Consider the following 51864-nt stretch of genomic DNA (forward strand, 5'->3'; position numbering starts at 1 on the left):
CCCGCGCGCCCAGGACAGGCGCTCCTCGACCAGCGCCCGGGTGACCTCGGGGTCGACGCCGTCCATGGCCTGGATCTTGACGAGGAACTCGTCGCGGAGGGCGGCCGGCCTGCGGGGCGGTTCGGATGCGAACGCGCTCAGCTCGCGGCGGCCGGTCTCGGTGAGGGTGAACAGCCGCTTGTTCGGCCTGCGTTCCTGCTGCACCACGCGCGCCTCGATCAGCCCGTCCTGCGCGAGTCGCTCCAGTTCGCGGTAGAGCTGCTGGGGGGTCGCGGGCCAGAAGTTCGCCAGCGAGACGTCGAACACCTTGGAGAGTTCGTAGCCCGAGGCCTCGCCCTCCAGCAGGGCGGCCAGGACGGCGTACTTGAGCGACATGTGGACACGCTAACAGCCGGTGATTACTCTACTCCACACCTACTCAACAAATTGACTATGGAGGCATGATGCGAGCGTTCCGGGAAGCGGTCGAGGCGGGTGACCTCGGCGCCGTGGAGGCGTTGCTGGCCGAGGACGTGGTCTTCACCAGCCCGGTGGTGTTCAAGCCGTACGCGGGCAAGGCCATCACCGCGGCGATCCTGGGCGCGGTCGTCAAGGTCTTCGAGGACTTCCGCTATGTGAGCGAGCTGAGCAGCGAGGACGGCCGCGACCACGCGCTGGTGTTCGCGACCAGGGTCGGCGAACGCGCCCTGGACGGCTGCGACTTCATCCATCTCGACGAGCACGGCCGGATCGACCGGCTGATGGTGATGGTCCGTCCGCTGTCGGGCGCGCAGGCCCTCGCGGAGGCCATGGGGGCGCGGTTCGAGGAGATCGCGAAGGAGGCGGAGGCGCGGACCGCCGCCGCCTCCTGACGTCACGCGACGGTCAGGGTGAGGGCACCGGTGAAGGCGCTGCCCGCGGTGAGGGCCGTCTCGGTCCCGTCGACGGTCAGTGTCACCTTCTTCCCGCTCGGCGCCCGCACGGCCGCGTCGGCGGCGAGGGTGAGGGAGGTCAGGTACGAGGTGCCGGTGACGGTCCACACCGAGCCGCCGTCCAGCTTCACCACGGCGCCGTTGTTGACGGCGGCCTGCGGGGTGTTGGTGACGATGCCGAGCTCGTAGAAGGTGGACGCGTCGATCGAGGACACCCGGTGCTCGGTCCGGGTCGCCGAGATCACGCCCTCGACGGTGGCGTCCTCGAAGGTGAGGACCATGTTCTTGCCGCTGCGCATGCCGTTGTAGAAGTCGCCTTTCAGGGCGATGGAGGTGAAGGTGGCGGCTCCGTCCGTGGCGTGGGCGGCGGTGACATCGAAGGCGGAGTCCTTCGCGGGGTCTCCGGTGGGTTCGGTGTAGACGCCGATGTTCATCATCCTGCCGTCGACGTCGACCGGGCCCGGGTCGTCGAGTTCGATCATCTGGAGGATGACCCCGTCACGCGGGTCGAGGCGGGCGCCCCGCGAGCCGTCCACCGAGATCGTCGTCTGCTGCCCCTTGTTGAGGAAGGTGGCCCGCTCGGAGTTGACGACCGTGCCGCCGTCGACGGTGAGGGTGCCGGCCCCGAAGAACATGTAGCCGAAATGGCCCGAGTTGACGACGGTGTTGCGGACCGGCAGCGCCTTGCGCTCGGCGGCGGACAGCCCGAGGGACAGCTCCGTGTCGAGTGCCGCCACCGCCTCCCGGGTGCTGTCCCCGTAGTGGACGACGGCGGCCGGACCCGCGATGACGGTCGCGTAGCTGCCGACGTCGAAACGGCAGCCGAGCACGCGCACGGTGGCGTCGCCGATCGCGTAGGTGCCGTACCCGTACTCCCCCGTGTTGCCGACGTGGCTGTTGACCGCGGTCAGCTTGAGTCCGCTGCCGCCCTCGACGGACAGGGCGCCCCAGGTCTCGGAGAACACGGTGGAGTTGAGGTAGGTGGCCGTGCTGTTCGCACCGATGAGGTTGGTCGCGCGGACGTTGCCGTCGAGGCCGAGCATCCACGGCACCGACTGCATGTACGGCGTCTCGACGGTGGCCTGGTAGTCGGACGGCAGGACGCCGTTGCGGCAGTCGACGGAGGAGTTCTTCACGACGACGTCGGCGCCGCCGTCGGAGATGATCCCGGTGCGGACCACGCCCTGGGTGCTCACACGTGCCCCGTCCACCACCAGCCTGGTGGCCGGTCCGTCGCCGACGATCGCGGCGCCGTAGCCGGCGAAGTCGCAACGGCCGTTGCCGGTCAGGGAGATGACGGGACTCTCCAGGGTGTAGGTGCCGTCCTGGACGAAGACGCCGTCGAAGCACTCGCCGGTCGACGTGATCGACACCTTGCGGGCGAGGGTGTCCGTGAGCCTGCCGCCGAGGACGGCCGCGAGGACGGACTTCTCGCGCACCACCCCGGTGCCGTCGACGTACACCGCCTGCCGGAAGGGGAAGGTGAGCGTCTCGTAGGTGACGTCGTTGGCCTCGGCCACCGTGAGCACGACGTCGCCCCGGTAGGTGCCGGCCTGGACGAGGGTCGCGGTGCCGCCCGTCCCGGTCAGCAGTTGACCGGTCTCGACCCCGTCGACGGTCAGGGTGAGACTGTGGCCGTCCGGGGCGGCGATCGTGCCGCCCTCGGCCATCGACAGCTCGCTCACGCGGGTGGTCGCGGAGAGCTCGTACGTCTCCCCGGCCGCGACCGTGATCCGGTTGCCGGAGGTCCGGGTCCCGGCGGTGGCGGAGGCGGCCGGGACCAGCAGGGCTCCGGCGGTGGCGGTACCGGCGATCAGGACGGAGCGTCGGGTGATCAGCGTCATTGCGGGCCTTCCGAGGGATCGGGTGCGCCGTTGCGCAGCGTGACGAACCGGCCGGCTCTTGGACGGCGGCGACGGTTCGGGGCAAGCACCTGAGGTGTGCACGAGGGAGTGAAGCAGCCCCGCGGAACAGGGAACAGGCGCCGCACACACGCATGCCGGAACCCGATGCCTGAGATCGGGCGGCCGGTTCCATGGCGGTCACACAGAGTGGTCATAGGGGACGCGCGCTCCACGGGCCGCACGCACGACGGCGAGGCGGGCGGCATCTGCGCCGTCCGCCTCGCCGTTCCCGGCCACTTGTCCGCTAGGCCGGGGCGATCATCCCCGCCGACAGGTCGATGTCCGCCCCGCACAGACCCGGCATCGCGAGCATCGCCAGCAGGGCCTGTGCCACCTCGTGCTCCTCGACGAGCCGGCCGAGGGCGGCGCGGGAGGCGAAGTCGCGTTCGGCCTCCTCGACCGTGCAGCCGGTGAGCTCGGCCGTGAGGCGGAAGTTGCGGTCCATGCGCGGTCCCCGCACCGGCCCGGGGGAAAGGGAGTTGACCGCGATCCCGCGCGGGCCGACCTCTCCGGCCAGGGTCCGGGTGAGACCGAGCAGCGCCATCTTGGAGGCGGTGTAGGGGGTGCGGTGGAGCAGAGGCCGTTTGCCGCTCACGGAGGCGACGTTGACGATGTCGCCCCGGCCGGCGGCGAGCATCGGGGGGAGGAAGGCCCGGCACATGAGGTAGACGCCCCGGACGTTGACCGCGAACACGTCGTCCCACTCGTCCGGTGCGATGTCGACGAGGGGGCGCACCGGCCCGGCCACACCGGCGTTGTTGACGAGCAACGACACGTCCTCGTCGGCGAGTTCGGCGGCCAGCTCCCGCACGGCACCGGGGTCCGAGACATCGCACACGGCCGCCCGGGCACCGTTCCCGACCCGTTCCGCGGACGCTTCGAGAGCCTGCTCGCCGCGCCCGACGAGGACCACCCGGGCGCCCTCGCCGGCCAGTGCCAGGGCGAACGCCCGCCCCAGCGGCCCTCCCCCGCCGGTGACCAGCGCGGTACGCCCGCGCAGGCTCACGCGGTGTTCCAGGGCAGCTCGTCACCGGCCGCCTTCGCGGCCCGTACGTCACCGGAGCGCGCGTGGCCCTCGAACAGCTCGACACGGGAGGCGCGTCCGCAGAGGCGTCCGAGCAGAGCCTGCGAGTCGGGGTCGGTGACCTCCTGGTAGGTGACCGTCTTGAGGTACTTCCCCACCCACAGGCCCCCGGTGTAGCGGGCGGCACCACGGGTCGGCAGCACATGGTTGGTGCCGATGACCTTGTCGCCGAAGGACACACAGGTGCCCTCGCCGAGGAAGAGGGCGCCGTACTGGGTCATCCGGTCGAGGGCGAGCCGCGGTTCGGCGGTCAGCACCTCCACGTGCTCGAAGGCGAACTCGTCGGCCAGTGCGTAGAGTTCGTCGAGACTGTCCACCACGTGCACCTGGCCGTGGTCGCGCCAGGCGGGCTCGGCGTAGTCGCGGGTGGGCATGCCGGGCAGGATCCGTTCGACCTCGGCGATCGTCCGCTCCGCGACCTCGCGGGACGTGGTGACGAGCACCGCAGGGGAGTCGGGGCCGTGTTCGGCCTGGGAGAGCAGGTCGACGGCGCAGACGAACGGGTCGGCGTGCTCGTCGGCCAGGACGAGGATCTCGGTCGGCCCGGCGAACAGGTCGATGCCGATCTCCCCGAAGAGCTGCCGCTTGGCCTCGGCGACATAGGCGTTGCCGGGTCCGGCGATCAGGTTCACCGGGTCCATGCCGTCCGTGCCGACGGCCATCGCGGCGACCGCCTGGACACCGCCCAGCAGCCATATCTCGTCCGCGCCCGCCAGGTGCATGGCGGCGACGGTCGCGGCCGGGATCTCCCCGCGGATCGGCGGGGTGCAGGCGACGACCCGGGGCACACCGGCGACCTTGGCGGTGACGACGGTCATGTGGGCGGAGGCGGTGAGCGGGTAGCGGCCGCCGGGGATGTAGGCGCCGGCCGCCTGCACGGGAACGTGCTTCTGGCCGAGCCGCACGCCCGGCAGGGTCTCCATCTCGAACTCGCCCAGCGAGTCGAGCTGGCGGCGGGCGAAGGCGCGGACCTGCTCCTGGACGAAGCGGATGTCGGCGATGACCTGCTCGGGCACCGACGCGACGATCCTCTCGACCTCCTCCTCGCTCAGCCGGAAGGAGGCCGGGCTCCAGTCGTCGAACTTCTCGGAGTACGCGCGCACGGCCGCGTCGCCGCGTTCACGGATGTCGGCGATGACGCCGGCGACGGTCTCACGCACCTGGTCGAGGGAGGCCGTGACCTCCGCCTTGGGTACGGCGTTCTTCAGGGTCGTTGCCACGGTGGCAGCCTTTCTCGGGGGTCAGACGGGCGGCGCTTCGAAGAGCACGTCGGGGTCGTTGAACTGCTCCTTGGCGACCGACTCGCTCATCGGGTCGGCGGTGCCCCACTGGTCCTGGGTGAGGGGGTCGTCGACGTCGTGGCGGCCCGGGTGCCACAGGTCCTCCTCGAGGACGGCGAGCTCGGTGGTGTACTCGACGGTGTTGCCGTGCGGGTCGTGGAAGTAGGCGAACGTGTTGTCGCCGGCGAGATGGCGGCCCGGCCCCCAGGTGAGCCGGGTCCCGGCCCGCAGCGCCCGGCCCGTGCCGCGCATGTACTCCTCGACCCCGCGCATCTCGAACGAGGCGTGGTGCAGGGAGACATGGGGTCCGCGCGCGATGGCGAAGGAGTGGTGCAGGGGGCTGCACCGCAGGAAGTACATGAGGTCGCCCATGTGCGTCGAGTACAGGGTGTCGGTGAGCCGGAAGCCGAGGTGCCGGACGTAGAAGTCCCGCAGCCCTTCCGGGTCCTGGGAGTTGACGACGCAGTGGGACAGCCGCACGGGGACGGCCTCGCGTTCCTCGATTTTGCGGTGGGCCCGGGTGTCGACGTCCGCGGAGACCTCCACGACCCGCCCGTCGGGGTCGAAGAAACGCAGCCCGTAGCCTCCGCCGGGGGTGTCCAACTCCCGCGGTTCGTGCACGAGTCGCACTCCGGCCCGGCCGAGCCGTACGGCCAGCTCGTCCACGGCGGCCGGGGACACCGCCCCGAAGGCCACCAGGTCCATCCGCTTGCGCTCGTCCTCACGGATCCGCACGACGTACTGCTCCGGGCTGCCCTCGGCGGCGAAGAAGGCGAGCCCGCTGTCGTTCGCGACCTCGGTCAGGCCCCAGGTGCCGCCGTAGAAGGCCCGCTGCCGCTCGAAGTCCGGTACGGCCAGGTCGACATGGCGCAGATGGGTGATGGGCTGGAAGCTCATGAGTGGCTCCTGACGGTGTTGCGCTGACGGCCCAGGCCCGAGATCTCGGCCTCGACGACGTCGCCGGGCTTCAGGAAGACGCCCCAGTGCGCGCCGTTGCCGGCCGGGGAGCCGGTGAGGAGCAGGTCGCCGGGGCGCAGGGTGGTGGTCGTGGAGACGTACGCGACGAGCCGCGGGATGTCGAAGATCATGTCCTTGGTGGACTCGTCCTGGCGGACGACTCCGTTGTGCCGCAGGGTGATCCGCAGGTCGGCCGGGTCGCCGACGAAGGCGGCCGGGACGAGGAAGGGGCCGGTCGGCAGGAAGGTGTCGGCGTTCTTCGCGGTGAACCAGTCGGTGCCGATGGCCTTGAGGTCGGGGCGGTAGAGGCGGTCGCGCGTGGTGAGGTCGTTGCAGATCGTGTACGCGGCCACGTGGTCGAGGGCTTCCTCGACGGGGATGTCGCGGCCCGGTCTGCCGATGACCAGGGCGAGTTCGAGCTCCCAGTCGTGCTGTTCGCCGAGTTCGGGCAGCACGATGTCGTCGTAGGGGCCGCACATCGCACGCGGCGAGCCGAGGAAGACGTACGGCACACCGCTGCGGATCCGTTCGTCCATCATCTGCTCGGCGTCGGCGCGCGCCTCCTCGGGGGTCGCTCCGTGCACGCTCTCCTTCTCGGCGGCGACCAGATCGACCACGTGCTTGCGGTAGTTGGCGCCGCTCTGGAGGATCTGGCCGGGCTCGATCGGGATCAGGACGCGCAGGTCCGCGAGGTCGTGCCAGGTGCCGCCGGCGGCGGCCGGGGACTCGGCGAGGTCGTGGAGCCGGGGCAGCCAGGTGTCCCAGTCCTCGACCAGGGTGCGCACGGACGCCACCTGGTCGGACAGGTCGCGCACACGGGCGCCGGTGACCAGTCCTGGGAAGGCGCCCGCGCGGTCGGCGAACGTGCCGAGTGCGAACGGTCCGGAGTGCGGGGGTATCGGGTCGGGCACGGGCGGCTCTCCTCAGGGGGATGCGGGCGGCTCGTCCTCGACGCTAGGCATCCGCGCCGGGCGGCGGAAATGGCCGTTGGCGATGCCTGCCATCACCGGCCCCCGGACCGCTGATCTGCGCCTCCATCGCCGTACGGGATGGATGACGTCCCCCTTGCCGATGCCTCGATCCGTTGACCCGGCAGGGGCCGCCGACCAGTCTCGGAGCCACCCCGAACCGAGGAGAGCACCGTGGTGGTCGAGCATGCCCAACTGACGGTCGAGGCCGGCCGGGAGGCGGAGTTCCAGGAGGTCTTCGCCGCGGCGCGCAAGGTGCTCGCCGAGGCGGACGGGTTCCGCTGGGCCGAGCTGCTGCGCTGCGCGGAACGGCCGTCGGTGTTCCTGCTGCTGGTCGGCTGGGAGTCGGTCGAGGCGCACACGGTCGGCTTCCGGGAGTCGGAGCGGTTCGCCCGCTGGCGGGCCCTGGTCGGGCCGTTCCTCGCCGCGCCGCCGGCCGTCGAGCACTACCACGAGCTGGGCCCGCGCTTCGCGGGCTGACCGCTCCCCTGTCCCCTACGTTCGCAAGGATCACCCATGCCCGTTGAAAAGGTGCTCGTCGTCGGTGGCGGCATCACCGGAAGCGTGTTGTGCCTGGCGCTCGCCCAGCGCGGTGTCGAGGTGCAGCTCGTCGAGATCTCGCCCCAGTGGTTCGGAGTGGGCCACGGCATCACCGTCCAGGGCAACGCGCTCAAGGCGCTGCGTTCGGTGGGGGTGCTGGACCGGGTGCTGGAACGGGCGGTGCCGTTCGACATCATGCGGCTGCGCCGGGCCGACGGCGCCCTGCTCACCGAGCTGGAGACCCCGCACACCGGCGGCCCCGACCTGCCCGCCACGGTGGGCGCGCTCCGCTCCGACCTGCAGAACGCGCTGTGCGACGCGGTGTACGCGCACGGCGTCACCGTCCGCCTCGGACTGAGCGTCGACCGTCTGGACCGCTCCCCCGACCACGTGGACGTGGTCTTCACCGACGGCTCCACCGGCCGCTACGACCTGGTCGTGGGCGCCGACGGGATCAACTCGGCGATGCGCGCGCTGATCGGCATCACCGAGCGGCCCCGCCCGGTCGGCATGTCGATCTTCCGGGTGGTCGCCGAGCGCCCCGCCGAGATGGACTGCGCCGAGGTGTACTACGGCGGCCCCCGCTTCAAGGCCGGCTACAGCCCGATCTCCGCCGACCGGTGCTACGCCTACCTCCTGGACGAGAACCTCGACGCCTCGCTGATCGGCCCGCGCTGCGCGCTGTCCCTGATGCGCGAGCGTGGCGCCGGCTACGGCGGCACCTGGGGCCGGATCGTGGCCTCCCTGCCCGACGACACGGCGGTCGACTACCGCTGGATCGAGGCGGTCCTGGTCGACGAGCCCTGGTACCGCGGCCGGACCGTGGTCATCGGCGACGCGGCCCACGCCTGCCCGCCGCTGATCGCGCAGGGCGCCGCCATGTGCATGGAGGACGCGGTGCTGCTGGCGGAGCTGGTCAGCGGCGACGGACCACTGGAGGACTCGCTCGACCGCTTCATGTCCCGCCGGCTGCCCCGCGTGCGCATGGTGCTGGAGAACTCCCTGCGCCTGGCGGAGTGGGAGATCCACCCCGGCACACCCGGAGCCGACCCGGCCCGGATCCTGTCGGAGACGCTCGGCTCGCTGACGGCGGCCGCGTGAACGCCCCGGTCGTCGACTTCCACGGCCACCTCGCCGTCCCGGCCGCCGACGCGCTGGTCGCGGGCACTCCGGGTCTCGCCGCCGAGCTGGCGGCCGAGCAGCGCGCCCACTCCCCCGCGTCCCTCGCCGCCAACCGGGCCCAACTCCAGCGGCTCGCGGGCAGGTTGACGAGCGTGACCGAGCGGCTCGCCGACCTGGACGCGATGGGCGTCGACATCCAGGTGGTCGGCCCGATGCCGATGCACCACTACTGGGCGGACGCGGAGCTCGCCGTGCGCCTCGCCCGTACCGTCAACGAGGAGGTGGCCGCCCACTGCGCCACGGCGCCCGAGCGGCTGTACGGCCTCGGCACCGTCCCCCTCCAGCACCCGGACCTCGCCGTCGCCGTGCTGGACGAGGCGGTCACCGGGCTCGGACTGTACGGCGTGAGTGTCTCGACGAGCGTCGACGGGCGGGAGCTGTCCGATCCGGCGCACGACGAGGTCTGGCGCCGGGCCGAGGAGGCGGGCGCGGTCGTCTTCGTCCACCCCTGGGGCTGCTCGCTCGGCGAGCGGCTCGCGACCGCGTACCTGGGCAACACCGTCGGCCAGCCGGTCGAGACGACGATCGCCCTGTCCCGACTGATCTTCACCGGCGTCCTGGACCGCTTCCCGCGCCTGAAGCTGGTGGCCGCGCACGGCGGCGGCTATCTGCCGACGTACGTCGGACGCTCCGACCACGCCTGGCGGGTGCGCGAGGACGCGCGGGGCTGCGCCGAGCCGCCGAGCGCCTACCTGCGGCGCATGTGGTTCGACGCCCTCGTGTACACCCCGCGGGCCCTGCGCCGGCTGGTCGAGGAGGTGGGCGCCGACCGGGTCGTGCTGGGCACCGACCATCCCTTCGACATGGGTGTCGACGATCCGGTGGCGCGTCTGGACGCCGCCGGCCTGGCCCCGGCCGACCGTGCCGCCGTCGCCGGGGGCAACGCACTCGACCTGCTGCTGAAAGGACGTGCCCGATGATTCCGGGTCCGATCGAGGAAGAGCTGGCCAAGGCCCGCACCGCGTACCGCAACTGGGGTCGCTGGGGCGAGGACGACGTGCTCGGCACCCTCAACTTCATCGACGACGCCATCCGCGCCCACGCGGCCGGCCTGGTCCGGCGGGGCCGTGCCTTCTCGCTCGCCCAGGAGTTCAACGAGTCGGGTCCGCAGCGCGGTTTCCGCGGCCGGATCAACCCGGTGCACTACATGAAGGACACCGGTTCCGACGCGGCCGCCGGCACCCAGGGCTTCCCGCACGGCTTCGGCGGGGCGGACGACCACGTGGTGATGCCGTTGCAGGCCTCCACCCAGTGGGACGGGCTCGGCCACATCTACGACAACAAGCGTGCCTGGAACGGCCGTTCGTGCACCATCGTCAACGGCGACGGCGACTCGGTGACCGGCATCGAGCACATGCGGGACGCGTTCACCGGCCGCGGGGTCCTCCTCGACGTCGGTCGGACCGCCGGTGACGAGCACGGTGAACTCCCGGACGGCTTCCCCATCCTGGAGGAACACCTGCGCGCCACCGTCGAGGCGCAGGGCGCCACCTCGACCGTGCGCCGCGGCGACCTCGTCCTGGTGCGCACCGGACAGCTCGGCCGGGTACGGCGGCTCGGCGAGTGGGGCGGTTACGCCGCCGGGGACGCGCCCGGCCTGTCCTTCACCACGCTCGGCTGGCTGCACCGCACCGAGATCGCGGCGATCGCCACCGACACCTGGGGCCTGGAGGTGCGCCCGTACGAGTTCGCCGAGCCCGCGATGTCCCCGCTGCACCAGATCGCGATCCCCAACATGGGCCTGCCGCTCGGTGAGATGTGGGACCTGGAGGCCCTCGCCGAGGACTGCGCGGCGGACGGCGTCTACGAGTTCCTGCTGGTGGCGGCTCCCCTGCCGGTGACCGGGGCGGTCGGCGCGCCCGTCAACCCGATCGCGGTGAAGTAGTGAGGGATCACATGGACACGCTTCTTCTCCGGGGCGACGAGGGTTTCGAGGAGGCCTGCTTCGGCCGGATCTTCAACGCCCGCCGCCCCACCGACCGGCTGCCGGCCGCCGTTCTCCTGGCACGTACCGAACAGGACGTCGTCGACGGCGTACGGCTCGCCCTGGAGCGCGACTGGCAGGTCGCCGTCCGTTCCGGCGGCCACAGTTGGGCCGCCTGGTCGGTGCGCGAGGACGCGCTGCTGATCGACCTCGGGGACTTGCGCGAGATGGCGTACGACCCGGGGACGGGGATCGTGACGGCGACGCCGAGTGTCAAGGGCGGCGACGAACTCAACCCGTACCTCGCCGAGTTCGGGCGGTTCTTCAACGGCGGGCACTGTCCTTCCGTCGGTATCGGCGGGTTTCTCCTCCAGGGCGGGCAGGGCTGGAACGCGCGCGGCTGGGGCTGGGCGGCGGAGAACCTCGTGGCGATCGACGTCGTCACCGCCGAGGGCGAGCTGGTGCGCGCGGACGAGACACACAACAGCGACCTGTTCTGGGCGGCTCGTGGCGCGGGTCCCGGTTTCTTCGGTGTCGTCACCCGCTTCCACCTGCGCACCCGCCCGCTGCCGAGGCATCTCGGGCACACCGTGCACGCCTACCCCCTGGAGCTGTTCGACGAGGTCATGACCTGGCTGCACGGCATGCACCACACCGTCTCGGACCTGGTGGAGATCGTCGCGCTCACCCAGACCCCGCCCGACGGGGACGAGCCGGTGCTGCTCGTGACGGGCGTCTCGCTGACCGACACCGCCGAGGAAGCCGCCGAGGCGCTGGCCCCGCTGCACGCCAACCCGTACGCGGACCGGGCCCTCTTCCGCGTCGAGGCACGGCCCACCACGTTCGCCGAGCAGCTCTCGGGCCAGCGCACCGCCAACCCGAAGGGCCACCGCTACCTCGTCGACAACGCCTGGCTGACCGGACCGGCCGAGGAGGTCGTCCCGGCGATCCGCAAGGCGTTCACCGACCACCCCACCCGCCGGACCTTCACCATCTGGTTCTCCATGGCCCCGTTGCGCCGGCTCCCCGACATGGCCTTCTCGTTGCAGTCCGAGATCTACTGCGCCACCTATGTGGTGCACGACGAACCCGGGCGCGACGGTGAGCTGCGTGCCTGGCTCGACGAGGCGATGGCCGCGATGCGGCCGGTGACCGCGGGCCAGTACCTCGGCGACTCCGACTTCACCGTCCGCCAGCTCAGGTTCATGGGCGACGCCCAGTGGGAGCGGCTCCAGGAGATCCGTCAAGTCCGGGACCCGAAGGGCCTGTTCGCGGGCTATCTGAGCGCGGGGACCGTCACCAACACCAACCACTGGGAGCAGTGAGCCATGCGTTTCGCGACGTACGAGCACGAGGGCGTGGAGCGCGCCGGGGTCGTCCGGGACGGGCTGATCCACCCCCTCGCCCAGTCGGTCCTGGCCCTGGTCGAGCAGGGGGCGCTGCACACCGCCGGCGCCGAAGCCCTGCGCGCGGCCGGCGCGTTGCCGGTCGGGCAGGTGCGGCTCCTGCCCCCGCTGAAGCCGCCCTCCATCCGGGACTTCGTCGGCTTCGAGGCGCACATCGAGGGCGTCTCCAAGTCCCTCGACGGTCTGGAGCACGTGCCCGAGGAGTGGTACCGGGCGCCCAACTTCTACTTCACCAACCCGCACGCGTGCTACGGCGCCCACGACGACGTGCCGGTGCCGGCGGGCTGCTCGGTGCTGGACTTCGAGCTGGAGGTCGGCGCGGTGATCGGGCGGAGCGGCCGGGACCTGACTCCCGAGCAGGCCCGCGAGCACATCGTCGGCTACCTGGTCCTCAACGACTGGTCCGCGCGCGACCTGCAGAAGCCGGAGAAGAACCTGGGGCTCGGCTTCTCCAAGGGCAAGGACTTCGCCAACACCCTCGGGCCCTTCCTGGTCACCGCCGACGAGGTGGAGGACCGGCGGGACGCGGACGGCTTCCTCGACCTGGAGATGACGGTCGCGCTCAACGGAGAGCTGATCGGGCGGGACACCCTCGCCAACATGTCGTGGACCTTCGAGGAGATGGTCGCCTACGCCTCCCGGGACGCCTGGGTGCGGCCCGGGGACGTCCTCGGCTCGGGCACCTGCGGCTGGGGCGCCCTGGCGGAGTTCTGGGGCCGGCTCGGTGAGCGCACTCCCCCGCCGCTCACGCCCGGTGACCGGGTGACCCTCGCCGTGGCGGGGCTCGGCAGCGTCTCCAACCGGGTGGTGCCGGGCCGCACGGACGTGTACCTGCCGCGGGCCCGTCCGCGGGGGCGCACGCCACGGCCGTAGCGCTCGCTCCTGACCTGCGCACATCCAGGGGTCCGATGGTTCCTGTCGGATCCCTGTGACTTGGACCCGGGGCCCTTCCTCGGCGGGAGACCCGTCGTTACGCTCCGATGTCACCGACCTTCAATGACGCGGCCGGAAGGAACACCCATGGGTCTCGGAGCGATCGACCTGAATCTTCTGGTGGCGCTGGAAGCCCTCCTGGAGGAGAAGAACGTCACCCACGCGGGGGTGCGGCTGTCCACCAGCCAGTCCGCGATGAGCGGCTCCCTGGCCCGGCTGCGCCGGCACTTCAACGACGAGCTGCTCGTCCGGGTGGGCCGCGAGTACGAACTGACCCCGCTGGCGGAACGGCTGCTCCCGGTCGTCCAGGCCTCGCTGCACAAGGCGGAGGAAGCGCTGTCCCTGACCCGGCACTTTGATCCGGGCCGCAGCAGGCAGCGGTTCTCGGTGGTGATGTCCGACTACGTGATGACGGTGTTCGTGGAGCCGCTGCTGCGGGTCATCGCGGAGGAGGCGCCCGGGGTCCGGATCGACTTCCATCCCATCGTGGACGGGCAGTTGGAGAACGAGACCCATCTGCGCTGCCACGACCTGATGGTCGTGCCGCTGGGCTACCAGCTTCCGGGGGTCAGCGAGGCGGTGATGCACGACCGGTTCGTGTGTCTCGTCGATCCGGACAACCCGCGGCTGGCGAAGGGGCGGCTCGAACTGCGCGACCTGGCGGAGATGCCGCACGCCGCCTGCTCGATCGGCAAGAGCAACACGCCCGTGGGCCGCCAACTGGAGACCCTCGGCATCACACCGAGGGTGCAGGTCAGCACGCCCGGGTTCAGCGTGCTGCCGTTCCTGGTCAGCGGCACGGACCTGGTGGCCCTGGTGCCCGAGCGGCTCGCGCGGCGCTACGAGGGCTTCGCGCGCTGCGCGGTCGTACCGACGCCGTTCCCGGACGTGCCGCTGGTGGAGGCCATGTACTGGCACCACAACCGGCACGCCGATCCCGCCCACCGGTGGCTTCGGGAGACCGTGCGGAAGGTCGGTGCCTCGCTGGGCCAGGAGATCGCCGCCACGGATGACAGCCATGGGGAACACGCGTTTCCGGAGCTGACCGCGGCTTCCTAGCGTGGACGGGAGACATCCCGACCCAGCAGGAGGAACCGTGAGCCGTACGCGTCTGGCGGGCCGTACCGTCGTCGTCACCGGGGCCGCACAGGGCCAGGGAGCCGCGGAGGTGACGGCGGCCGCCCGGGAGGGCGCGCGGGTCGTCGCGACCGACGTCCTCGACGAGCCGGGCGAGAAGCTCGCGTCCGCGCTGCGCGCCGACGGCCTGGACGTGCGCTACCGGCACCTGGACGTGTCCTCGCCGCGGGACTGGGCCGCGCTCGCCGAGGGGCTGGAGGCCGTGCACGGCCTGGTCAACAACGCCGGCATCCCGATGCGGGCACGGCTCGGCGAGGTCGCCCTCGACGACTGGAACCGGGCGTTCGCCGTCAACACGACGGGAACGCTGCTCGGCATCCAGACCCTCGCCCCGCTGATGCCGGCCGGCTCCTCCATCGTGAACGTCGGCTCGGTCGCGGGCCTGACCGCGCACCACGCGGTGGCCTACACGACGAGCAAGTGGGCGCTGCGGGGCCTGTCGAAGGTGGCGGCGCTGGAGCTGGCCCCGCGGGGCATCCGGACGAACCTCGTCCACCCCGGCTACATCGAGACCCCGCTGATGGCGTCCGCCAACCCGGTCTTCGTCGGGGCCCACCTCTCCATGACACCCCTGGGGCGCCCGGGGACCGTGGACGAGGTGGCCCCGCTCGTCGTCTACCTGCTCTCCGACGAGGCGTCCTACGTGAACGGCGCGGAGATCACCGTCGACGGCGGGTACGCCGCCCACGGCCCCGTGAAGGCGATCACGAACGCACTCGACGACGCACCGCCCCAGTAGGGCACGGCGGAGACGGCCGGCGGGCGGGTACGGGGGTGAGCGGTCATCGGGGCCTCCCGTGCCGTGGGGTCGCTCTCACCCCGCCGACGAACGGCGCCCGTCCCGATCGACACTCCGTGAGACGCCGTTCGAGGAAGTTCCGCTCGGCGTCGTTCTCCACCAGCTCCAGCGCCCGCTCGTACGCCTCCGCCGCCTCCGCCGTACGGCCGCTGCGGCGCAGCAGGTCGGCGCGGGTGGCCGGGAGCAGGTGGTAGCCGTCCAGCTCGCCCTCCCGCTCCAGTTCCGCGACCAGCGCGAGCCCGGCGTCGGGGCCCCGGGCCATGCCGACCGCCACCGCGCGGTTGAGGCGCACCACGGCGGAGGGCACGAACCGCGCCAACTCCCCGTACAGCGCGGCGATGTCGGCCCAGTCGGTGTCCTCGGCGCTGGCCGCGGTGGTGTGGCAGGCGGCGATGGCGGCCTGGATCTGGTACGGCCCGGGCCGGCCGCGGCGCAGCGCGGTCTCCAGCAGGGCGGCGCCCTCGTCGGCCTCGGCACGGTCCCACGCGGTGCGGTCCTGGTCCTCCAGGGTCACCAGCTCACCGTCGACGTCGACCCGGGTCGCGCGGCGGGCGTCGTGCAGGAGCAGCAGCGCGAGCAGGCCGAGCGCCTCGGGCTCGTCGGGCATGAGTCGGGCCAGCACGCGGGCCAGCCGGATCGCCTCCGCGCACAGGTTGCGCCGTACGAGATCGGTGCCCGAGGTGGCCGCGTAGCCCTCGTTGAACAGCAGGTAGATCACACCGAGCACGCCCGTGGTGCGTTCGGGCAGCAGGTGGGCGGGCGGTACCCGGTAGGGGATGCCGGCGTTGCGGATCTTCTTCTTGGCGCGCACCAGGCGCTGCGCCATGGTCGCCTCGGGGACGAGGAAGGCACGGGCGATCTCCGGGGTGGTCAGTCCGGCGAGGGTGCGCAGGGTCAGGGCCACGCGGGCCTCGATGTGCAGCGCCGGGTGGCAGCAGGTGAAGATCAGGCGCAGCCGGTCGTCCTCGACACCGCTGTCGTCGTCGTACGGTTCCCCGGGTGCCGTGAGCATGGCCGCCTCCCGTAGTTTCCGCTCCCCGACCGCGTGTCGGCGCAGTACGTCCATGGCTCGGTGGCGGGCGGCCGTGGTGAGCCAGGCGCCGGGGCGGCGCGGGACACCGTCGCGCCGCCACCGGTCGAGGGCCTGGGCGAAGGCGTCCTGCGCGCACTCCTCGGCGAGGTCCCAGTCGCCGGTCACCCGGATCAGGGTGGCGACGACCTGGCCCCACTCCTCGCGGAACGCGGCGGCGACGGCCTCCTCGGGGGTCACTCCCACACCGGCCGTACTTCCACCGAACCGCCGCCGAGCGCCGCCGGGTGCCGGGAGGCCAGGGAGATCGCCTCGTCCAGGTCGGCGACCTCGATGATGTCGATGCCGGCGAGGTACTCCTTGGACTCGATGAACGGGCCGTCGGTGAGCAGGACCTCGTCGCCCTGGACGCGCACGGTGGTGGCGTCGGAGGAGGGACGCAGCCGGGCGCCGCCCTTGACGAGATCCCGGCCGCGGACCTCCTCGATGTAAGCGGTGAAGCGGGGGTCGTCGGCGATCTCAGCGGGGCTGAGTTCCTCGCCGTCGACGGGGGTGCAGATCAGCAGGGCGTACTTCATGACGTGGCCTCCGTGACGTGCTGGTGGACGACGAGCCAGCGCGGGCCGGCGTTGCGGTATCCGGTGGTGACGCGCAGCAGCCTGGCGCCGGTCCGGACGAGGGCGTGGCCGAAGGCGATGCTCTCGTCGACGTGGACCTGGAACTCCAGGACCTCGCGGGAGACCGGTCCGGCCTCCGCGAAGAGCTTGCGGAGCGCCTCGACGCCCTGGTGCGGCCGGCCGTTCTCCACCGCCTCCGCGTCCTGCGCGTAGCAGGCGAGCGCCCGCTCGACGTCCCCGGTGCGCGCGGCCTCGGTCAGTTCTGCGTCGAGGCGGCGGATCTGTCCCTCGGCGTCCTCGTCCTCCCAGAACGGCCGCACCTCCATGGCCCCGATCGCCGCCACGGGGTGCTTCGCCGCCGCCTCGACCGCCTGCTCCAGGCTGTCGCACTCCAGGATGTCGAAGCCGGCGACGTACTCCTTGGTCTCCGCGAACGGCCCGTCGGTGCGCAGCACCTCGTCGCCGCGCACCCGCACGGTGACCGCGTCGGCGGGCCGGGCGAGGCGGTGCCCGTGCAGGCGCACGCCACGGTCGCCGAGTTCCTGGACCCAGGGTTCGACGGGGGCGATGCCCGAGGCGTCGGCGGTGTCGTCGCCGCAGACGAGCAGCATGTACTTCATGGTTCCTCCCGGTGCTCATGAGCTTCCTACACCCCGCCGACGAACGGGACGGGCCCGAATCGACACCCGCGCGCAAAAAAAAGAGGGGCCGAGTTCTCCGGCCCCTCTTCTCGGCTTCCCTTCTCGGCTTCGCGTCGGCTACACGGTCGCGGGCTGCACCGCCGCCTCCGTCGCCGAGCGCGTGGCGCTGCCGCGCACGAGCAGCAGGGTGACCAGCGCCCCGAGCAGGGAGGCGCAGCCGCAGATCACCACGCCGACCGCCATGCCGTGGGCGAGGGCGTCCTGGGCGGCGGCCCTGGCGCCGGCGCTTCCGGCGTTGACGACGGCGAGGGGCCCGGCGGCGGCCTCCATGCCCGCGTCGGCGCCGGAGAGCTTGCCCGCCAGGGCGGAGGAGGCGAGGCTCATCGCGACCGTGCTGATCACGGCCGGTCCGAGGCCCTGGCCGAACTCGCGGACCAGGCTGGTCGCGCCGGAGGCCATGCCGGTCATGTTGAGCGGTACGGCGTTGACGGCGGCGGAGGTCAGCGAGGAGACCACGCAGATGAAGCCGACGCCCAGCAGCAGGACCGGCCCGATGAAGGCGGCCAGGGAGGTCGTGGTGATGGGCAGGGCGGCGATCCAGAACTGACCGGCGGCCATCGGCAGCAGACCGCCGACCAGCAGCAGGCGCGGCTGCACCCGGGTGAGCATCCTGCTGAGTACCGGGGCGAGGAGCAGCGGGACGAGCTGGAGGATCACGAAGGGCATGCCCGCCTTGAGGGCGCTCAGGTGCATGACCGCGCCCAGCCGGATCGAGACGCAGTACGCGGTGCCGATGAAGCCGAACATGCCGGCCAGCGCGACGACGGCCGCCGCGGCGAAGGACGGGATCCTCAGCAGGTCGAGGTTGAACATCGGCGAGGCGGAGCGCTTCTCGGCGACGACGAAGGCGACCAGGGCGACCGCGGCGAGAGCGAGCGCGCCGACGATCGCGGGGCTGCTCCAGCCGCGTTCGCCGCCCTCGATGATGCCCCACAGCAGTGCGGTGAGGCCGACCGCGACGGTGAGCTGGCCGGGCCAGTCCAGCGAGCGCCCCTCGGGCGCCTTGGAGTCGGTCACCAGGACCATGCCGGCGACGCCGACGACGAGACCGAGGAGCACCGGCGGCACGAACGCCCAGCGGAAGTCGGCGACGGTGGCGAGGACACCGGAGGACAGCGGGCCCACCGCAGAGGCGAGGGAGATGCTCAGCGCCCAGGTGGAGACGGCCTTCGCGCGGTCCTTCTCCTCCGGGGTGGCGGCCGCGATGACGGCGAGGGAGCTGGGGAAGAGCGCGGCGGCGCCGATCCCGGCCAGGGCCTGGCCGAGCCACAGCATCTCGATGTTCTGGGAGAGCGCGTTGATCAGTTCACCGAGGGCGAGGACGAATCCGCCGAGCACCAGAAGCCGTTTGCGTCCGAAGAGGTCGCCGACCACCCCGAAATTCAGCTCGAGAATCGCGGTGGGCAGAATGAACGCGGAAGTCACCCAGGCGACCTGGGAACCGGAGGCCCCGAATGCGGCCTGGATTTCCCCGTTGATGGGCGAGGGCACGGTAATGCATAGCTGCGCGGCGGCAACGGCCAGACAGCAGGCTATGAGTGTTCCCCTGTCGAGTCTTTTCAGCACGCTTGTCATTCCGTACTCCGTCGCTCTATGAGTTCGATGAGATTTCCCTCGGGGTCGGTGACCCAGGCCATGCGCACACCGGGCTCGGGGGACGGTCCGGGGGCGAGGGCCTCGCCCGCTCCCCGGGCCACCAGGGCCGCGTGGACGGGGTCGAGTTCGGGGGTGGTGACCGCGAAGTGGCCGTATCCCTCGGTGAGGGCCGCGGTCAGCGGGTCGGGGGCCCTGAGCCCGGGTGCGGAGCCGGGGCGGGCCAGCAGTTCGAGGCGCCAGCCGTCCGGATGCTCCAGGACGACACCTCTGAGGCCGGGGCCCTCGACATGGAACTCGAAGGCGGTCCGCAGCCCGAACGCGCCCTGGTACCAGAGGGTTTGGGCGGCCAGGTCGCGGACGTTGACGCCCACGTGGTCGAGTCGCACGCGCACGTCAGCCCGCCATCGCGCTGTCGCCGCCGTCGACCATGAGGTTGGCGCCGTTGACGAAGGCCGCCTCGTCGGAGCAGAGGAACGCGGCGGCCCGGGCGATGTCCTCCGGTTCGCCGACCCGGCCGACCGGGATGCGGGCCTCCAACTGGGCCCTCGGCCCGTCGGGGTCGTCGAGGAAGGGCGCGGTCGCGGCGGTGCGGGTCATGCCGGGGGCGATGGTGTTGACGCGGATGCGGTGCGGGGCCCCGGCCGCGCACAGGTGCTTGCTCATCGCCAGCACCCCGCCCTTGGCGGCGCCGTGCGGCACCATCGGCAGGAAGGGGGCGCCGCGTACGGCGGCCACGGAGGCGACGTTCAGGACGGCGCCGCCGCCGCGCGCGACCAGGTGCGGCCAGGCGGCCTGGGTGCAGAAGTAGGGGATGTCCAGTTCGTTCCTGATGGTGAAGTACCAGTCCTCGGCGGGCATGGTCTCGAAGGGGCCGTTCCGCAGCGCGGAGGCGTTGTTGTAGAGGATGTCGATCCCGCCGAACGCGGCGATGCCGGCTTCGACCCACTCCCGCGCGCCGGCTTCGGTGGACAGGTCGACGGGCGCGAGGGACCGCATGACTCCCCCGGCTTTCTCGACGATTTCCACGGTTTCCGCCGCGCTCTTCTCGTCGATGTCGCAGCCGAATACGGCCGCTCCCTCGGCCGCGAACACCTGTGCCGCGGCGCGGCCAATTCCGGCTCCTGTTCCACTGATGAAGGCTGTTTTCCCGGCGAGTCGGCCCATGTTGGCGAAGTCCCTTGTCCCATGCCGCCCTGATGCGGTGCTGGCAGCGTAGGGAGGGCTTTTCACCGGAACAAGAAAAGCGTCACCGAATCGCCATCGGGCGTTCGTATGGCTGGTATGCGGCGCGTCGCGGCCGGGTTCGCGGTTGGATGGCCCCATGACGTCCGACGAGCACGCGCGGCTGATGCGGGTCAACCAGGCCAACTGGGACGCCCGCACCCCCGTCCACCTCGCCAGCCGGTTCTACGGCCTCGACCAGGACCTCGACCCCGAGCGCTGGTTCGCCCCCTTCGAGTGGGAGGACCTCGGCGAGCTCGCGGGCCGTGACGTGCTCCACCTCCAGTGCCACCTCGGCACCGAGACGGTCGCCCTAGCCCGCCGTGGGGCCCGGGCGGTGGGCCTGGACTTCTCGGCGGCCTCCGTCGTGGCCGCGCAGGGGATCGCCGCGCGGGCGGGCGTGGCCGTCGAGTACGTGCGGGCGAACGTCTACGACGCCGTCGAGGCGTTGGAGGGACGGCGGTTCGACGTCGTGTACACCGGGAAGGGCGCGCTGTGCTACCTGCCCGACCTGGCCCGGTGGGCGCAGGTCGTCTCCCGACTGCTGCGCCCGGGTGGGCTGTTGTACGTGGTGGAGTTCCATCCGCTGCTCAACTCGCTGGGCCCGAAGCCCGCTCCGGACGAGGGACCGGAACTGCTGCTGCGCCACGACTACCTGGGCGGCGCCGGCCCCGTGCGCCGGGACGCGACCCGCACGTACACCGACGGGCCGGCCGTCGAGGGCGCCACGGAGTGCGTCGAGTGGATGCACGGAATAGGCGAGGTCGTCACCGCGTTGACGGACGTGGGACTGGGTGTCCGGCGGCTCCGTGAGAGCGACGAGCTGCCCTGGCCGCGCTGGCCGCGGATGACCCGCACGGCGTCCGGCTGGTGGCGGCTTCCCGAACCGCGGATCCCGCTGCTGTACGGACTCCTCGCCACGCGCTGAGTCGCCGTGGTACCGTCCCGTTAGCACTTGTGTACGCCCGTTTCGTGGCGCCGGTGCCAGTTCTCTCTCATCCCGTCGGTCGATGGACCGGCTTCTCCGCAGCACCGCACAGGTCTTGTGGGTGCTGTCCTGCGCCGCCCGAAGGCGTTGTCCGCCTTCCCTCTCGCGGCTTCCCCCCTCCCTTCCGCATGTCCCATGTCTTCCGTCCTCGAAAGGACAGACCACCATGACGATCACTCTCGAAACCCCACCGGTCCAGCAGCAGCCCCCGGTCCGCGCCGTCACCGGCGTCCTCGACATCGACGCCGGCGGGAAGGGCCACCTGCGCGCCGCGAACCTGCTGCCCTCGCCCTCGGACCTCCAGGTCTCCCCCGCCCTGATCCGCAGGTACGGCCTGCGCAAGGGGGACGCCGTCGACGGGGTGCGCGGCACCCAGCGCGCCCTCACCGAGGTCGCCCGCGTCAACGGCCACGCCCCTGACCGGGGCCGCCGCGGCTTCCACGAGCTCACGCCGCTGCACCCGCGCGAGCGGATCCGCCTCGAACACCCGGCGTCCGGCCTGACCGGGCGGGTCGCCGACCTGATCGCCCCCGTCGGCAAGGGCCAGCGCGGGCTGATCGTGGCCCCGCCCAAGACCGGCAAGACCGTGCTGCTCCAGCAGATCGCCGCCGCCGTCGCCGGCAACCACCCCGAGTGCCGCCTGATGGTGGTGCTGCTCGACGAACGCCCCGAGGAAGTCACCGACATGCGGCGCTCGGTGCGCGGCGAGGTGTACGCCTCGACGTTCGACCGCACGCCCAAGCAGCACATCGCGCTCGCCGAGCTGGTGATCGAGCGGGCCAAGCGGCTCGTCGAGGCCGGCGAGGACGTCGTGATCCTGCTCGACTCCCTGACCCGGCTGTGCCGGGCCCACAACAACGCGGCCCCCGGCAACGGCCGCACCCTGAGCGGCGGTGTCGACGCGACCGCGCTGATCGGGCCGAAGAAGTTCTTCGGCGCCGCCCGCCTCGCCGAGGAGGGCGGTTCGCTCACCATCCTCGCCACCGCCCTGGTGGAGACCGGCTCGCGCGCCGACGACTTCTACTTCGAGGAGCTGAAGAGCACCGGCAACATGGAGCTGCGCCTGGACCGCGAACTCGCCTCCCGCCGCGTCTTCCCGGCCGTGGCCGTCAACCCCTCCGGCACCCGGCGCGAGGAACTCCTGCTGAGCCCTGCGGAGTTGACCGCTGTGCGCGGACTGCGGCGGGCGCTGCAGAGCGGGGACGGGCAGGGCAGCCTGGAGACGCTCCTGCAGCGGATGCGCGAGACGCCGGACAACGCGACCTTCCTGCGCCGGATCCAGCCGACCCTGCCCGCCGGCTGACGGACCATCCCCCGTCCGGGTGCTCCGACGCCCCGCACGGCCCGGGCAGTGCGGTCCACGGCCGGTCCGTTCCTAGCTTTGCGGTATGACTATCGGATTTCCCTCCCGCGTTGCCGTCTCGGCCTGCGCCCTGTGCGTGACGGGACTGCTGGTGTCCGCGCCCGCGCCGGCGGCCGCGCACACGGGCTCCGACCCCGGCGCGCCACCGGCCGCCGCCGCGTCGCCCGCCCTGCTGTACCGCGCCGGCGTCCAGGTCAGACCCCACCGGGGCGTCCCCCCGGTCCCGGCCCTCTCCGCGCTGTCGTGGGTGGTGGCCGACGCCGACAGCGGGGAGGTCCTCGCGGCGCACGACGCCCACCGCCGTCTGCCGCCCGCCAGCACGCTCAAGACCCTGTTCGCCCTGACCGTCCTGCCGGTGCTGCCCGGCGGGCTCCGGCACACGGTCGCCGAGAGCGAACTCGCGGACATCGGCCCCGGCAGCAGTCTCGTCGGCGTCGCCGAGGGCCGGACCTACCAGGTGGCCGACCTGTGGCGCGGGGTCTTCCTCAACTCCGGCAACGACGCCGTGCATGTCCTGGCCGGGCTCAGCGGCGGCTGGCGCACGACGGCCACCCGGATGCAGGCCAAGGCGCGCGCCTTGGGCGCCCTGGACACCCATGTGCGCTCCCCCGACGGGTACGACACCCCGGGCCAGGTCTCCTCGGCGTACGACCTCGCGGTGTTCGGCCGGGCGGGGCTGCGCAACGCCGACTTCGCACGGTACTGCGGCACGGCCGAGGCGACCTTCCCCGGCCGGGGCGGCTGGCGGTACGGCATCCGCAACACCAACCGGCTGCTGACCGGCGCCGACGGGGTGGAGCCCTACTACGGGCTGATCGGGATCAAGAACGGCTACACGAGCCACGCGGGCAACACCCTCGTCGCCGCCGCCCACCGGGGCGACCGGACGCTCGTCGTGACGGTGATGAACCCTCAGTCGGGCGGCGGCTTCGCGGTCTACGAGGAGGCGCGCGCGCTGCTCGACTGGGGGTTCGGCGCGGTCGGGCGGGTGGCGCCGGTGGGCTCGCTGGACGCGCTCCGGGCGAAGCCTCGGCCGGGGCCCGAGGCCGTGCCGGTCGCGGCAGCGGCGGCGGCGGTGTCACCGGAGGACGAAGGGCCGGGCTGGCTGGCGACCTGGGCCGTCCTGGGCGCCGCCGGACTCGGCGCGGGCTCGATGGCGTTGGCGCTGCGGGCCCGGTTCGGGCGGGCGTCGCGCGACTGACCGACCGGCAGCCACAGCAGCAGCCCGAGCGTGATCCACGTGTACGTGTTGCCGCCGAGGAAGCCGTCGACGCCGGACGCGTCGTCGAACCACAGCCAGACCACGCTGGTGCACAGCACGGCGTACAGGGCGCCCGCGATCCGCGGGTGCCCTGCGCGCACGAGGACGGCGAAGGACGGCAGCAGCCACACCAGGTGGTGCACCCAGGTGATCGGGCTGACCAGGCAGGCGGTCAGGCCGGTCAGCGCGAACGCGGCGGCCCAGTCCCCCACCGCCACGGCCCGCCGCGCCCGTAGGGCCCACACGCCCAGGGTCAGCAGCACGGCCACCGCCCACACCGCGCGGTCCGTCTCCCCGAGCCGAGCCAGCACACCCTGCAACGACTGGTTGGAGACATAGTCCAGCCTGCCCACCCTGGCCGTGTCCCACATCGCGTCGGTCCAGTAGAAGCGGGAGGCGTCCGGCGCCACGACGGCAGCGAACCCCGTCGCCGCGAGGGCCACCACCGTGGCGACCGCCGCGGCGCGCCCACGCCGGGCGACCAGGAGCAGGCCGACGAAGAGGGCCGGCGTGAGCTTCACCGCCGCGGCCAGCCCGATCCCGGCACCGGCCCAGCGCTCCCGGCCCGTGGCGAGCAGCCACGCGTCGGCCAGGACGAGGGCCAGCAGCAGGAGGTTGACCTGGCCGAAGCTGAAGGTGTCGCGCAGCGGCTCGAACAGCGCGAGCCCGCACGCCCCCAGGACGCAGCCGTACCAGCCGTACCGCCGCCAGGTCCGGCCGGTGAGCAGGCGCACGACGACGGCCAGCGCCGCCAGGTTCAGCACCAGGCCCACCGCGATCGCGGCGCGCAGGCCGAGCAGGGCCATCGGCAGCATGGCGACGGCCGCGAACGGCGGGTAGGTGAAGCCGTACGCCGTCCCCGGCACCCGGTAGTCGTAGAGCCGGCCGCCGTGGTGGACCCAGGAGTCGACGGCTCCGTGGTAGACGCGCAGGTCGAACCAGTCGCGCAGGAGCGGAACGGTCGCCGTGAAGACGGTGACCGCGGTGACGGCGGCGAGGGCCGCCAGCAGCCGGCCGCGGTCCGTGTCCGGCGCCCTCATGCCGTACGGCCCGTCACCGCGGCCCGGACCGTCTGGTGCGCCTGGACGAGCACGACCAGGGCGAGCACGCCCCCGGAGACGGCGAGGACGAGTTGCCCGGCGTCGGCCGGGCCGCCGCTCGGGAGGGTGGCGAGCGCGAGCACGCCCGTCACGGCGGCCACCCGGTGCCGTACGGAAGCGCTGGGCGCGGCGGCCGCTATGAGGAACAGTCCCCACAGGGCGTACCAGGGCCGGATCGCCGGGCCCAGGGCGGCGACGACGGCCAGGCTCAGGCCGAGGGCGTACACCGGGCGCGGGCGCAGGCGCAGCCATATGTGGCCGATGACGGCGACGGCGGTCACCACGCCGAGCGCGTGCCAGACCGGGACGGCCAGCGGGGCCAGGTCGCTGCCGAGGCGCTCCAGCAGGGCCTCGGTGGCGCTGCCGAGGAGGCTGGTGAGGGCCCAGTTCCCGGACGACACAGGGGTGTTGAGGGCGCCGATCCAGCCGTAGCCGGTGCCCGTGACGGCTGTCGCGGCGACGGTGGTCGCGGCGGCCGTGGCGACGGCCGTCAGGGCGGCTCGCGCCGGCCGGTCGCCGGCCCGCACGCGCAGCACGACGATCGCGGCGATGCCCAGGACGGCGGGCACCTTGACGAGGGCGGCGAGCGTCACGAGCACGACGCCCAGGACCGGCCACCGGCCGAGGGCGGCGACCAGGCCGAGGCCGAGCAGACCGAGCATGACCGCGTCGTTGTGGGCGCCCGCGACCAGGTGGAGCAGCACGAGCGGGTTGAGGGCCCCGAGCCACAGCGCCGCGGCCGGGTCGGCGCCGCTGTGGCGGGCCAGCCGGGGCAGCACGGCCGCCATCAGGGCCACGCCGAGCAGGGCGACGAGCCGCATCCCGAGGAGTCCGGCGGGGAGTTCACCGCGCGACGCCTTGGCCAGCGCGGAGGCCACGCCGAGGAACACCGGGCCGTACGGGGCGGCCGTGTCGCGCCACATGGGGGCGACCTCGGCGGCGAGCGGACCGCCGAGCAGGGCGGGTCCGTGGGTGTAGACGTCCATGTGGGCGTCGGCCATGGCGCCCTGGGCGAGGTAGCTGTAGACGTCCCGGCTGAACAGGGGCGGGGCGAGCAGCAGCGGGAGCGACCACACGACGAGGACGGTCATGAGCTCGCGCGGACCGGGCCGGTGCTCCGGGCCGCGGACCAGGCGGCCGAGGAGGAGCCAGGCCGCGATCAGCAGGACGACACCGAAGTAGGCGCCGACCAGGCCCAGTGCCGCCTGGGGCGAGGCGGGGGTGAGGAGTTGGCGGACCGGGAGGGCGCCCGCGGTCTCACCACCCGCGGCGAGGAAGGCGGTGCCGACCAGACCGAGGACCTGGCAGCGGCGGAGATCGACGGGAACGTTGACCGGCACCTGGGCAGCGTGGCAGTCGTGGATGGCCGGAAGGCGACGCGGTGGCGACCGCGTCGTGACCGGTGCGTGGTCGCACGCGCGCCCGGTCTCAGAACACGGAGAGGCCCGTGAGCGTGGTGAACCTGTCCAGCGCCGCCACCCCCGCCACCGAGTTGCCGCGCTCGTCCAGGCCCGGACTCCACACGCACAGCGTGCAGCGGCCCGGTACGACCGCGATGATCCCGCCGCCCACCCCGCTCTTGCCGGGCAGCCCCACCCGGTAGGCGAAGTCGCCGGCCGCGTCGTAGGTGCCGCAGGTCAGCATGATCGCGTTGACCTGCTTGGCCTGGCTGCGGGTGAGCAGGCGGGTGTCGTCGGCGCGGACGCCGTGGCGGGCCAGGAAACCGGTGGCGAGGGCCAGGTCGGCGCAGGACGCCCGGACCGAGCACTGGCGGAAGTACTGGTCGAGCAGGACCGGGATGTCGTTGTCGATGTTGCCGTACGCGGCCATGAAGTGGGCCAGGGCGGCGTTGCGGTCGCCGTGGGCGGCCTCGGAGGCGGCCACCTCCTCGTCGAGGTCCAGGCCCGGGTTGCCGCTCTCGGCGCGCAGGAACGACAGCAGTTCGCCCGCCGCGTCCCCGGTACGGGTCTGGAGGCGGTCGGTGACGACGAGGGCGCCCGCGTTGATGAACGGGTTGCGCGGGATGCCGTTCTCGTACTCGAGCTGCACCAGCGAGTTGAAGGGGTTGCCGGAGGGCTCGCGGCCCACGTGCTCCCAGAGTTCGTCGCCCTCGCGGGCCAGGACGAGGGCGAGGGTGAAGACCTTGGTGATGGACTGCGCGGAGAACGGCTCGCGCCAGTCACCGACGCCGTACACCGTGCCGTCCAGCTCCGCGACGGCCATGCCGAAGCTGCGCGGGTCGCGGGCGGCGAGCGCCGGGATGTAGTCGGCGGTGCGGCCGCGGCCCGGGGTGCGTCCGATCTCCTCGGCGATGCGCTCCAGGACCGGCTGGAAGGTGAGCGACGACATCGTTGCCATGATCACCATTGTGCCTCCGGGCCGGTCCTGCCGCGTGTCGTGCCGGGTGGGGCCGTCAGGCCAGGGGTGAGCCGCTGGGTGAGCCGCTGCCCGCGAGGACTTCGGGACGGAGGAGTTCGCTGAGGGTCCCGGCGGGCAACAGGCCCTTCTCCAGGACGAGTTCGGCCACCCCACGACCGCTGGCGAGGGCTTCCTTGGCGATGTCGGTGGCGGCCGTGTAGCCGATGTGCGGGTTGAGGGCGGTGACCAGACCGATGGAGTTCTCGACGCTTCGGCGCAGCGCCTCGGTGTTGGCGGTGATGCCGTCCACGCAGCGCTCGGCCAGGGTCAGACAGGCAGCGCGCAGGTGGGTGACGGACTCCGACAGGGAGTGCAGGATGACCGGTTCGAAGGCGTTGAGCTGGAGCTGTCCGGCCTCGGCGGCCATGGTGATGGTGACGTCGTTGCCGATCACCTCGAAGGCGACCTGGTTGACGACCTCGGGGATCACCGGGTTGACCTTCCCGGGCATGATCGACGAACCGGCCTGCACGGGCGGCAGGTTGATCTCCCCGAGCCCGGCCCGCGGGCCCGACGACAGCAGCCGCAGGTCGTTGCAGCTCTTGCTGAGCTTGACGGCGATCCGCTTCAGCACGCCGGACATCTGGACGAACGCCCCGCAGTCCTGGGTGGCTTCGACCAGGTTGGCGGCGGTGACCAGCGGCAGCCCGGTGATGGCGGAGAGATGACGGCGCGCGGACTCCGCGTACCCGGCGGGGGCGTTGAGTCCGGTCCCGATGGCGGTGGCCCCGAGATTGATCTCCTGGATCAACTGGACGGCCTCGTCGAGACGGTGGCGATCCTCGTCGACCATGACGGCGTACGCGGAGAACTCCTGGCCCAGCGTCATCGGCACCGCGTCCTGCAACTGCGTGCGGCCCATCTTGAGCACGTCACGGAACTCGACCGCCTTGCGGGCGAAGGAGTCCTGGAGTACGGCCATCGCCTTGAGCAGTCCCCGCACGGCGAAGACGGTCGCGATCTTCACCGCGGTCGGGTAGACGTCGTTGGTCGACTGCCCCAGGTTGACGTCCTCGTTGGGGTGCAGGAACGAGTACTGCCCCTTCTCGTGCCCCAGCAGCTCCAACGCCCGGTTGGCGATGACCTCGTTGGCGTTCATGTTGGTGGAGGTGCCGGCCCCGCCCTGGATCACGTCGACCACGAACTGGTCGTGCAGCTTCCCGTCCCGGATCTCCCGGCACGCCTCGACGATCGCGGCCGCCTTCCTCGCCTCCAGCAGCCCGAGCTCCTCGTTGGCGAGCGCGGCGGCCTCCTTGACGGCGGCGAGCGCGTCGACGAGGTGGGGGTAGGCGGAGATCGGGGTGCCGGTGATCGGGAAGTTCTCCGTGGCCCGCAGGGTGTGCACACCCCAGTAGGCGTCGACGGGGACGTCCCGGTCACCCAGCAGATCGTGTTCACGGCGACTGACGGCGGCGGTCATGAGGGCATGGGTCCTTCCTCCGAGGAGGGTGCAGGTGCGTTGTTTTCAGGGGCGCGGGGAACCGCGCGACCAGCCGCATACGAACCGCGGCCGCCGAGTCAGAGGCAGAGGCGGACTCTCAGGCGCAGGCCGCCTCGACGACGGGCTCCAGCGAACGAGCCGGCCGCACCTGCCCGACCTCGCGGCCGCCGCCCAGAAGCGCCTCGCCCTGGAACCGGGTCAGCAGGTCCGGCGAGACCCCGGCACGGGCAAGCGCCGCCGCGGCGACGGGCACCCGTGCCCGGTCCGCCCCGTCCGAGATCTTCACGGCCACGGCCCGCCCGTCGGGCAGCGCGGCGACCTGCACGCCCTCGAAGCCGTCCTTGGCGAGCAGCCCCGGCACGGCCTTCATCAGCTCGGCCACGTCCCGCCCCGCTCCGGACGCCATCTCCGCATGCGCTCGCATCGCGTCGGCGACCCGGGCCTCCGGGGTACCGGGGACCGCCGAGGTGATCCGAGCGGCGGCCCGGGCGAGGCCGTGCAGGGAGACCGAGAACAGGGGCGCACCGCAGCCGTCGACGGTCACGCGCGCGATCCGCTGCCCGGTGAGGTCCTCGACGATCTCGGCGATCGCCTGCTGGAGCGGATGCGCGGGGTCGAGGTAGCCCTCCAGCGGCCAGTCGTTGAGCACGCAGGTGTAGAGCATCGCCGCGTGCTTGCCGGAGCAGTTCTGGGCGAGCCGGGAGGGTCCGCGCCCGTCCCGTATCCAGGTGTCCCGGACGGCCGGGCCGTACGGCATGTCGGGGACGTTGCGCAGGGCGTCCTCGCAGACGCCCGCCAGCTCCAGGATCCGCCGGGCCCCGGCGAGGTGGCGTTCCTCACCGGAGTGGCTGGCCGCGGCGAGCGAGAGGAGTTCGCCGTCGAGGGGGAGCCCGGCCCGGACCATGGCGACGGCCTGGACCGGCTTGAGCGCGGACCGCGGGTAGAACGCGGCCTCGATGTCGCCGAGTTGGAGGCGGACGTCCCCGTCGGCGTCGAGGACGACGACGGAACCGTAGTGGGTGCCCTCGATCAGCCCACCGCGGATGAGGTGGGCGACGGGGGTGTGGAGGGGTTCACGTACCAGGGGTGCGGCCGCGACGGAACTGCTGTACATCACTTCCTGCTTCTCCGGCGGCGTCACGCGGATCACGCGTGCGTGCCGGTCGGTCGGGACTCGGAAGGCGCGCGGGGTGTCACGCGCCGGTCGGTTCGTTCTCGGTGGAGGTGCGGGACACCCTGGGCCGGACGGGGTACCGGCCGGCGCCGCCGTCGGCTTCCGTGGAACTGTCCGCGCGCGGGGAACGCACGATGTCGGTGAGGGTGGTCTCGACGCGGTCGAGGTGGTGGGACATGGCCTCCACCGCGTCGTGCTCGGAACCGTCGATCAGCGCCTCGACGATCGCGCGGTGCTCGCGGTTGGACTGCTCCCGGCGGCCGCCCAGTTCGTTGAGGAAGGCCGACTGACGCGCCAGTGCGTCCCGGATCTCCTCGATGACCCGGCGGAAGACCGGGTTCTGGGCGGCCTCGGCCACGGCGAGGTGGAGGAGGGTGTCCATCGCGACCCACGCCGTGGTGTCGGTCTCGCGTTCCATCCGGTCCAGGAGGTGGGCCAGGTGGTCGAGGTTCTCCGGGGTACGGCGCCGGGCCGCGTACCCGGCGACCGGGATCTCGACGTGGCGGCGCACCTCCAGGAGGTCGCTGGCCGCGTAGTCGCCGAAGGTGGGGTCCTCCACCGCGTTGGCCACGACGAAGGTGCCCTTGCCGGTCTTGGAGACGGTCAGCCCCATGGTCTGCAGGGCCCTGAGGGCCTCGCGCAGCACGGGCCGGCTGATCTCCAGCGTGCGGCAGAGCTCCGCCTCGGAGGGGAGCTTGTCGCCGACGGCGTACTCCCCGCTCTCGATGGCACCACGCAGATACGCCAGCACCGCCTCCATGGCACTGACCCTCCGCGGCGGCTGACTGGCTGTCCGGCTGTCTGACAGGTTCACAGGAGAGATATTCCGTGTGGCGGGAGGGCGCTGTCAAGGCGAGGTCCTGGGGATACGGGGCCGGGGGGCCGCTTCGCGTCCTGGCGGCGGTGCGCCCGACGCGGGAGCCCGCCTCCGCTCCGGGTGAGGGTGCGCGGAGCTCGTGGAGGCGTGCGAGGTGCGGGAGCGGCCTCGCACCCTGCGGCAGTGGGCGGGGTGCAGGATCCGACTCGCGGCCGTCGCAGTCCACAGAGCGCGGCAAGCAGCTCGCATCCCCATGGCGGCGGTGCGAGGCGTGGCAGCCGCCCCACGCGAAGGGGGCGAGGTGCGCCCCCGTGGCAGTCCCTAAGGCGCGGGAGCCGCTCACACCCCCGTGACTGTGGGCGAGACGTAGGCGCCCGCCCCCGGTTTCGCGTGGCAGTGGGCCACGTGCAGCAGCCACCTCGCCGCCGTAGCAGTCCAGGACGCGAGAGCCGCTCGCGCCCCGGTAACAGTCAGGCGCGACGTGCCCCCGGCCACATGGCGAGGCGCAACGTGCGGGAGTCGCCTCGCCCGCCGTGGAGGGGGCTAGGTGCAGCAATTGCCTCGCCGCCGTAGCGGTCCATAGGGCACGGCAGTCAACTCGCACCCCCTGGCAGTAGGCCAGGCGTCGCAACCGCCCCCGCGCGGAGGCACGCAACGCGCGGGAGCGGCCTCGCCCGCCACGGCGGGGGGCGAGGCACAGGAGCCACCTCGCGGCCGTGGCGGTCCATCGGACGCATGAGTCACCTCGCCGCCGTAGCGATCCACAGGGCGCGGGGGGGCCACCCTCGCACCCCCGTGGCAGTAGGCCAGGCATCGCAACCGCCCCCGTGCAGGGGGCGCAACGCGCGGGAGCCGTCTCCACCCCCGTGACCGTGGGCGCGGGGACGCAGCCGGCGCCGCCTGCGTGGAAGGGCGCAGGGCGGCGGAGACGCTCGTGGTTCAGCTTGAGAGGGTGCCCGTGGTCAGGAGGCCGAAGAGCAGCAGGCCCACGACGATCCGGTAGATCACGAAGGCGTTGAAGGAGTGCTTGGCGACGAACTTCAGGAGCCAGGCGATGGAGGCGTAGGCCACGACGAAGGAGACGGCCGTGCCGACGGCGAGCGGGGCCGCGCCCACGCCCGCGCCCAGGGCGTCCTTGAGCTCGTAGATGCCGGCGCCGGTGAGGGCCGGGATGCCGAGGAAGAAGGAGAGGCGGGTGGCGGCCACCCGGTCGAGGTCCAGCATCAGGGCCGTGGACATGGTGGCGCCGGAGCGGGAGAAGCCGGGGAAGAGCAGGGCGAGAATCTGCGAGCTGCCGACCAGCATGGCGTCCTTGAACGACGTGTCGTCCTCGCCGCGCTTGTGGCGCCCCATCTGGTCCGCCGCCCACATGACACCGCTGCCGACGATCAGGGAGCCCGCGACCACCCACAGGGACGCGAGCGGCCCCTCGATGAGCGGCTTGGCGGCGAGGCCCACCACGACGATCGGGACGGTCGCGGCGATCACCCACCAGGCGAACTTGTAGTCGTGGTGGTAACGCTCCTCCTTGTTGACGAGCCCCCTCCCCCACGCCGAGACGATCCGCACGATGTCCTTGAAGAAGTACACGAGCACGGCGGCGATCGCACCGACCTGGATGACGGCCGAGAACCCGACGACGGCGTCGTCGTCGACGGGGATGTCCATCAGCCCCTCGACGATCTTCAGATGGCCGGTGGAGGAGACGGGAAGGAACTCGGTCACTCCCTCGACGGCTCCGAGGACGACGGCCTGACCGACGCTGATGACGCTCATGGGATCCAGTTCTTCTCAGGGGAAGCCGGGTGCGGCGGGCACAGTCTTACTACACGCGGACAAAGGCCGGGACCTACGCCCACACCGCCTGCGCCAGCGCCACCCCCGCGAAGGCCGCCCCGAGCCCGGCCACCACGCTCGCGGCCACGTTGGCCACGGCGTAGAGGCGCGCTCCGGTCTCGGCGAGCCGGAGGGTCTCGTAGGAGAAGGTCGAGTACGTCGTCAGGGCCCCGCACAGGCCGGTGCCCAGGAGCAGCTGAAGGTGGGATCCGGCCGCTCCCGCGGCTGCGGCGCCGGTGAGCAGGCCGAGGATCAGACAGCCCGTGACGTTGACGGCGAAGGTGCCCCAGGGGAAGACCGAGTCGTGCCGGGACTGCACCGCGCGGTCGGTGAGGTAGCGCAGCGGGGCGCCGACCACGGCACCCAGGACGACCAGCAACCAGTTCACAACGACTTCTTACCCTTCATGCCCGCTATGTCCTGGTTGTCGTCACGGCCGACATACCGGATGACCTCGCACTCGTCGAGGGTCACCAGGCCCTCGGTGACGAGTTCGTCGAGCTGCGGCAGGAAATCCCGCACCCGGGTCTCGGTGTCCACGACCACGACGGCCACCGGCAGGTCCTCGCTGAGGGACAGCAGTCGGGAGGTGTGGATCAGGGAGGAGGCGCCGAAGCCCTCGATGCCGCGGAAGACGCTGGCCCCGGCGAGCCCCGCGGCGTGGGCGCGGTGCACGATCTCGGTGTAGAGGGGCTTGTGGTGCCAGGTGTCGTTCTCACCGATGTAGACGGTCAGGCGCAGGGCGTTGCCGGTCAGCCTCGTCATGGCTGCCTCCACTTCAGGACACGGCGGGTGGCCGCGGACGCCGGCCACACCGCGGCGAGCGCGGCGAGCAGGGTCGCGGCGAGATAGCCCAGGCCCGTGGCCGGCCGGCCGTGGTCGACCAGCTTTTGGATGTCGACGGCGTAGGTCGAGAAGGTGGTGAAGCCGCCGAGGACACCGGTGCCGAAGAAGGGCCGAACCAGGCGGTGGGCGGCCCACACGTCGGTGATGACAACCATGAACACGCCGATGACGGCACAGCCGATGACGTTGGTCCAGAAGGTCGCCCAGGGGAATCCGCCGGGCGGGGTGGGCCAGTGCAGGGCGAGCGCGTACCGGGCCGTCGCACCGAGCGCGCCGCCGAGCGCGACCACCGCGACCACGGGGCCCTGACCGCGCCACGGGGAGGGGCGCGCGGGGCGGGCGGGGGCGCGCACGCTCTGGGGGGCTGTCATGGTCGTGTCTCTCCTACTCGCCGGGGCCCGGGTGCACGGGCGCGCTCCATCGCAAGTAGGGACCGTTGGCGGCGCCTTCGCCGCGGTTCGGGTACGGCGGGCCCCACCGCCGTGCCGCGAGGGTGATCGCGACCGAGCACCAGGGTAACGCCGGGGTGCCGCCGGGTCACTTCGCGGCGGGCGGCTCGCAGAGCGCGATGCCGGGCTCCCAGAGGCTGCCGAGGACCAGGTGGCCCGCGGCCTCGCAGACGCTGGTGACCATGCGGAAGCGGGACCCGTGGCGGGCAAGGTGGTGGACGACCTCGCCCGTGTCGTCGACGGCGAGCACGCCGATGCCGCCCGTGGGGCGGTAGGGGGCGCGTACGGCGATGCGGGCGGCGGCGCGGCGGACGCGCGGGGCGGCGCGGTGCAGCAGGTCGAGCGGCGGGATGCGCGGTCCGGCGAGGGAGACCCAGATCGGGCCGTCGGGTCCGCCGCGCCAGATGTTGTCGGGCATGCCGGGGAGGTTCTCGGCGTGGGGTTCGGCGCGTCCGGCCTGCGGTCCGTCGAGCCAGTAGCGGGTGAGCCGGCGGGCCCCGGTCTCGGCGACGACCAGGAAGGACTCGTCGCCGCTCGCGGCCAGTCCGTTGGCGAACTGAAGCCCCTCCAGCAGGACTTCGGGGGTGTCGTCGCCGGGTGCCAGGCGCAGCAGGCGGCCGGTGCCGGTGTGTTCGACGATGTCGCCGATCCAGTGGTCGAGGAGGTAACGGCGACTGGAGACGGTGAAGTACACGCTGCCGTCGGACAGCGCGACGACGTTGCTGGTGAACCGCAGCCGCTCCCCCGCCACCTCGTCGGCGATGACCCGCACGGTGCCGTCGGCGAGGTCGACGCCCAGCAGGCCGCGTTCCGCGTCGCACACCAACAGGGCGCCGTCCGGGAGGAGTTCGAGGCCGAGCGGCCTGCCGCCGGTCTCGGCGAGCACCTCGACCCGGGCGGCGAGGGGTTCCGCCAGTCCGTCGACGCGCAGGATGCGGCCGTCCGCCACTCCGGTGAGCACCCGGCCGCGGGCGTCGGCGACGACGTCCTCGGGACCGTGGCCGCCGATCGCGACGTAGTGACGGGGCGTCAGTGCGGTGGGGCGGTCCGTCACGTGCCTGTCCTTCCGGCGGGGATCGCTACCAGCCCTTCTCGAACATGCGCGCCACCTCGGCGATGCGCATCTCGTCGCGACGGTAGTACGTGCGCCACCGGATCCTCCTGGTGCGCAGCAGGCCGATGTCCACGAGGAGGCCGAGGTGGGTCTCCGCGACCGAGCGGGGCACGCCCAGTTTGCCCGCGACCGCGTCGGCGGTGACTCCGTCCTGGGCGGGATCGCCGCGCCGCTGCGACGGGAAGTGCGCGGCCGGGTCCTTCAGCCACTCCAGGATGTCCAGGCGCCTCTGGTTGGCCGGAGTCCTCAGCATCTCGTCCCCTCCGCCCCTCCCTCTGCGTCTGTCCACTGTCCCGCAGTCGAAGCCGCCCTGTCCCCGAGTCGCCGAGCTTGTCCGAGATCGAACTCCTCCGCGCCGGCGGGCCGTTCGGCGGGAGCGGCGGCGGGGACGGCGGTCGCTCGGGACATGGCTGGTGGGAGGCCGGGGAGGCGGTGTCGGGGCGGCCGGGGAGATGGGTCCCCCTCCGCCCGCGGCTCGTGGTCGCGCGGGCGGAGGGGAGTCGGTTCGGCCGTCGTTCAGCCGTCGGTTCGGCCGTCGTTCAGCCGTCGAGCCGTACGACCCGGACGGCACCCGCCGGGACGGCGAGGCGGCCCGCGGCACGTTCACCGGTCAGCAGTTCGGTGCCGGCCGCGTCCAGGGGCACCTTGGCCTCCGACGCGGTGTGGTTGACCACGAAGACGTAGGAACCGGCCTCTCCGTTGCGCCGGACCACCTCGACGTCGTGAGGGAGGTCCGCGCGCGAGGGGAGCCGGGCGTCCTCGGCGGCCCAGCCGAGCAGCGCGTCGAGCCCCTGGGCGGCCAGGCGCGTGGAGACGTACCAGGCGGTGCCCGCGCCGTGCCGGTGCCGGGTGACGGCCGGGTGACCGGCGGCCAGGCCGTCGGCGTACGTCCACACGGTGTCGGCACCCCGCGGCACCACGAACTCGGTCCACACGTCCCCGGTGAGCTCGGAGCCGTCGGGGCCGGTGATACGGACCGACCGGTCCGGCAGCAGCGGCGAAAACTCCTCGACGGTCAGGCCCAGGACGTCCCTGAGCGCGCCCGGATAGGCGCCCGCGTGGACGGCGTCGTGCTCGTCGACGATGCCGGAGAAGTACGACACGACGAGGGTGCCGCCGTTCTCGACGTACTCCCGCAGGTTGTTCCCGGCGGCCTCCGTCATGAGGTACAGGGCGGGGACGACGACAAGGGGATAAGCCGACAAGTCGGCTTCCGGGTGGGCGAAGTCGACCGTGAGGTGGCGGTCGTAGAGGGCCTCGTAGAAGGCGTCGGCGCGCTCGCGCGCGTCGTGGTCCGCGCTGGGGCGCCAGTCCAGGTTCTGGGCCCACCAGGAGTGCCAGTCCCACAGCACCGCCACGTCCGCCTGGGTGCGGGTGCCACGGATCGTGCTCAACGAGTCGAGACCGGCGCCCAGTTCGACGACCTCGCGCCACACGCGCGTGTCGGTGCCGCCGTGCGGGACCATCGCCGAGTGGAACTTCTCGGCGCCGCGCCGGGACTGGCGCCACTGGAAGAACATGGCGCCCTCGGAGCCGCGGGCCACGTGCGCGAGGGAGTTGCGGGCCATCTGGCCGGGGGCCTTGGCGGGGTTGCGGGGCTGCCAGTTGACGCCCGAGGTGGAGTGCTCCAGCAGGATCCAGGGGGCGCCGCCCGCGACCGAGCGGGTGAGGTCGGCGGCCATCGCGAGGTTGACGTGGGTGCGGCGGCCGTCGGTGATGAGGTAGTGGTCGTTGGTGACGATGTCGACCTCGCGGCCCCAGGCCCAGTAGTCGACGGAGTCGCACTGGCTGAGCGCGGTCATGAAGTTGGTGGTGACCGGGACGCCCGGGCTGAGCCGGTGCAGGATGTCCCGCTCGGCCACGAAGTTCTCTCGCATGGTGGCGTCGGCGAACCGCTTGTAGTCCAGCGCCTGGCCGGGGTTGCCGACGGTGGCCGCGGTGCGCGGCGGGTCGATCTGCTCCAGGCTCGTGTAGTGCTGGCCCCAGAAGGCGGTTCCCCAGGCCGCGTTGACGCCGTCGACACCGCCGTACGTCGTCTCGAGCCAGCGACGGAAGTGGGCGGCGCAGGAGTCGCAGTAGCAGGCGGAGACGGGGACGCCGTACTCGTTGTGCACGTGCCACATCGCGAGGGCCGGGTGGTCGGCGTAGCGCTCGGCGAGCCGGGTGGTGATGTTCGCGGCGGCCGCGCGGTAGGCGCTGTTGCTGTGGCAGATGGCGCCGCGGGAGCCGAACGCGAGCCGGGCGCCGTCGGCCGTCAGGGGCAGTGCGTCGGGGTGGGCGCGGTAGAACCAGGCGGGCGGGACGACCGTGGGCGTGCCGAGGTCGACGCGGACGCCGTTCTCGTGGAGCAGGTCCAGGACCCGGTCCAGCCAGCCGAAGTCGTACACGCCGGGTTCCGGCTCCAGGAGCGCCCAGGAGAAGATCCCGACGCTCACCATGGTGACCCCGGCCTCGCGCATCAGCCGTACGTCCTCGTCCCAGACGCTCTCGGGCCACTGCTCCGGGTTGTAGTCCCCGCCGAAGGCGAGCCTGGTGAGGCCCCTGGGGGTGGTCTCCGGCATGGTCTCTCCCGTTTCGAGTGGTATGGGAACGTGCACACACGATTCCAGAACCGTGCGGCCCAAGATAACCGCACCAAGGCGCCCCTTGCCAAGGGTCTGACTGTGCACCTTTCCTGTGCACGATCCCAGTCCGCCCGCATCCCCTCGGTGCCGTGCCGCCGTACGGGCGCCCTCTCCCGCCCCCCAGGGCCTTAGAGTCTTGACCATGAACAATGCGGGGGGCCGGCGCAGACCGCCGACGATCCACGACGTGGCCCGCGAGGCCGGGGTCTCGCGAGGCACGGTCTCGCGCGTGCTCAACGGCGGACACTACGTCAGCCCGCCCGCGCTGGAGGCGGTCAACGCCGCCATCCGCAAGACGGGGTACGTCGTCAACCGGCACGCCCGTTCGCTGATCACCGGCCGCTCCGACTCGGTCGGATTCCTGCTCACGGAGCCCCAGGAGCGGTTCTTCGAGGACCCCAACTTCAACGTGCTGCTGCGCGGCTGCACCCAGGCGCTGGCCGCCCACGACATCCCGCTGCTGCTGATGCTGGCGGGGACCGAGGACGAGCGGCGCCGGATCAAGCGGTTCATCACGGCGGGCCACCTCGACGGCGTCCTGCTGGTGACCAGCCACTCCGCCGACCCGGTGGCCGAGGAACTGCACAAGGCGGGCGTGCCCGTCGTCCAGTGCGGCAAGCCCATGCGGTCCGGCTCGAAGGTGAGTTACGTGGCCGCGGACGACCGCGACGGCGCCCGTGACATGGTGCGCCACCTGCTGTCCCTCGGCCGGCGCCGGATCGGCATCGTGACCGGCCCGCTGGACTCCCCCGGCGGGGTCGACCGCCTCGCCGGCTACAAGGAGGTCCTCACGGAGGTGGGTGTCGAGATCGACGAGCGGCTCGTCGTGTCCGGCGACTACAGCCGGACCGCCGGGGAGGCCGGCACCGAACGGCTGCTGGCCCAGGCCCCCGACCTGGACGCCGTGTTCGTCGCCTCCGACCTCATGGCCCTCGGGGCCCTGACCGCCCTGCGCCGGGCGGGCCGCCGGATCCCCGAGGACGTGGCCGTGGGCGGCTTCGACGACTCCATCGCGGCGACGGAGGCCACCCCGCCCCTCACCACCATCCGCCAGCCCTACGACCGCATCAGCGCCGAGATGGTCCGACTGCTCCTGGCACAACTGGGCGGCGAGAACCCGGCAGCGGTGATCCTGCCGACGGAGCTGGTGCGACGGGAGTCGACGTGAGCGGAGGGTTCGGAGCGGGTCGGTCGCTGTCGGCGTGAGCCGGCTGGGTGGCGATTCGGTGCGCTGCGGTGGGCTTGTTGCGGGGGCGGGGGTGGACTTGACCCGTGCCCGTCGCCGTGACCGGCAACTTTTCAGGCAGGGCCGGTGCGGCGGCGAGTCGGCCCCCGAGGACGGGCCGGCGGCACGTGGGCACGCGCATCGGCGCGGACAGCCGACGCCATCTGCGGACATGTGCCGCCTGCGCCACGTTGTGAGAGCGCGGTGCGCGGACAGCCAGCCACAACCCCCGTCACCGGCCCGTTCACGCTGCCGGGCGAACCGGGTCCACGACGATTCGGCCGCACGCACCACCAGGCACGGACCCGCACCGGTGGACTCGCGCGCAGCTCAGTGATCCGTCGACGGCGAGGCGCAACCGCTCCACTGCCCCCGCATCCACCGACCGGTCAGGATCGGAGAAGCGTCCCTCCCGTGCCCCGGCCTAGCGTGAAACCACCGACGCGGACCGTCGGGGACATCACACGGAGGAGCACACCATGACTGCCGGACTCAAGACGATCATCTACCCCGTCAAGGACCTGGCCGCGGCGAAGGCCCTGTTCGGCGCGCTGCTGGGCGTGGAGCCGTACGCCGACGAGCCGTACTACGTCGGCTTCAAGGACGCGGGGCAGGACGTCGGCCTCGACCCGAACGGACACGCCAGGGGCATGACCGGCCCGGTGCCGTACTGGCACGTCGACGACATCCGCGCCACGCTCGCGGCACTGGTAGCGGCCGGGGCGGAGACGCTCCAGGACGTCCAGGACGTCGGCGGCGGCAAGCTGATCGCCTTCGTCAAGGACGCCGACGGCAACCTCGTGGGGATCACCCAGGACCCCCAGGCCTGACTTTTCCTTGCACGCGCACTAGTTGCGCAGGCAACAACTGGCCGGAACGGTGTTACCGTGCATGTATGGCGGTGAACACGGTCGAGACCGGCCTCGAGGAGCGGTGGCGGGACATCCTGTCGGTGCACGCGCGCACGATGTGCGAGATCGACCGCGTGCTGCACCCGCACGGGCTGGGCGCGAGCGATTTCGAGGTGCTCGACATCCTCGCCACCGAGTCGCCCCGGGAGGGCGACCAGTGCCGGGTGCAGAACCTCGTCGGGCGGGTGCATCTGAGCCAGAGCGCACTGTCCCGTCTGATCGGCCGCCTGGAGAAGGAGGGCCTCGTGGAGCGGTCCGTGTGCGTGGAGGACCGGCGCGGTGTGTGGGTGTCCCTCACCCGCAAGGGCCGTGACCTGCACTCCGAGGTACTGCCGCTCCAGCGCGAGGTGCTGGCGAGGATGCTCGACCGCTAGGGCGCAACCGGCGGCGGGCCGTCCGCCCGCGCCCCGCGCAGGCCCACCCGCCCCCGTCCTCACCCCCGAACACGCTGTGAAAGCCGTGTCCTCCCTGGCCGGGCATGACCGGCCGTCCGCGGGTCATGCTGAACAGCAGACGCCGAACGGGGAGGGGGATGAGGCGCCTTGGCCGGGGAAGAGGAGCGGGTCGCCGAGTTCAACAGCTACGCGACGACCTCGCTGGAGGAGGCGCACGACGCGATCGCGGCCCACTACTACGACCTGCGTCTCGAAGTCACGGGCCGGACCGCCGAGTTCGCGACCGCCCTCAGCGTCGTCGACCTGGGCTCGCTCGTCGTCGGAGACATCCGCTTCGGCACCGAGATGCGCATGAGCTTCGGCGAACCCGGCGTGTACCACGTCGCCGTGCCCTTCGGCGGCTGCTTCAGCGTCCAGGAGGGGCACGGGGACGTGGAGTTCGCGACCGAGCGGCGGGCGGTGGTCTTCGACCCGGCCCAGGACATCCACATCGACGCCTGGTCCGCCGACTGCCAGGCACTCACCGTGAAGATCGACAAGGCGGCGGTGCTGCGGCAACTGGAGGTCCTGCTGGGCCGGTCCGTGCGGCGCCCGCCGCGCTTCGCGCCGTACATGGACGTCTCGCGGGGACCGGGCCTGAGCTGGATGCGCCTCGCCCTGTGGAACCTGCGCGAGCGGGACGTGCCGCTCGGGCTGCTGAGCCATCCGATGATCCGTGGCCGTCTGGAACAGACCCTGCTGGAGGGAATGCTGCTGGCCACCGACCACACGTTCCGTGCCGCGCTGGACGCCCCTCCCCCGCCGATGCGCCCGGCGTCGGTGAAGCGGGTCATGGACGCCGTGCAGGAGCTGCCCGCCGAGCCGTACGACGCGAACCGGCTCGCGGCCATCGCCCAGGTCAGTCTGCGCACTCTGCAGGAAGCTTTCCGCAGGCATGTGGGCATGTCACCCATGGCGTACGTCCAGGAGGTGCGGCTCCAGCGCGTCCACCGGCAGCTACGGGCGGCGGCGCCCGGAACGACGACGGTGACGGACGTGGCCCACGCGTGGGGGTTCGTCCATCTGGGCCGGTTCGCGCGGCGCTACCGGGAGCGCTTCGGGGAGTCCCCCTCGCAGACACTGCGCGCCGTGTGAGCCGTCGCGACCGCCGATCCGCCGCGTTTTGCGGACACGCGCCACGCATTCCGGAGCGACGGCCTGTCGAATCGGTCCTATGGTCGGAAAACGGCGATCGCACGGCGCGCCGGGGATGAGCAGGGTCGGCGCCGCTCATCCTCGTTCACCCGCGCGAGAACCCATGGTGCGGCAGCGGGAGCCGGCCGCACCCCTTCGCGGGCCCGGCCGCTCCCCCTCCGTCGCACGTGGTGGCCGGGCCCCACCCTGTGAGCCCGGCGTCCGGCTCAGCCCTGCGGTCGCGCGAGCAGCGTGCGCACGCCCTCGGACGTGAGCGTCAGCGGGTGCGTGGAGCTGGCGTCGATGGAGAGCGAGAGGTCGCCGTCCGGCCACTGCGCGGCGAGCGCGCCCAGCGGCACCAGGCGGTAGCGGGAGACGAACGGAAGCAGCTCGGCCATCTCCGTCTCGGAGGTGAACACGGGCACCACAGGAGCGCCGTCCTGCTGCTCCAGCACGGGCAGTGCCACGGTCGTGTCCTCGTCCGCGGCGTCGTCGGGCACCGGAATGAGCACGTCACTGGTCGCGAGCGTGTCCAGCGCCGTCGCGTCCTCGGTGTTCTGCGTCAGCGCGTCCAGCGCCCGCTGAGCCGGTGTGGCGTTGTGGTCGTGTGCGGGTGTGTCCATGGCAGATCCCCTGGTAGCGGCGGTCGTGCGGCCCGCCCGTGGGCATGATCGCCCGGGGCGCGGTCCTGCTCGCGTACCCGAGCGTGCCGAGAGCATGCGTTCGGGATGTCAGGGAATCGGCGCGATGTCCTGCCGAGGGGCGGACCGAGGGCACGGCACCCGCGCCGGGGCACCAGGGACTCGTACATGCCGGATCCGCCTGGGGTCAGTACCTGGCCGCGTCCCGGAAGCAGAGCCGCATCCGTCCCCCGTCGCGCGCGTGGCGGGAGCCGGCCGTGCGGTGCGGTCCTGTTGTGATGCGCCCCCGGATTCGGCACGGCCGGACACCGCCCGGTACCGGCCTGATACTTCCAAGTCCCTTCAGACGCCGACCAGTTGGTCCACGGTGACGACCCGGATCAGCGGCCCGTACAGCTCCATCGCGTCCAGTGCCCTGGCGTGCGAGTCGTCGTCGGCACCGGCGCAGGCGTCGGAGACCACCAGGGTCTCGACACCTGCGTCGGCGGCGGCGAGGGCCGTGGACAGGACACAGCAGTCGGTGCTGACACCGGCCAGGACCAGGCGGCCCTCGGGACCGACCCGGGTGGCGAGTTCGGGGGTCCACTTGCCGAAGGTGGTCGCGTCCATGACGTGCGGTGCCCGGTCGGCGAAGTCGTCGGTGAGGCGCCACAGCGGGGCGGTGGTCGGCTGGAGGGCGAAGGGCCACTGCGCGTAGTAGGCGCGCCAGGCCCCGGTGGGTTCGTCGGGGGCGACGAAGCGGGTGAACGTGACCCGTTCGGCGAAGGCCGGCAGCAGTCGTCGTACGCCTGCCGCCGCCTCGGCGTAGCGCGGGGCGCTCCAGGGGCTGTCGGGCTCGGCGAAGACGCGCTGCATGTCGATGACGGCGAGCCACCCTGCCGTCATACGGCGCTCTCCTGTGCGCGGACCCGGCCGCGGCCGAGGGCGAGGGTGCCGAGGAAGCCGAGCGCGAGCGCGGCCAGGACGCCGAGGTTGGCGTACGCCCAGGCGCCGGACGTGCCGCCGAGACCGAACGGGCCGAGGAAGTAGCCCTGCCAGTCCAGCCAACTCGCGGCCGCGTTGGTGACCAGGCCCCAGCCGAGGGCGGTGGCGAGGACCGTGAGGACCAGCGGGACGGGCGGCACGTCGCCGTAGCGGCCTGCCGGTCGGTAGAGGTCGGCCTCGTCGTAGTCGCGGCGGCGCAGGAGCAGGTCGGCGAGCATGATGCCGCACCAGGCGGCGATGGGCACGCCGAGGGTGGTGAGGAAGCCCATGAACTGGCCGAGGAAGTCGTCGGCGAAGAACACGATGTAGACGGATCCCGCGATCATCAGGACACCGTCGACGAGTGCGGCCAGCGGGCGCGGGATCCGGATGCCCGCCGAGAGCAGGGCGAGGCCCGAGGAGTAGATGTCCAGGACCGCACCGCCGACCAGGCCGAGGACCGCGACGACGGCGAAGGGCACCAGGAACCAGGTGGGCAGGATGGTGGTGAGCGCGCCGATCGGGTCGGCGGCGACGGCCTCGTTGAGCTTGCCGGACGAGCCGGCCAGCAGCAGTCCGAAGACCAGCAGGAGCAGCGGGGCCACGGAGGCGCCGAAGGTGGTCCAGCCGACCACGGCCCGGCTCGACGAACTCCGGGGCAGATAGCGGGAGTAGTCGGCGGCGGCGTTGACCCAGCCGAGGCCGAAGCCGGTCATCATGAAGACGAGCGCGCCGATGAACTCCTGGGCGGAGCCGGCCGGGAGGGCGCTGACGGCGCTCCAGTGGATGTGGTCGGCGACCAGGCCGACGTACACGACGGTCAGTACGCCCGTCACCACGGTGATCACGGTCTGCAACCGCATGATCAGGTCGAAGCCCATGACCCCGCCGACCACGGTGAGCCCCGCGACCACGATCAGGGCGATGACCTGGGTCTGCGTCCCGCCGCCCCAGCCGAGCCGGCCGAAGACGGTCGCTGTCGCCAGGGTGGCCAGGGCGCACAGCACGGTCTCCCAGCCGACGGTGAGCATCCAGGAGACGACCGAGGGCAGGCGGTTGCCGCGCACCCCGTAGGCGGCGCGGCTGAGCACCATGGTCGGCGCGGAGCCGCGCTTCCCGGCGACCGCGACGAAGCCGCACAGCAGGAACGAGAAGACGATCCCGATCACGCCGGCGACCAGCGCCTGCCAGAACGAGATCCCGAAGCCCAGCGCGAAGGAGCCGTAACTCAGGCCGAGGATGGACACGTTGGCGCCGAACCACGGCCAGAACAGGGTCCGCGGGGTGCCCTTGCGTTCGGCGTCACCGATCACGTCGAGCCCGTGCGTCTCCACCTGGAGCTGCCGGGCGGTGGATCTGGTGGCGGTGGATCCGTCGTCGGGGGTTCCCGAGGAGTGCGTCATCGTCTACCTGCCTGTTCAGACGTGTTGGGGCGACGGTAGGCAGGGGGCGCGGTGGCGTCAATCGGGTGGGGGTGGCGTCGCTTCGGCGGGTCGTCGGTCACGCTGCCGGCCGAAGGTGCCAGCCGGTCTGAGGGTGCGTCTGCCGGACGTCCCGGTCGGGTGTGCGGCAGTGGCGGGAGCGACGGCCGCCACCGCCGCCCGGAAGGACTGTTCGGTGGTACGAGGTCAGCGGTGTTTGACTCCGGCCTGGGCGCCCGGGGCGAGGGTGGGTTCGGTGACGGGGACCCCGCCGAGGGCCTGGTCGACGGCCGCGAGGAGGTCGTCCGACAGTTCCGCACCGGAGGCGGCGGCGTTGGCGTGGACCTGTTCGGGCCGGGAGGCACCGGTGATCGCGGAGGCGACCTCGCCGCGGCGCAGGACCCAGGCGAGCGCGAGGGTGGGCATGCTCAGCCCGGCCTCCTCGGCGATCGGGACGAGACGCTGGACCGCTTCCAGGATGGCGTCGCTGTAGACGAGGTCCTGGGACACCGCCATGTCGGCGGACGCGAACCGGCTGCCCTCCGGCACGGGCTGCCCCGGCTTGTACTTCCCGGTGAGCACGCCCTGGGCCAGCGGCGACCACACGATCTGCGAGATGCCGTTGGCCGCGCACAGGCCGAACACCTCCGCCTCGGGGGCCTGCCACAGCATGGAGTACTGGGGCTGGGAGGAGACGAACAGTTCGGGTCCTGCGAGGTCGACGGCCGCCTGGATCTGCTCCGGGGTCCACTCGCTGAAGCCGATGTAACGGGCCTTGCCCTGTTCGACGACCTTCTGGAACGCCTCGACGGTGTCCTCGATCGGCACGGTGGTGTCGAAGCGGTGCGCCTGGTAGAGGTCGACGTGATCGGTCCTCAGGCGTGTGAGGGAGGCGTCGATCTGCTGGGCGATGTGGGCCGGGGACAGGCCCCGGTCGGCGGGGTCGTCCGACATCGGGAAGTAGACCTTGGTGGCCAGGACGTAGGAGTCGCGGGGGTGGGCGGACAGGATCTCGCCCCAGGCGCTCTCGGCGGCACCCCGGCCGTAGGCGTTGGCCGTGTCGAAGAAGTTGATGCCGGCGTCGAAGGCGGCCTCGGTGCAGGCGCGGGTCGCGTCCGCCTCGACGCCGCCGGAGTAGGTGAGCCAGGATCCGAGCGAGATCTCCGAGACGTCGAGGTCCGAGCTGCCGAGTGTGCGGTACCGCATGGTTGTCGCTCCTTGTTTCGGGCCGGCCACCGGCTCCGGGGCGGATGGGCGCAACTGCTGTCCACGCTGCTGTCCACAGGAGGGACGACCATGCCACGCCGCACCGACTCGGTCGGCCCGTGTCATTCGGTGTCGAGCTGGTGATCGGCCCAGACGTAGCTCTCGGGCAGCAGGTCGGTGATGCGCACGGTCCGGATGCGGGCGCCCGAGCCGACGATGACCTTGAGCTCGGGGAAGTAGTCCAGCAGGACCTGCCGGCAGCGACCGCAGGGCGGAACGACCCCGCGGTCGCGGTCGCCCACGGCGACGATCGTGTCCAGCTCGTACGCGCCGACGGTGGCCGCCGCACCGATGAGGACCAGCTCGGCGCACGGCCCCCCGGTGAAGTGGTAGGCGTTCACGGCGGTCACGATCCGGCCGTCCCGGGCACGGGCCGCGGCCGCCATGGTGTGGTTGTCGCCCCGGCACCGGGTGCGGGCGACCTCCGCCGCGGCCTGGACGAGCTCGTGGTCGACGGGGTGGGTCTCCATGGTCGACATCCCTGCCTTCGTGGTCGGTCAGGGGAGATTCACCCGCGTGCGGGGCAGGTGCAAGCGAATATCCGGGCAGGCGGTTCCGGGGTGTCACGCATGCCGGGCCGCGAGGCGTTCGCGGCCCGGCAACCGCAGGCCGTCCGCTCGCCTACTGCGAGCGCAGTAGAGGCAAGTGTCTGCGGACGGCCAACGACGGGAGGGCGCGGGACTGCGAGCGTGAGGGTGGACCGGGAAGGCGCCGGTCCGATCACGTGGTGCACCCCTCGAAAGGCTCGTCGATGTCCCCTCTCGCCCGCTGGTGCCACCGGCACCGGCTCGCCGTCGTCCTGGCCTGGGTGGGCCTGCTGCTCGCCCTGGGAGCCGGGGTCGGCGCGGCCGGCAGCGCCTTCGGCAACAGCCCCACCTCGCAGGACACCGACTCGGCCAAGGCGGCGGCCCTGCTCCGGCAGGCGTCCGACAGCGCGGCGGGCGAGAGCGGCAGGGTCGTCTGGCAGGCCGACGGCGGCAAGGTCACCGGGCCCAGCACCGAGCGGACGATGAGCGCAGCTCTGGAGCGCATCTCCGGGGCCTCCGGCGTCGCCTCCGTGACCAGTCCGTACACCGCGGCCGGGGCGGCCCAGGTCAGCGAGGACGGCAGGACGGCGTACGCCACGGTCGCGTTCGACCAGGACGTGAGCGACGCCCAGATCGACCATGTCAGGGACCTCGCGACCGCTCCGGGGTCGGACCGTCTGCACATCGCGCTGAACGGACAGGCGTTCACGGTCAGCCCCGAGCCGAATGCGCTCGCCGACGCCATGGGCATCGCCCTCGCCTTCGTGGTGCTGCTGTTCGTCTTCCGCGCGGTGTGGGTGGCGGTGCTGCCGATCGTCACGGCCGTCGTCGGCGTCGGCACCTCCGCGGTCGCGGTGATGCTGCTCAGCCACCTGATCACACTGTCCGACACCACCCTGACCCTCGGATCGCTGATCGGTCTCGGGGTGGGCATCGACTACGCCCTGTTCGTCGTCAACCGGCACCGCACCCACCTGAAGGCCGGCATGAGCGTGGCCGAGTCCACGGCCAGGGCGCTCGACACCTCGGGCCGGGCCGTGGTGTTCGCCGGGCTGACCGTGGTCGTGGCGCTGCTCGGCATGCTGACCCTGAACGTCGGCATCATCAACGGCATGGCCGTGGGCGCGGCCGTCACCGTCGCCCTGACCGTGCTGGCCGCCCTCACCCTGCTGCCCGCGCTGCTCGGCATGATCGGGCCCCGGGTCCTCAGCCGCGGGGAGCGCCGCGCACTCGCCGACCGCGCCCTCGCCGACCGCGCGGGCGGTCCGGAGAGCGGGGCCGGGCTGTGGAGCCGGTGGGCGCGGCGGGTGCAGGACCGGCCCAAGGCCCTCGGACTGCTCGCCCTGGCCGTCCTGGCGGCGCTCGCCTTCCCCACTCTCTCCCTGCGCCTGGGCGCCTCCGACGACGGCAACCTGCCCACGACGTCGACGAACCGCCAGGCCTACGACATGATCGCGGACGGTTTCGGACCCGGCGTCAACGGCCCGCTCGTCCTCGCCGTACAGGCCCCCGCCGCGGCCGACAGGGCGGCCGCGGCGAAGCTCGTCACCGCGCTCGAGAGGGTCGACGGCGTCGCCGGTGCCACCGCCGCCCCGACGCGGGAGGGCCGGACGGTCGGGGTGATCACCGTCGTCCCGACGACCTCCCCGCAGTCGGCGGCCACCTCCGACCTGATCGGCCACCTGCGCGAGGACGTCATCCCGCGGGCCGAGCAGGGCACCTCCCTGAAGGTCTACGTCGGCGGGACGACCGCGAGCAACGACGACTTCGCGTCCGTCCTGATGTCGAAGCTCCCGGTGTTCGTGCTGGTGATCGCGGCGCTCGGTTTCCTGCTGCTGACCGTCGCCTTCCGCAGCCTGCTCATCCCCGCCGTCGGCGCCGTACTGAACATCCTCAGCATCGGCGTCGCCTTCGGCGCGATCGTGGTCGTCTTCCAGTACGGCTTCGGCGCCTCGCTCCTCGGACTCGGGGCCGCCGGACCGATCGAGTCGTTCGTGCCGATCCTGGTCGTCGGCATCATGTTCGGCCTGTCCATGGACTACCAGGTCTTCCTGGTCAGCCGGATGCGCGAGGAGTGGGCCCGCACGGGGGACAGCCACCGGGCGGTCCGGGTCGGCCAGGCGGAGACCGGCAAGGTGATCGCCGTCGCCGCCGCCATCATGTTCTGCGTCTTCGGCTCCTTCGTGTTCGGCGGGATGCGGGTGATCTCCGAGTTCGGCGTGAGCCTCGCCGTGGCCGTCGCCCTCGACGCGCTGCTCATCCGGATGGTCGTCGTCCCCGCGCTGATGCACCTGTGCGGTCGCGCGAGCTGGTGGCTGCCGCGCCGCCTCGACAAGGCGCTCCCCGACGTGTCCGTGGAGGGGCCGTCGGACGAGCCGGCGCCGGCCCGGCACCCGGTGCGGGAACCGCAGTCGGCCGCACTGACCGACTGAGCCGGCCCGGCACGCCGTAGCGACGATACGGGCGCGGGCCGGGGCGCGGTCGGGGTGACCCACCGCGCCCGCCCCCGCTCCTTCCCGTGCCCGTGCTCCTTACAGTGAGGAAATGCAGGTGACAGCGATGAGGCGGTGGGTGGCCCGCCATGACCGGGTCCGGGACGCGCTGCCCGCGGTGGCGTTGATGGTCGTCGCCGTCGGCGCGGCGGCCGCCGGGGACTCCGGCTGGCACACGCCCCGGGCGGCGGGGGTGGCCTGGACGGCGCTGGCCTGCGTGCCCCTGGTGTTCCGGAGCCGCCGGCCGCTGACCGTCGTCGTGCTCACCCTGGCGGTCGACCTCGCCGCCATGGCCGTGGTCCCCGACCGCGTGACGACACCGGCGGCGAGCCTCGTCGCCGTGTACACCCTCGCCACCCGCAGCGACCGGCGCACCGCCTGGATCGTCGGCGCCCTCGCGGCCGCCGCCGTCACCGGTGTCTACGCGGCCACCCACGAGGAGCCGCTCCTCGTGGGGACCAGTCTGCTGCGGCTCGACTTCGTGATCGCGGCCACCGCCCTGGGCGACGCCGTGCGCAGTCGCCGGCTGCACCTCGCGCGGGTCGAGGCGCGCGCGGAACGCGCCGAGCACACCAGGGAGGCGGAGGCCCGGCGGCGCGTCACCGAGGAACGGGTCCGTATCGCGCGCGAGTTGCACGACGTGGTGGCCCACCACATCACCCTCGTCAACGCGCAGGCGGGGGTGGCCCATCACCTCATGCGCACCGACCCCGACCGGGCCTACGAGGCCCTGGCCCACATCAAGGAGACCAGCCGTGCCGCGCTGGACGAACTGCGGGCCACCGTAGGCCTGTTGCGCCAGCCGGACGACGCTCCCGACTCCCGCTCGCCGCTGCCCGGGCTCGCCGACCTCGACGCCCTGGTCGGTGGGATCCGGGCCGGTGGTCTGTCCGTGACGGTGCACCGCACCGGCCTGGTCCGGCCGGTGGCCCCGGCGACCGACCTGACGGCCTACCGCATCGTCCAGGAGTCCCTCACCAACACGCACAAGCACGCCCGCGCGGCGCACGCCGACGTGACCTTGGACTACGGCTCCTCGACGCTGCGCGTCACCGTCACCGACGACGGCCGCCCCCGCGCGGCCCAGGGTCCCGGCACCGGTCACGGACTGATCGGCATGCGTGAGCGCGCCACCGCCATCGGCGGCTCCCTCACGGCCGGCCGGGACCCCGGCGGCGGCTTCACGGTCGTCGCCGAACTGCCGTTGTCCCTCGCCCCCGTGACCGCCTGACCAGCCCTAGGAAGCGCCGCCCATGACGATTCGCGTACTGCTCGCCGACGACCAGGCCCTGCTGCGCGGCACCTTCCGCCTGCTCATCGACGCCCAGCCGGACATGGAGGTGGTGGCGGAGGCCGCCGACGGCCGCGAGGCGGTGCGACTGGCCCGTGCGGAGCGGGCCGACGTGGTGGTCATGGACATCCGGATGCCAGGGGTCGACGGCATCGAGGCCACCCGGCTCATCGGCCGGGACGAGGACCTGGCCGGGGTGAAGGTGCTCGTCCTGACCACCTTCGAGGTGGACGAGTTCGTCATCGAGGCGCTCCGCGCGGGCGCCGGCGGCTTCCTCGGCAAGGGTGTGGAACCGGCCCAACTGCTCGACGCCATCCGCCTCGTCGCGGCCGGCGAGGCGCTGCTGTCCCCCGCCGCCACCAGGAGTCTCATCGCCCGCGTCATGGCCCAGCCCGCGGCGGGCGACCTCGCCGACCCGGCCCGGCTGGCCGCGCTCACCCCCAGGGAACGCGAGGTGATGTCCCTGGTGGCCGCCGGTCTGTCCAACGACGAGATCGCCGAACGCCTCTTCGTCACCCCGGTGACCGTCAAGACCCACGCCAACCGCGCCATGGCCAAGCTCGGCGCCCGCGACCGCGCCCAACTCGTCGTCATCGCCTACGAGACCGGCCTCGTCCGCGCCGGAGAGAGCCCGGACTGACGGCGCACCCCCGCAAGCCGCCGACGATCATCACGCCCTACTCTTCCCCTGTTCGAGACAGCTCGGGCATCGGGGCGAGGCGGGGGAAGAGACATGGCATATCGGCGCGCGGTGATACCGGCCCTGGTCGGCGGTCTGCTGATCACGCTGTTGCTGTGGTGGGCGGGCGCGAGCGCGCAGGCCCTCCGACTGCGGGGCAGCACCAGCGTGTTCGACATGGACTCGGTGAACGAACTGAGGCGGTGGCTGACGCCGTGGTCGTACGACCCCTCGGCGGCCGTGTCGACGTCCCGGGCCGGGGACGCGGGCGCGGACCTGGCCGGCGACACGACCCGTTACGCCGATCTGTACAGCACCGGGATGCAGATCAGGTTCGTGGCGCTCTTCGCATTCTTCCTGGCCGGGGCGCTGCTCCTGCTGCGCAGGATCCCACCGGCGCGGGGCCGCACACCGGCCACGCTGCTCGCGTTGTGGGCCTGGGGCCCGGTAGCCGCGACGCTGGCCGTGACGGTCTCGGCGCCCTGGCTGATCGCGTCCCGGGGCCGCGGCAGCTACCGGGTCCTGCCGCAGCTCGCGGGGGTGATCGGGTCGAGCGGGCCGGTCGCGGTGCTGGCGGGTCTGGTGACCGCCCTGCTCACGGTGGTCGTGGCGCGGGTGACCGTGAAGGGCGCGGACCCGCTGCCCCGGCGCGAGGTGCCGGCGCCCGCCGCCCGCCTGGCCGCGAGCGTCGGAACAGTGGTGGTCACGCTGTCGCTGGTGGTCCTGTCGTACCAGTCGGTGGCGGCGTGGATCCAGACGTCGTTCAGCGGCGCGGGCCTGCTGTCGGAGCCCGGTGACCTGCTGCGCCAGTGGCTCCTGCTCGGCGCCTGGAGCGGCCCGTCGACCACGTCGGTCGGCCGGTGGCTGCTGTACCGGGCCGCCGACGTGCTCCTGCTGGCCGTGGTGTGGTGGTCGCTGCGCCTGCTGCCCGGCCTGCTCACCCGGGCCACCGCGCCCGCGATGGCGGGGGGCGCGGTCTGCGCGACCGTGCTCGGACTGCTCGCGAGCCAGGTCCTGCACATGGCGATCGACGACACCGCGTCCGTGTGGGGCCCGGTGCACGTGCTCTCCCCGCTCGGCACCGGCACCCCGGCCGCCCTCACCTTCGGCGTCACGTCCGGACTCGCCGCCCTCGCGACACTCCGGCTGACCGGGGACCGCGAGCCCTAGGTCGTGTCCGCAAAGTCAGGGCAGCCAGAGGCGTAGGCAGGCGAGGGTGACCAGGGCTTGGTAGTGGCGGGCGCGTTTGTCGTAGCGGG

General features: G+C 72.4%; 49 protein-coding genes and 1 pseudogene (1 of these 50 running past the window's edge). 20 read left to right on the top strand and 30 right to left on the bottom strand.

The window, feature by feature from the left end; translation table 11 throughout:
* On the bottom strand, positions 1–375 hold the 5' portion of the coding sequence (locus ACZ66S_RS27885; RefSeq protein WP_469904280.1) for a PadR family transcriptional regulator. Its footprint begins 189 nt before the window's first position; 375 of the gene's 564 nt are visible here — the first part of the coding sequence; its start codon is at positions 373–375; its stop codon lies beyond the left edge, outside the window.
* Positions 376–443: 68 nt separating this feature from the next.
* On the opposite strand from ACZ66S_RS27885, the gene ACZ66S_RS27890 reads away from it, so the two are divergent.
* A complete protein-coding gene (locus ACZ66S_RS27890; RefSeq protein WP_469904342.1) occupies positions 444–851 on the top strand; it encodes a nuclear transport factor 2 family protein in 408 nt (135 codons plus the stop codon).
* 2 nt (positions 852–853) lie between these two features.
* Here the strand turns inward: ACZ66S_RS27890 and ACZ66S_RS27895 are convergent, their stop codons facing one another.
* From ACZ66S_RS27895 to ACZ66S_RS27915, 5 genes are all read right to left on the bottom strand, one after another.
* The gene (locus ACZ66S_RS27895) at positions 854–2755 is read right to left on the bottom strand and encodes a hypothetical protein (protein WP_469904281.1); all 1902 of its coding nucleotides are present in this window, start codon (positions 2753–2755) and stop codon (positions 854–856) included.
* Positions 2756–3059: 304 nt separating this feature from the next.
* Positions 3060–3821 (bottom strand): SDR family NAD(P)-dependent oxidoreductase, encoded by a 762-nt coding sequence (locus ACZ66S_RS27900; RefSeq protein WP_469904282.1) that lies wholly within the window; start codon positions 3819–3821, stop codon positions 3060–3062.
* The gene (gene hisD, locus ACZ66S_RS27905) at positions 3818–5119 is read right to left on the bottom strand and encodes a histidinol dehydrogenase (RefSeq protein WP_469904283.1); all 1302 of its coding nucleotides are present in this window, start codon (positions 5117–5119) and stop codon (positions 3818–3820) included. Before hisD ends, ACZ66S_RS27900 begins: the two co-directional genes overlap by 4 nt.
* A 21-nt stretch (positions 5120–5140) precedes the next feature.
* The gene (locus ACZ66S_RS27910) at positions 5141–6076 is read right to left on the bottom strand and encodes a VOC family protein (protein ID WP_469904284.1); all 936 of its coding nucleotides are present in this window, start codon (positions 6074–6076) and stop codon (positions 5141–5143) included.
* Positions 6073–7047 carry a fumarylacetoacetate hydrolase family protein gene (locus ACZ66S_RS27915; RefSeq protein WP_469904285.1) on the bottom strand — a complete coding sequence of 325 codons (975 nt, stop codon included), beginning with the start codon at positions 7045–7047 and terminating at the stop codon, positions 6073–6075. Before ACZ66S_RS27915 ends, ACZ66S_RS27910 begins: the two co-directional genes overlap by 4 nt.
* 231 nt (positions 7048–7278) lie before the next feature.
* On the opposite strand from ACZ66S_RS27915, the gene ACZ66S_RS27920 reads away from it, so the two are divergent.
* The 8 genes from ACZ66S_RS27920 to ACZ66S_RS27955 all read left to right on the top strand — a co-directional run bounded on the left by ACZ66S_RS27920 (position 7279) and on the right by ACZ66S_RS27955 (position 14965).
* Positions 7279–7584, top strand: coding sequence for an antibiotic biosynthesis monooxygenase family protein (locus ACZ66S_RS27920; protein ID WP_469904286.1), 306 nt, complete (start codon positions 7279–7281; stop codon positions 7582–7584).
* A 36-nt stretch (positions 7585–7620) separates the two neighbouring features.
* A complete protein-coding gene (locus tag ACZ66S_RS27925; RefSeq protein ID WP_469904287.1) occupies positions 7621–8745 on the top strand; it encodes an FAD-dependent monooxygenase in 1125 nt (374 codons plus the stop codon).
* The gene (locus tag ACZ66S_RS27930; protein WP_469904288.1) at positions 8742–9746 is read left to right on the top strand and encodes an amidohydrolase family protein; all 1005 of its coding nucleotides are present in this window, start codon (positions 8742–8744) and stop codon (positions 9744–9746) included. Before ACZ66S_RS27925 ends, ACZ66S_RS27930 begins: the two co-directional genes overlap by 4 nt.
* Entirely contained in the window at positions 9743–10711 is a 969-nt protein-coding gene (locus ACZ66S_RS27935; protein WP_469904289.1) for a cyclase family protein, read from the top strand. Before ACZ66S_RS27930 ends, ACZ66S_RS27935 begins: the two co-directional genes overlap by 4 nt.
* Positions 10712–10722: 11 nt before the next feature.
* A complete protein-coding gene (locus tag ACZ66S_RS27940) occupies positions 10723–12075 on the top strand; it encodes an FAD-binding oxidoreductase (protein ID WP_469904290.1) in 1353 nt (450 codons plus the stop codon).
* Between the two features lie 3 nt (positions 12076–12078).
* Complete coding sequence (locus ACZ66S_RS27945; RefSeq protein WP_469904291.1) at positions 12079–13029, top strand: fumarylacetoacetate hydrolase family protein; 951 nt, start codon at positions 12079–12081, stop codon at positions 13027–13029.
* A gap of 147 nt (positions 13030–13176) precedes the next feature.
* A complete protein-coding gene (locus tag ACZ66S_RS27950) occupies positions 13177–14148 on the top strand; it encodes a LysR family transcriptional regulator (protein ID WP_469904292.1) in 972 nt (323 codons plus the stop codon).
* A gap of 37 nt (positions 14149–14185) precedes the next feature.
* Entirely contained in the window at positions 14186–14965 is a 780-nt protein-coding gene (locus ACZ66S_RS27955; RefSeq protein WP_469904293.1) for an SDR family NAD(P)-dependent oxidoreductase, read from the top strand.
* Positions 14966–15008: 43 nt separating this feature from the next.
* On the opposite strand, the gene ACZ66S_RS27960 is transcribed toward ACZ66S_RS27955, so the two are convergent.
* The 6 genes from ACZ66S_RS27960 to ACZ66S_RS27985 all read right to left on the bottom strand — a co-directional run bounded on the left by ACZ66S_RS27960 (position 15009) and on the right by ACZ66S_RS27985 (position 20133).
* Positions 15009–16295, bottom strand: coding sequence for an RNA polymerase sigma factor (locus tag ACZ66S_RS27960; protein ID WP_469904343.1), 1287 nt, complete (start codon positions 16293–16295; stop codon positions 15009–15011).
* A complete protein-coding gene (locus ACZ66S_RS27965) occupies positions 16292–16633 on the bottom strand; it encodes a YciI family protein (protein WP_469904294.1) in 342 nt (113 codons plus the stop codon). Before ACZ66S_RS27965 ends, ACZ66S_RS27960 begins: the two co-directional genes overlap by 4 nt.
* Positions 16630–17292 (bottom strand): YciI family protein, encoded by a 663-nt coding sequence (locus ACZ66S_RS27970; RefSeq protein ID WP_469904295.1) that lies wholly within the window; start codon positions 17290–17292, stop codon positions 16630–16632. The genes ACZ66S_RS27965 and ACZ66S_RS27970 overlap by 4 nt, the downstream gene beginning before the upstream one ends.
* A gap of 138 nt (positions 17293–17430) precedes the next feature.
* The gene (locus ACZ66S_RS27975; RefSeq protein WP_469904296.1) at positions 17431–18948 is read right to left on the bottom strand and encodes an MFS transporter; all 1518 of its coding nucleotides are present in this window, start codon (positions 18946–18948) and stop codon (positions 17431–17433) included.
* Positions 18945–19361, bottom strand: a complete 417-nt coding sequence (locus ACZ66S_RS27980) for a VOC family protein (protein ID WP_469904297.1) — start codon at positions 19359–19361, stop codon at positions 18945–18947. The genes ACZ66S_RS27975 and ACZ66S_RS27980 overlap by 4 nt, the downstream gene beginning before the upstream one ends.
* Before the next feature lies 1 nt (position 19362).
* Positions 19363–20133, bottom strand: a complete 771-nt coding sequence (locus tag ACZ66S_RS27985) for an SDR family NAD(P)-dependent oxidoreductase (RefSeq protein WP_469904298.1) — start codon at positions 20131–20133, stop codon at positions 19363–19365.
* A gap of 157 nt (positions 20134–20290) precedes the next feature.
* Here ACZ66S_RS27985 and ACZ66S_RS27990 point away from each other — a divergent pair, with 157 nt between their 5' ends.
* From ACZ66S_RS27990 to ACZ66S_RS28000, 3 genes and pseudogenes are all read left to right on the top strand, one after another.
* Positions 20291–21118 carry a class I SAM-dependent methyltransferase gene (locus ACZ66S_RS27990; protein WP_469904299.1) on the top strand — a complete coding sequence of 276 codons (828 nt, stop codon included), beginning with the start codon at positions 20291–20293 and terminating at the stop codon, positions 21116–21118.
* A 226-nt stretch (positions 21119–21344) separates the two neighbouring features.
* A complete protein-coding gene (rho, locus tag ACZ66S_RS27995; protein ID WP_469904300.1) occupies positions 21345–22481 on the top strand; it encodes a transcription termination factor Rho in 1137 nt (378 codons plus the stop codon).
* Positions 22482–22566: 85 nt separating this feature from the next.
* Positions 22567–23394, top strand: a pseudogene (locus ACZ66S_RS28000) (D-alanyl-D-alanine carboxypeptidase family protein); the annotation flags it as partial.
* An 83-nt stretch (positions 23395–23477) separates the two neighbouring features.
* Here the strand turns inward: ACZ66S_RS28000 and ACZ66S_RS28005 are convergent.
* From ACZ66S_RS28005 to ACZ66S_RS28065, 13 genes are all read right to left on the bottom strand, one after another.
* On the bottom strand, positions 23478–24842 hold the full coding sequence (locus ACZ66S_RS28005; RefSeq protein WP_469904301.1) for a glycosyltransferase 87 family protein: 1365 nt from the start codon (positions 24840–24842) through the stop codon (positions 23478–23480).
* The gene (gene mptB / locus ACZ66S_RS28010) at positions 24839–26242 is read right to left on the bottom strand and encodes a polyprenol phosphomannose-dependent alpha 1,6 mannosyltransferase MptB (protein ID WP_469904302.1); all 1404 of its coding nucleotides are present in this window, start codon (positions 26240–26242) and stop codon (positions 24839–24841) included. The genes ACZ66S_RS28005 and mptB overlap by 4 nt, the downstream gene beginning before the upstream one ends.
* Before the next feature lie 88 nt (positions 26243–26330).
* The gene (locus ACZ66S_RS28015; RefSeq protein WP_469904303.1) at positions 26331–27269 is read right to left on the bottom strand and encodes a glutaminase; all 939 of its coding nucleotides are present in this window, start codon (positions 27267–27269) and stop codon (positions 26331–26333) included.
* Positions 27270–27315: 46 nt separating this feature from the next.
* Positions 27316–28740 carry an aspartate ammonia-lyase gene (gene aspA / locus ACZ66S_RS28020; RefSeq protein ID WP_469904304.1) on the bottom strand — a complete coding sequence of 475 codons (1425 nt, stop codon included), beginning with the start codon at positions 28738–28740 and terminating at the stop codon, positions 27316–27318.
* A gap of 118 nt (positions 28741–28858) precedes the next feature.
* Entirely contained in the window at positions 28859–29875 is a 1017-nt protein-coding gene (locus ACZ66S_RS28025) for an asparaginase (protein ID WP_469904305.1), read from the bottom strand.
* 79 nt (positions 29876–29954) lie between these two features.
* Positions 29955–30749, bottom strand: a complete 795-nt coding sequence (locus ACZ66S_RS28030) for a FadR/GntR family transcriptional regulator (RefSeq protein WP_469904306.1) — start codon at positions 30747–30749, stop codon at positions 29955–29957.
* A 942-nt stretch (positions 30750–31691) separates the two neighbouring features.
* A complete protein-coding gene (locus tag ACZ66S_RS28035; RefSeq protein ID WP_469904307.1) occupies positions 31692–32528 on the bottom strand; it encodes an undecaprenyl-diphosphate phosphatase in 837 nt (278 codons plus the stop codon).
* A 73-nt stretch (positions 32529–32601) separates the two neighbouring features.
* Positions 32602–32976 (bottom strand): fluoride efflux transporter CrcB, encoded by a 375-nt coding sequence (gene crcB, locus ACZ66S_RS28040; protein WP_469904308.1) that lies wholly within the window; start codon positions 32974–32976, stop codon positions 32602–32604.
* Entirely contained in the window at positions 32973–33353 is a 381-nt protein-coding gene (locus tag ACZ66S_RS28045; RefSeq protein WP_469904309.1) for a DUF190 domain-containing protein, read from the bottom strand. The genes crcB (ACZ66S_RS28040) and ACZ66S_RS28045 overlap by 4 nt, the downstream gene beginning before the upstream one ends.
* Positions 33350–33805: a fluoride efflux transporter CrcB gene (gene crcB, locus ACZ66S_RS28050; RefSeq protein ID WP_469904310.1), complete on the bottom strand. Its 456-nt coding sequence runs from the start codon at positions 33803–33805 to the stop codon at positions 33350–33352. The genes ACZ66S_RS28045 and crcB (ACZ66S_RS28050) overlap by 4 nt, the downstream gene beginning before the upstream one ends.
* A gap of 166 nt (positions 33806–33971) precedes the next feature.
* Positions 33972–34937 (bottom strand): SMP-30/gluconolactonase/LRE family protein, encoded by a 966-nt coding sequence (locus ACZ66S_RS28055; protein ID WP_469904311.1) that lies wholly within the window; start codon positions 34935–34937, stop codon positions 33972–33974.
* A 25-nt stretch (positions 34938–34962) separates the two neighbouring features.
* Positions 34963–35250, bottom strand: a complete 288-nt coding sequence (locus ACZ66S_RS28060) for an ArsR/SmtB family transcription factor (RefSeq protein WP_469904312.1) — start codon at positions 35248–35250, stop codon at positions 34963–34965.
* Positions 35251–35536: 286 nt separating this feature from the next.
* Entirely contained in the window at positions 35537–37558 is a 2022-nt protein-coding gene (locus tag ACZ66S_RS28065; protein WP_469904313.1) for a beta-galactosidase, read from the bottom strand.
* A 199-nt stretch (positions 37559–37757) separates the two neighbouring features.
* On the opposite strand from ACZ66S_RS28065, the gene ACZ66S_RS28070 reads away from it, so the two are divergent.
* The 4 genes from ACZ66S_RS28070 (at position 37758) to ACZ66S_RS28085 (ending at position 41286) form a co-directional block, all read left to right on the top strand.
* Entirely contained in the window at positions 37758–38789 is a 1032-nt protein-coding gene (locus ACZ66S_RS28070; protein ID WP_469904314.1) for a LacI family DNA-binding transcriptional regulator, read from the top strand.
* Between the two features lie 536 nt (positions 38790–39325).
* The gene (locus ACZ66S_RS28075) at positions 39326–39676 is read left to right on the top strand and encodes a VOC family protein (protein WP_020138451.1); all 351 of its coding nucleotides are present in this window, start codon (positions 39326–39328) and stop codon (positions 39674–39676) included.
* A gap of 65 nt (positions 39677–39741) precedes the next feature.
* The gene (locus tag ACZ66S_RS28080) at positions 39742–40131 is read left to right on the top strand and encodes a MarR family winged helix-turn-helix transcriptional regulator (protein WP_469904315.1); all 390 of its coding nucleotides are present in this window, start codon (positions 39742–39744) and stop codon (positions 40129–40131) included.
* Between the two features lie 168 nt (positions 40132–40299).
* Positions 40300–41286 carry an AraC family transcriptional regulator gene (locus ACZ66S_RS28085; RefSeq protein ID WP_469904316.1) on the top strand — a complete coding sequence of 329 codons (987 nt, stop codon included), beginning with the start codon at positions 40300–40302 and terminating at the stop codon, positions 41284–41286.
* A 266-nt stretch (positions 41287–41552) separates the two neighbouring features.
* Here ACZ66S_RS28085 and ACZ66S_RS28090 read toward each other — a convergent pair whose 3' ends face one another.
* The 5 genes from ACZ66S_RS28090 to ACZ66S_RS28110 form a co-directional block, all read right to left on the bottom strand.
* Positions 41553–41948: an SseB family protein gene (locus tag ACZ66S_RS28090; protein WP_469904317.1), complete on the bottom strand. Its 396-nt coding sequence runs from the start codon at positions 41946–41948 to the stop codon at positions 41553–41555.
* Between the two features lie 360 nt (positions 41949–42308).
* On the bottom strand, positions 42309–42851 hold the full coding sequence (locus ACZ66S_RS28095; protein WP_469904318.1) for a cysteine hydrolase family protein: 543 nt from the start codon (positions 42849–42851) through the stop codon (positions 42309–42311).
* On the bottom strand, positions 42848–44332 hold the full coding sequence (locus ACZ66S_RS28100) for a purine-cytosine permease family protein (protein ID WP_469904319.1): 1485 nt from the start codon (positions 44330–44332) through the stop codon (positions 42848–42850). The genes ACZ66S_RS28095 and ACZ66S_RS28100 overlap by 4 nt, the downstream gene beginning before the upstream one ends.
* Before the next feature lie 225 nt (positions 44333–44557).
* Positions 44558–45556 (bottom strand): aldo/keto reductase family protein, encoded by a 999-nt coding sequence (locus ACZ66S_RS28105; RefSeq protein ID WP_469904320.1) that lies wholly within the window; start codon positions 45554–45556, stop codon positions 44558–44560.
* 122 nt (positions 45557–45678) lie between these two features.
* Entirely contained in the window at positions 45679–46095 is a 417-nt protein-coding gene (locus ACZ66S_RS28110) for a cytidine deaminase family protein (protein WP_469904321.1), read from the bottom strand.
* Between the two features lie 272 nt (positions 46096–46367).
* On the opposite strand from ACZ66S_RS28110, the gene ACZ66S_RS28115 reads away from it, so the two are divergent.
* From ACZ66S_RS28115 to ACZ66S_RS28130, 4 genes are all read left to right on the top strand, one after another.
* On the top strand, positions 46368–48575 hold the full coding sequence (locus ACZ66S_RS28115; protein WP_469904322.1) for an MMPL family transporter: 2208 nt from the start codon (positions 46368–46370) through the stop codon (positions 48573–48575).
* A 112-nt stretch (positions 48576–48687) separates the two neighbouring features.
* Positions 48688–49866 (top strand): sensor histidine kinase, encoded by a 1179-nt coding sequence (locus ACZ66S_RS28120; protein ID WP_469904323.1) that lies wholly within the window; start codon positions 48688–48690, stop codon positions 49864–49866.
* Positions 49867–49888: 22 nt separating this feature from the next.
* Entirely contained in the window at positions 49889–50566 is a 678-nt protein-coding gene (locus tag ACZ66S_RS28125; protein ID WP_469904324.1) for a response regulator, read from the top strand.
* 93 nt (positions 50567–50659) lie between these two features.
* Entirely contained in the window at positions 50660–51775 is a 1116-nt protein-coding gene (locus ACZ66S_RS28130; protein ID WP_469904325.1) for a hypothetical protein, read from the top strand.
* Positions 51776–51864: the final 89 nt, after the last annotated feature.

It is taken from the genome of Streptomyces sp. NPDC107471 (genome assembly GCF_055582845.1).

What these genes read in the sequence shown, in the direction of transcription:
- ACZ66S_RS27890 (WP_469904342.1), top strand. Translation starts at nt 444, where the DNA reads ATGCGAGCGTTCCGGGAAGCGGTCGAGGCGGGTGACCTCGGCGCCGTG.
- ACZ66S_RS27895 (WP_469904281.1), bottom strand. Translation starts at nt 2,755, where the DNA reads ATGACGCTGATCACCCGACGCTCCGTCCTGATCGCCGGTACCGCCACC.
- ACZ66S_RS27910 (WP_469904284.1), bottom strand. Translation starts at nt 6,076, where the DNA reads ATGAGCTTCCAGCCCATCACCCATCTGCGCCATGTCGACCTGGCCGTA.
- ACZ66S_RS27925 (WP_469904287.1), top strand. Translation starts at nt 7,621, where the DNA reads ATGCCCGTTGAAAAGGTGCTCGTCGTCGGTGGCGGCATCACCGGAAGC.
- ACZ66S_RS27935 (WP_469904289.1), top strand. Translation starts at nt 9,743, where the DNA reads ATGATTCCGGGTCCGATCGAGGAAGAGCTGGCCAAGGCCCGCACCGCG.
- ACZ66S_RS27940 (WP_469904290.1), top strand. Translation starts at nt 10,723, where the DNA reads ATGGACACGCTTCTTCTCCGGGGCGACGAGGGTTTCGAGGAGGCCTGC.
- ACZ66S_RS27945 (WP_469904291.1), top strand. Translation starts at nt 12,079, where the DNA reads ATGCGTTTCGCGACGTACGAGCACGAGGGCGTGGAGCGCGCCGGGGTC.
- ACZ66S_RS27950 (WP_469904292.1), top strand. Translation starts at nt 13,177, where the DNA reads ATGGGTCTCGGAGCGATCGACCTGAATCTTCTGGTGGCGCTGGAAGCC.
- ACZ66S_RS27965 (WP_469904294.1), bottom strand. Translation starts at nt 16,633, where the DNA reads ATGAAGTACGCCCTGCTGATCTGCACCCCCGTCGACGGCGAGGAACTC.
- ACZ66S_RS27970 (WP_469904295.1), bottom strand. Translation starts at nt 17,292, where the DNA reads ATGAAGTACATGCTGCTCGTCTGCGGCGACGACACCGCCGACGCCTCG.
- ACZ66S_RS27975 (WP_469904296.1), bottom strand. Translation starts at nt 18,948, where the DNA reads ATGACAAGCGTGCTGAAAAGACTCGACAGGGGAACACTCATAGCCTGC.
- ACZ66S_RS27985 (WP_469904298.1), bottom strand. Translation starts at nt 20,133, where the DNA reads ATGGGCCGACTCGCCGGGAAAACAGCCTTCATCAGTGGAACAGGAGCC.
- ACZ66S_RS27990 (WP_469904299.1), top strand. Translation starts at nt 20,291, where the DNA reads ATGACGTCCGACGAGCACGCGCGGCTGATGCGGGTCAACCAGGCCAAC.
- rho (WP_469904300.1), top strand. Translation starts at nt 21,345, where the DNA reads ATGACGATCACTCTCGAAACCCCACCGGTCCAGCAGCAGCCCCCGGTC.
- ACZ66S_RS28005 (WP_469904301.1), bottom strand. Translation starts at nt 24,842, where the DNA reads ATGAGGGCGCCGGACACGGACCGCGGCCGGCTGCTGGCGGCCCTCGCC.
- ACZ66S_RS28015 (WP_469904303.1), bottom strand. Translation starts at nt 27,269, where the DNA reads ATGGTGATCATGGCAACGATGTCGTCGCTCACCTTCCAGCCGGTCCTG.
- aspA (WP_469904304.1), bottom strand. Translation starts at nt 28,740, where the DNA reads ATGACCGCCGCCGTCAGTCGCCGTGAACACGATCTGCTGGGTGACCGG.
- ACZ66S_RS28025 (WP_469904305.1), bottom strand. Translation starts at nt 29,875, where the DNA reads ATGTACAGCAGTTCCGTCGCGGCCGCACCCCTGGTACGTGAACCCCTC.
- ACZ66S_RS28035 (WP_469904307.1), bottom strand. Translation starts at nt 32,528, where the DNA reads ATGAGCGTCATCAGCGTCGGTCAGGCCGTCGTCCTCGGAGCCGTCGAG.
- ACZ66S_RS28045 (WP_469904309.1), bottom strand. Translation starts at nt 33,353, where the DNA reads ATGACGAGGCTGACCGGCAACGCCCTGCGCCTGACCGTCTACATCGGT.
- crcB (WP_469904310.1), bottom strand. Translation starts at nt 33,805, where the DNA reads ATGACAGCCCCCCAGAGCGTGCGCGCCCCCGCCCGCCCCGCGCGCCCC.
- ACZ66S_RS28060 (WP_469904312.1), bottom strand. Translation starts at nt 35,250, where the DNA reads ATGCTGAGGACTCCGGCCAACCAGAGGCGCCTGGACATCCTGGAGTGG.
- ACZ66S_RS28065 (WP_469904313.1), bottom strand. Translation starts at nt 37,558, where the DNA reads ATGCCGGAGACCACCCCCAGGGGCCTCACCAGGCTCGCCTTCGGCGGG.
- ACZ66S_RS28075 (WP_020138451.1), top strand. Translation starts at nt 39,326, where the DNA reads ATGACTGCCGGACTCAAGACGATCATCTACCCCGTCAAGGACCTGGCC.
- ACZ66S_RS28080 (WP_469904315.1), top strand. Translation starts at nt 39,742, where the DNA reads ATGGCGGTGAACACGGTCGAGACCGGCCTCGAGGAGCGGTGGCGGGAC.
- ACZ66S_RS28090 (WP_469904317.1), bottom strand. Translation starts at nt 41,948, where the DNA reads ATGGACACACCCGCACACGACCACAACGCCACACCGGCTCAGCGGGCG.
- ACZ66S_RS28095 (WP_469904318.1), bottom strand. Translation starts at nt 42,851, where the DNA reads ATGACGGCAGGGTGGCTCGCCGTCATCGACATGCAGCGCGTCTTCGCC.
- ACZ66S_RS28100 (WP_469904319.1), bottom strand. Translation starts at nt 44,332, where the DNA reads ATGACGCACTCCTCGGGAACCCCCGACGACGGATCCACCGCCACCAGA.
- ACZ66S_RS28105 (WP_469904320.1), bottom strand. Translation starts at nt 45,556, where the DNA reads ATGCGGTACCGCACACTCGGCAGCTCGGACCTCGACGTCTCGGAGATC.
- ACZ66S_RS28110 (WP_469904321.1), bottom strand. Translation starts at nt 46,095, where the DNA reads ATGTCGACCATGGAGACCCACCCCGTCGACCACGAGCTCGTCCAGGCC.
- ACZ66S_RS28115 (WP_469904322.1), top strand. Translation starts at nt 46,368, where the DNA reads ATGTCCCCTCTCGCCCGCTGGTGCCACCGGCACCGGCTCGCCGTCGTC.
- ACZ66S_RS28120 (WP_469904323.1), top strand. Translation starts at nt 48,688, where the DNA reads ATGCAGGTGACAGCGATGAGGCGGTGGGTGGCCCGCCATGACCGGGTC.
- ACZ66S_RS28125 (WP_469904324.1), top strand. Translation starts at nt 49,889, where the DNA reads ATGACGATTCGCGTACTGCTCGCCGACGACCAGGCCCTGCTGCGCGGC.
- ACZ66S_RS28130 (WP_469904325.1), top strand. Translation starts at nt 50,660, where the DNA reads ATGGCATATCGGCGCGCGGTGATACCGGCCCTGGTCGGCGGTCTGCTG.